Origin of the sequence: Acinetobacter sp. 197, assembly GCF_048148385.1 — a bacterium.
Taxonomy (GTDB): domain Bacteria; phylum Pseudomonadota; class Gammaproteobacteria; order Pseudomonadales; family Moraxellaceae; genus Acinetobacter; species Acinetobacter pecorum.
The window spans coordinates 1-57,671 of sequence record NZ_JAYWZK010000014.1 but is presented as its reverse complement, the minus strand read 5'-3'; the positions used below and the strand labels follow the sequence as shown (position 1 = coordinate 57,671).

Annotated in this window: 41 protein-coding genes (1 of these 41 running past the window's edge); 24 read left to right on the top strand and 17 right to left on the bottom strand. The window is 45.1% G+C overall.

Features of this window, described 5'->3' with window-relative positions:
* The 7 genes from VXQ11_RS13465 to VXQ11_RS13435 form a co-directional block, all read left to right on the top strand.
* Positions 1–1,294, top strand: partial view of a primosomal protein N' gene (locus tag VXQ11_RS13465; protein ID WP_416706258.1) — the 3' portion only. It extends 929 nt beyond the left edge of the window; 1,294 of the gene's 2,223 nt are visible here — the last part of the coding sequence; the start codon falls outside the window, past its left edge; it ends in the stop codon at positions 1,292–1,294.
* Positions 1,295–1,369: 75 nt separating this feature from the next.
* On the top strand, positions 1,370–3,223 hold the full coding sequence (locus tag VXQ11_RS13460; RefSeq protein ID WP_416706257.1) for a cation:proton antiporter: 1,854 nt from the start codon (positions 1,370–1,372) through the stop codon (positions 3,221–3,223).
* A gap of 50 nt (positions 3,224–3,273) precedes the next feature.
* On the top strand, positions 3,274–4,149 hold the full coding sequence (locus VXQ11_RS13455; RefSeq protein ID WP_064094936.1) for an Hsp33 family molecular chaperone HslO: 876 nt from the start codon (positions 3,274–3,276) through the stop codon (positions 4,147–4,149).
* Positions 4,150–4,474: 325 nt separating this feature from the next.
* Positions 4,475–4,936 carry a DUF2147 domain-containing protein gene (locus tag VXQ11_RS13450; RefSeq protein ID WP_416681135.1) on the top strand — a complete coding sequence of 154 codons (462 nt, stop codon included), beginning with the start codon at positions 4,475–4,477 and terminating at the stop codon, positions 4,934–4,936.
* 149 nt (positions 4,937–5,085) lie between these two features.
* Positions 5,086–5,412 (top strand): hypothetical protein, encoded by a 327-nt coding sequence (locus VXQ11_RS13445; protein WP_416706256.1) that lies wholly within the window; start codon positions 5,086–5,088, stop codon positions 5,410–5,412.
* A gap of 20 nt (positions 5,413–5,432) precedes the next feature.
* Positions 5,433–5,762: a chaperone modulator CbpM gene (locus VXQ11_RS13440; protein ID WP_064094939.1), complete on the top strand. Its 330-nt coding sequence runs from the start codon at positions 5,433–5,435 to the stop codon at positions 5,760–5,762.
* Positions 5,763–5,848: 86 nt separating this feature from the next.
* Positions 5,849–6,115, top strand: coding sequence for a YdcH family protein (locus VXQ11_RS13435; RefSeq protein ID WP_064094940.1), 267 nt, complete (start codon positions 5,849–5,851; stop codon positions 6,113–6,115).
* Positions 6,116–6,229: 114 nt separating this feature from the next.
* On the opposite strand, the gene VXQ11_RS13430 is transcribed toward VXQ11_RS13435, so the two are convergent.
* From VXQ11_RS13430 to VXQ11_RS13405, 6 genes are all read right to left on the bottom strand, one after another.
* Positions 6,230–7,462 carry a magnesium transporter CorA family protein gene (locus VXQ11_RS13430; RefSeq protein ID WP_064102189.1) on the bottom strand — a complete coding sequence of 411 codons (1,233 nt, stop codon included), beginning with the start codon at positions 7,460–7,462 and terminating at the stop codon, positions 6,230–6,232.
* 264 nt (positions 7,463–7,726) lie between these two features.
* Positions 7,727–9,814, bottom strand: a complete 2,088-nt coding sequence (pnp, locus tag VXQ11_RS13425) for a polyribonucleotide nucleotidyltransferase (protein WP_416681171.1) — start codon at positions 9,812–9,814, stop codon at positions 7,727–7,729.
* A gap of 249 nt (positions 9,815–10,063) precedes the next feature.
* Positions 10,064–10,333, bottom strand: a complete 270-nt coding sequence (gene rpsO, locus VXQ11_RS13420; protein WP_416706255.1) for a 30S ribosomal protein S15 — start codon at positions 10,331–10,333, stop codon at positions 10,064–10,066.
* 776 nt (positions 10,334–11,109) lie between these two features.
* Positions 11,110–12,834, bottom strand: coding sequence for an exodeoxyribonuclease V subunit alpha (gene recD / locus VXQ11_RS13415; protein ID WP_416706275.1), 1,725 nt, complete (start codon positions 12,832–12,834; stop codon positions 11,110–11,112).
* A gap of 116 nt (positions 12,835–12,950) precedes the next feature.
* A complete protein-coding gene (locus VXQ11_RS13410; protein WP_416706254.1) occupies positions 12,951–17,075 on the bottom strand; it encodes a UvrD-helicase domain-containing protein in 4,125 nt (1,374 codons plus the stop codon).
* 4 nt (positions 17,076–17,079) lie between these two features.
* On the bottom strand, positions 17,080–20,784 hold the full coding sequence (locus VXQ11_RS13405; protein ID WP_416706253.1) for an exodeoxyribonuclease V subunit gamma: 3,705 nt from the start codon (positions 20,782–20,784) through the stop codon (positions 17,080–17,082).
* Positions 20,785–20,961: 177 nt separating this feature from the next.
* Between VXQ11_RS13405 and VXQ11_RS13400 the strand changes: the two genes are divergently transcribed.
* On the top strand, positions 20,962–21,462 hold the full coding sequence (locus VXQ11_RS13400) for a hypothetical protein (protein ID WP_064094946.1): 501 nt from the start codon (positions 20,962–20,964) through the stop codon (positions 21,460–21,462).
* Positions 21,463–21,515: 53 nt separating this feature from the next.
* Here VXQ11_RS13400 and VXQ11_RS13395 read toward each other — a convergent pair whose 3' ends face one another.
* Positions 21,516–22,934: a phosphate--AMP phosphotransferase gene (locus VXQ11_RS13395; RefSeq protein ID WP_416681173.1), complete on the bottom strand. Its 1,419-nt coding sequence runs from the start codon at positions 22,932–22,934 to the stop codon at positions 21,516–21,518.
* Between the two features lie 207 nt (positions 22,935–23,141).
* Here VXQ11_RS13395 and VXQ11_RS13390 point away from each other — a divergent pair, with 207 nt between their 5' ends.
* The 6 genes from VXQ11_RS13390 to VXQ11_RS13365 all read left to right on the top strand — a co-directional run bounded on the left by VXQ11_RS13390 (position 23,142) and on the right by VXQ11_RS13365 (position 28,984).
* On the top strand, positions 23,142–23,846 hold the full coding sequence (locus VXQ11_RS13390) for an FFLEELY motif protein (protein ID WP_416681139.1): 705 nt from the start codon (positions 23,142–23,144) through the stop codon (positions 23,844–23,846).
* A gap of 260 nt (positions 23,847–24,106) precedes the next feature.
* Positions 24,107–25,051 carry a bifunctional demethylmenaquinone methyltransferase/2-methoxy-6-polyprenyl-1,4-benzoquinol methylase UbiE gene (gene ubiE, locus VXQ11_RS13385; RefSeq protein ID WP_416706252.1) on the top strand — a complete coding sequence of 315 codons (945 nt, stop codon included), beginning with the start codon at positions 24,107–24,109 and terminating at the stop codon, positions 25,049–25,051.
* Between the two features lie 12 nt (positions 25,052–25,063).
* The gene (locus VXQ11_RS13380) at positions 25,064–25,741 is read left to right on the top strand and encodes a ubiquinone biosynthesis accessory factor UbiJ (RefSeq protein ID WP_416681141.1); all 678 of its coding nucleotides are present in this window, start codon (positions 25,064–25,066) and stop codon (positions 25,739–25,741) included.
* A gap of 12 nt (positions 25,742–25,753) precedes the next feature.
* On the top strand, positions 25,754–27,373 hold the full coding sequence (locus tag VXQ11_RS13375; RefSeq protein WP_416681142.1) for an ABC1 kinase family protein: 1,620 nt from the start codon (positions 25,754–25,756) through the stop codon (positions 27,371–27,373).
* Positions 27,374–27,529: 156 nt separating this feature from the next.
* Positions 27,530–28,606, top strand: a complete 1,077-nt coding sequence (locus tag VXQ11_RS13370; protein ID WP_416681143.1) for a patatin-like phospholipase family protein — start codon at positions 27,530–27,532, stop codon at positions 28,604–28,606.
* A gap of 60 nt (positions 28,607–28,666) precedes the next feature.
* Positions 28,667–28,984, top strand: coding sequence for a hypothetical protein (locus tag VXQ11_RS13365; RefSeq protein ID WP_064094953.1), 318 nt, complete (start codon positions 28,667–28,669; stop codon positions 28,982–28,984).
* A gap of 55 nt (positions 28,985–29,039) precedes the next feature.
* Here the strand turns inward: VXQ11_RS13365 and VXQ11_RS13360 are convergent, their stop codons facing one another.
* The gene (locus VXQ11_RS13360; RefSeq protein ID WP_416681144.1) at positions 29,040–31,394 is read right to left on the bottom strand and encodes a Tex-like N-terminal domain-containing protein; all 2,355 of its coding nucleotides are present in this window, start codon (positions 31,392–31,394) and stop codon (positions 29,040–29,042) included.
* Positions 31,395–31,729: 335 nt separating this feature from the next.
* Between VXQ11_RS13360 and ompR the strand changes: the two genes are divergently transcribed.
* The 9 genes from ompR (at position 31,730) to VXQ11_RS13315 (ending at position 41,272) form a co-directional block, all read left to right on the top strand.
* Positions 31,730–32,494: a two-component system response regulator OmpR gene (gene ompR / locus VXQ11_RS13355; protein ID WP_064094955.1), complete on the top strand. Its 765-nt coding sequence runs from the start codon at positions 31,730–31,732 to the stop codon at positions 32,492–32,494.
* Positions 32,495–32,738: 244 nt separating this feature from the next.
* Complete coding sequence (locus VXQ11_RS13350) at positions 32,739–34,199, top strand: ATP-binding protein (RefSeq protein WP_064094956.1); 1,461 nt, start codon at positions 32,739–32,741, stop codon at positions 34,197–34,199.
* A 205-nt stretch (positions 34,200–34,404) separates the two neighbouring features.
* Positions 34,405–35,922, top strand: a complete 1,518-nt coding sequence (locus tag VXQ11_RS13345; RefSeq protein ID WP_191730317.1) for an acetyl-CoA hydrolase/transferase family protein — start codon at positions 34,405–34,407, stop codon at positions 35,920–35,922.
* 125 nt (positions 35,923–36,047) lie between these two features.
* Entirely contained in the window at positions 36,048–36,467 is a 420-nt protein-coding gene (locus VXQ11_RS13340; RefSeq protein WP_064102184.1) for a GNAT family acetyltransferase, read from the top strand.
* A gap of 199 nt (positions 36,468–36,666) precedes the next feature.
* Complete coding sequence (locus tag VXQ11_RS13335; RefSeq protein WP_064102183.1) at positions 36,667–37,362, top strand: DsbA family oxidoreductase; 696 nt, start codon at positions 36,667–36,669, stop codon at positions 37,360–37,362.
* A 605-nt stretch (positions 37,363–37,967) separates the two neighbouring features.
* Positions 37,968–38,231, top strand: coding sequence for a hypothetical protein (locus tag VXQ11_RS13330; protein ID WP_416706251.1), 264 nt, complete (start codon positions 37,968–37,970; stop codon positions 38,229–38,231).
* Between the two features lie 248 nt (positions 38,232–38,479).
* On the top strand, positions 38,480–38,659 hold the full coding sequence (locus VXQ11_RS13325; protein ID WP_416681146.1) for a hypothetical protein: 180 nt from the start codon (positions 38,480–38,482) through the stop codon (positions 38,657–38,659).
* A gap of 10 nt (positions 38,660–38,669) precedes the next feature.
* The gene (locus VXQ11_RS13320) at positions 38,670–40,070 is read left to right on the top strand and encodes a hypothetical protein (RefSeq protein WP_416706250.1); all 1,401 of its coding nucleotides are present in this window, start codon (positions 38,670–38,672) and stop codon (positions 40,068–40,070) included.
* A gap of 92 nt (positions 40,071–40,162) precedes the next feature.
* Positions 40,163–41,272: a hypothetical protein gene (locus VXQ11_RS13315; protein WP_064102181.1), complete on the top strand. Its 1,110-nt coding sequence runs from the start codon at positions 40,163–40,165 to the stop codon at positions 41,270–41,272.
* Between the two features lie 70 nt (positions 41,273–41,342).
* Here VXQ11_RS13315 and VXQ11_RS13310 read toward each other — a convergent pair whose 3' ends face one another.
* The 6 genes from VXQ11_RS13310 to VXQ11_RS13285 form a co-directional block, all read right to left on the bottom strand.
* Positions 41,343–41,525 carry a hypothetical protein gene (locus VXQ11_RS13310; protein ID WP_416706249.1) on the bottom strand — a complete coding sequence of 61 codons (183 nt, stop codon included), beginning with the start codon at positions 41,523–41,525 and terminating at the stop codon, positions 41,343–41,345.
* A gap of 291 nt (positions 41,526–41,816) precedes the next feature.
* Complete coding sequence (gene htpG / locus VXQ11_RS13305) at positions 41,817–43,736, bottom strand: molecular chaperone HtpG (RefSeq protein ID WP_416706248.1); 1,920 nt, start codon at positions 43,734–43,736, stop codon at positions 41,817–41,819.
* 151 nt (positions 43,737–43,887) lie between these two features.
* Entirely contained in the window at positions 43,888–44,232 is a 345-nt protein-coding gene (locus VXQ11_RS13300; protein WP_144724228.1) for a lysozyme inhibitor LprI family protein, read from the bottom strand.
* A gap of 191 nt (positions 44,233–44,423) precedes the next feature.
* Positions 44,424–45,029 carry an OmpW/AlkL family protein gene (locus VXQ11_RS13295; protein ID WP_064094965.1) on the bottom strand — a complete coding sequence of 202 codons (606 nt, stop codon included), beginning with the start codon at positions 45,027–45,029 and terminating at the stop codon, positions 44,424–44,426.
* A gap of 330 nt (positions 45,030–45,359) precedes the next feature.
* Entirely contained in the window at positions 45,360–46,724 is a 1,365-nt protein-coding gene (locus tag VXQ11_RS13290) for a Na+/H+ antiporter family protein (RefSeq protein ID WP_064094966.1), read from the bottom strand.
* A 101-nt stretch (positions 46,725–46,825) separates the two neighbouring features.
* Complete coding sequence (locus VXQ11_RS13285; RefSeq protein ID WP_416706247.1) at positions 46,826–47,707, bottom strand: alpha/beta fold hydrolase; 882 nt, start codon at positions 47,705–47,707, stop codon at positions 46,826–46,828.
* Positions 47,708–47,824: 117 nt separating this feature from the next.
* On the opposite strand from VXQ11_RS13285, the gene VXQ11_RS13280 reads away from it, so the two are divergent.
* Complete coding sequence (locus VXQ11_RS13280) at positions 47,825–48,319, top strand: DUF4442 domain-containing protein (protein WP_416706274.1); 495 nt, start codon at positions 47,825–47,827, stop codon at positions 48,317–48,319.
* 58 nt (positions 48,320–48,377) lie between these two features.
* Here VXQ11_RS13280 and VXQ11_RS13275 read toward each other — a convergent pair whose 3' ends face one another.
* The 3 genes from VXQ11_RS13275 to rpoB form a co-directional block, all read right to left on the bottom strand.
* Complete coding sequence (locus VXQ11_RS13275; RefSeq protein ID WP_064094969.1) at positions 48,378–48,743, bottom strand: hypothetical protein; 366 nt, start codon at positions 48,741–48,743, stop codon at positions 48,378–48,380.
* Positions 48,744–48,949: 206 nt separating this feature from the next.
* Positions 48,950–53,140 (bottom strand): DNA-directed RNA polymerase subunit beta', encoded by a 4,191-nt coding sequence (gene rpoC, locus VXQ11_RS13270; RefSeq protein ID WP_064094970.1) that lies wholly within the window; start codon positions 53,138–53,140, stop codon positions 48,950–48,952.
* A gap of 175 nt (positions 53,141–53,315) precedes the next feature.
* Positions 53,316–57,404, bottom strand: a complete 4,089-nt coding sequence (gene rpoB / locus VXQ11_RS13265; protein ID WP_064094971.1) for a DNA-directed RNA polymerase subunit beta — start codon at positions 57,402–57,404, stop codon at positions 53,316–53,318.
* Positions 57,405–57,671 lie beyond the last annotated feature (267 nt).

Genomic DNA, 57,671 nt, shown 5'->3' with positions numbered 1-57,671 from the left:
GGGTACACGTTCCGCCATTTATACGCCAATGCCGAATCTGGGCCTGATCATTCTGGATGAAGAACATGACCTGTCCTTTAAACAGCAGGAAGGCTTCCGCTATCATGCCCGAGATGTCGCCCTGTACCGCGGCCATTTACAGCAATGTCCGGTAATCTTAGGGTCAGCCACACCAAGCATTGACAGTTATGCGCTGGTGCAACATGGCAAGATGCAGGCACTGGAGCTGAACCAGCGTGCCGGCACAGCCTTGATGCCCAAAATCCATATTCTGGATTTAAAAGTCACACAGAAGCAGCATGGGATTAGCCTGCAACTGATTCAGGACATCAAAAAGCGTCTGGAGAAAAAGGAACAGGTGCTGATTTTTTTAAACCGCCGTGGCTATGCCCCCGTTCTGCTTTGTGGGAGCTGTGGCTGGCAGGCGCAATGTCCGCACTGTGATGCCAACTTCACTGTACACCGTCAGCCTTATCAGCATCTGCATTGTCATCATTGCGGTACCATTCACCGGATGCCGGAACACTGCCCGCAATGTCAGCATCAGGAACTGGTTACACTGGGCATGGGCACCGGCAAAGTCGAAGAACATCTGAATGAACTCTTTCCGGATTTTGAGGTGATTCGGGTCGATCGCGATTCCACCAGTCGGGTCGGCAGCTGGCAGAAAATCTATGACAAGATTCAGAAAAGCGAACCGGCAATTCTGCTCGGCACCCAGATGCTGGCCAAAGGCCATCATTTTCCTTATGTGACGCTGGTGGCGATTCTGGATATCGATTCCGGTCTGCTCAGTGTTGATTTCCGTGCTACTGAACGGACTGCACAACTGATCGTGCAGGTGGCTGGCCGGGCCGGACGTGGTGAACACAAAGGCGATGTCTATTTGCAAACGCTCAGGCCTGATCATGCCCTACTAAATACCCTGGTCAATGAAAATTATCGCGTGTTTGCCCAGCAGACCTTAAAAGAACGGCAGATGGCCCAGATGCCGCCCTACCGTTATGCCATCCTAATTCGCTGTGAATCCAAGGATCAGGCACAAAATACCGAATTCTTACAGAAACATGCAGCTCTTCTCAGGCAATATCCCGATCTGGTGCTGGACATCTGGGGACCGATTCCTGCGCCAATGGAACGTAAGGCTGGACGCTATCAGTCACATATGGTGCTATTGTCAGCGGATCGTCCACGTCTGCATTACTATGTGCGCAGCTGGTGGCAAAACATGCTGCAGGACAAGCCTTCCAGCATGAAGCTCACGCTGGACATCGACCCTCAGGAACTGAGCTAAGAGATATTGCGCCTGAGGGTCGCTCTAGAATACGAAACTGCGAGTCTGGATCAAGCATAAATTTAGGGCAGGAAAATGTCGATACTGTTACAAATAACACTGGTTCTGGTCATTGCACTGTTGATGGTGCCACTGAGTAAAAGGCTCAGGTTGCCAAGTGTGCTGGGCTATCTGTTAACAGGAATTATCTTGAGCCCAGGCCTTTTGCATCTGATTCAGGCACCCGAAGTCATGCGTAGCTTCATGCAAGTCAGCCTGATGGCCCTGATGTTCTGGATCGGCCTGCAACTAAGACCACAACGCATCCTCCAGATCCATCCCACCCTATGGATGATGGCAACTTTACAGGTACTGACCAGCGCGCTGATTTTCAGTTTGATGGCATGGATCTTTTTGCAGCAAGGTCTGCTTGCTAGTATCGTGATTGGGCTCGCCGGCAGTTTATCTGCCATGACACTAGTCATTCAACATTTGAACAACCAGCAACAGTTTGCCACCAATTATGGTCAACAGACCTATTCGATTCTACTGGTTCATGCTTTGTTGGCCATTCTGGTAATTGCAGCCATTCCCTTATTTGCCGGGATTCGCTCGACTGAACATGGCGTGGCCTACTTTGCTGCCCTCATCGCGACATTGAGCGGTCTGTTCCTGTGTAATCGTTACCTGATGCAACCGCTATATCGCTGGATTGCCAAAAGCGGCGGTCATGAACTACATGTCATTGTGACAGTCACAGTGATCTTGGCATTATTGGTATTAATGAATACTCTCGGAATAAATCTATTCCTGGGAGCCTTGTTTGCCGGAATTTTACTGGCAGATTCAGATTTCAGGCCAGCGGTAGAAAGCACGATTCGGCCTTTTCAGGGCCTGTTGATGGGCCTGGCCTTTATCAGTCTGGGCATGTCACTGCACTTACCTGATCTGCTTAATTTCCCCTGGGTCATTCTCGGTGGCACTTTAGCTTTGATCTTGGTCAAGTTTGCAATCAACCTGACATTGGCGCGTTATCATCAAAATAGTTGGCGCAATACTACCCTGCTGGCAGCCAGTTTGGCACAAGGTGGCGAATTTGCCTTACTGGCACTGATGATTGCAGTATCCGACCAGATTATTACGGGTGATCTGCTCTCTCCCTTGCTGTGGATGGTGAGTTTTTCCTTGCTGCTGACCCCCGCATTTTATTGGTTATTGCACAGTCAGATCTTACCGCGTCTGGATCGCCACAATCATCTGGCAGCGACTTTTGAAACTGATATTAATCCTCAAGCCCATACGCCAATCCTGCTGATTGGCTTTGGCCGCTTCGGACAGATCATTGCCCGGATTTTACTGCAACAACAGCATGCATTTAGTGTCATGGATAGCACTGTGCCAGCCACTGAGCTTCTGGCGCAGTACGATATCCCTTTCTATCAGGCAGATGCGACAGAACCGGCAGCCTTGATGCAGGCAAGGGTTGCCACGGCGCAACAGGTCATTGTCGCCATTGATGATATTGAAGACTCAATGTTGATCGTGCGGCATCTGCGGCTGAATTATCCTGAAATCAGTTTATGGGTTCGCGCCCGTGACCGGCATCATGTGCAGTTATTACAGGATTTGGGCGTGCAACACATCTGGCGTGAAACCTACCTTTCTGCATTAGAATTGAGTTGCGCCTTATTAGACCAGCTCAATACTAACTCCAAAGACAGCCAGTTACAGGTCCAGAACTTCCGTGAACAGGATGAACAGCTTTTAAGTAGCCAGTATGATCTGGATCCAGATCAACATTCAAAAGATAAAAACTACCGGAACAGTTTGGCTGAACTGGAGTATCTATTTGCTCAAGATCAACGCTATAAAGTGCCAAAACCAGAGATGTCGCAGCAACCAGATACAAACAGCGTAACAATTGATATGTTAAGGGATGATCTGTCATAACTTGTGTTTTACAATAATGACACCATTAAAACAGGGTTATGGAGAATTTTATGTCTGATTTACGCCAACGCTTTTTTATTGAAGATAGCCCTGTTCGTGGTGAAGTGGTGCATCTTGAAGAAGCTTTACAAACTATTTTAGCGCAACGTGACTATGCACCTGCAGTTAAAATCCTGTTAGGTGAAATGCTCAGTGCCACTGCCCTGCTGGCCAGTACATTGAAAATTAAGGGCCGTATCAGCCTGCAAATTCAGGCATCAGGTACATTTAAATGGGCCATGGCAGAATGCAACCATTTGGGTGAAGTTCGTGCTTTGGCGGATTATGAAGAAGACCCACACTTTCTGGTGGGCGAAGACAGCAGTACGGTTTTGAAGGCACTAAACTCTCCGGTTCTGTTCATCAATATCGAACCAGAAATGGGTGAACGCTATCAGGGTATCGTACCCCTTGATAAAGAAAACCTGGCGGGCTGTCTGATGCAGTATTACGATCTGTCGGCACAGATTCCGACGCGCATCGTACTGGCAAGTGACCAGCAGCGTGCGGGCGGTTTACTGATTCAGCTGTTACCACGTAATAGTGAAGAAGAACAACGCCGTGTAGATGAAGATCTGTGGCCACGTCTGACCATGCTTACAGAAACCTTGAAGGCTGAAGAACTGGTTGGGTTGCAAGCTACTGATATTCTATATCGTTTATATAATGAAGAAGAAGTGCGTCTGCCAGATACGGAAGTGTTGAAGTTTGGCTGTACCTGCTCTAAAGAGCGTTGTGCCGTTGCCTTGCAGCAAATCGGTATAGAGTCGATCCGTGAAACACTGGAATTCCAGAATCCGATCGAGATGGACTGTCAGTTCTGTAATAGCCAGTATACGTTTACGGCTGAAGAAGCTTTAGGTCTTTTCGGTGAGCATCTGAGCTAACCAACCCTACTTCTCTGTTTTAAAAAGCATTCTTCAGGAATGCTTTTTTTCCATTTGAATCTCTACAACGCTGAAGAATAGAAAAAAGTATGTCCTTACAGTAGAAAATTCGCCCGTTCCTTAAGTTTCACTCTCTGGTAAATCTCACCCCAGACCTCTACTTAAATTGCGATATTATTTACATCAATAAAAGCCTAACATTTCTCATTTTCAGAAAATTTAAGAGAAAATAATCACATTTTATTTTCTTGATTTAATTACACTTTTAAAATAAATTAGAGCAATAATTCTAAAACGAATAGATTATCTTACCAACAGGCATGTTATGAAGAAATTATTGAATACTCTAGTAATGGGGATGAGTTTGGCCGTAGTTTCAAGTTTGGCCTTTGCCTATGAAGATCCGCTAGTGGGTAAATGGAAAACCATTGATGATCAATCTGGCTATTCCCGTGCAGATGTAGAAATTCGCAAGAAAGCGGATGGTAGCTATGAAGGGATTATTGTTGAAACACGCAGCCTGCCAGGTGCAGAAAAAATGGGGATCTGCCATAAGTGTCCAGATCAGCTCAAGAACAAGCCTTTCCTAGGGTTGCCATTTATCTGGGATTTTAAAGCAGATCCAAAAAAACCGCGTGAATACCATGATGGCAAAGTGCTCGATCCGATCAGCGGCAAAGTATACAAAGGTAAAGCACGCTTAAGCACGAATGGTAAACGTCTGACCTTACGTGGTTACGTCGGCGTATCAGTGATCGGACGCAGTGTAACCTGGGTAAAATATTAATTTAAAATATAGATTTTAAAGCCCCTGTTTTCAGGGGCTTTTTACTTTGTCATGATTTGAAACAAGAAGGTACAAATAAAAACTGTTTCCTAGGGCGGAAAATTATAATAATGGTTTGAAGACGGTTATTTTTTATTCATGTATATATGATGATCAATCTTCAGCCTCGTTCAACCTCAATTCTGCCTTTCGGGCTGTTATGTCATCCTCATTTGGTGCCACCTGTTCATCGCAGCTTTGTCAATATACGTGCCCTGCTGATCGAATATAAAACTATAAAAACAGGTTCAGCCTCCATCCTTTTGTATTTAGATGCTACTGAAGCAGATTTGGTCAGAGAGGCCGCATCATTGCATGCTCCCGTATATTCTCTCTGCATTTATGATCAGCTGAATCATCATGCCAAATATGCAGATCAGGAAAAAGATGGTGCTTTATACCAGCACCGTAATTTTCCTTTCATTTTGCATAGTTAGGCGGTTTAAGGAGTAGATCCATGACTACGATTCAATACCAAGAAAGTTTTTCACACGGTTATATTCCATCGGAAATTGTGGATGATCGTTCATTTGACCTGGCTCACTTTGCCGAAGCATGCGGACAAAGCCCGGAATGGGTCATGCAACTGATTGAATATGGAATATTGCCGGACCGTTCCAAAACCCAGCACAGTATCTTCCTGGGTGAAGATATATCACGCGCACAACGCGCCTACCGTCTGCAACGCGATTTCGATGCTTCGTTTACTGCAGTTGCCATGATGCTGGATTTGATCGATGAAGTGCAAGAGTTACGCCGTGAGGTTAAACATTTGCAACTCAAGTAAATCCTCTAATGCTCTGTCTATCTGCATACTTTTGCGGTAGCTCAGAGCTATCTATTTAATTTTAAAATGAGAGTATTAGAGTTACTATGAAAACCAAAGATTGTAATAAGAAAATCAAATACATGTTCCCCGAATATCGCGATTTAATTGTCCAGCTTCGGGAGGAAGATCCACACTTTGCCAAGTTATTTGAGGAGCATAGTGAACTGGACAAGCAAATCACTCAGCTGGAACTGGATCCAGTCAATCAGATCAATAGCGATATTGAACTGATTAAGCGTAAGAAGTTAAAAATAAAAGACGAAATATATAAAATACTGACGCAAACGGCTGAGGCAGGAAACTTGTCTTAAGTAGGAGCCAGGCAAGCCAAGCCAGGATCATCCTGCACATTGTGCCTGATGTTTGAATCCGCTTGGCTATGCTTAAAAATGTTATCTTTGTATACAAAAAAGATGTCACTGTTTTTATTTTAATTTGGTCAGTTTTTCGACTTTTTCTACGGTTTTTTTGACAGACTGCCTGATGGGCTTATAGTCCAGCAACCAGAGCAGGTTGATGTGTTGATCTTTATTTTGCTGTGCTAACAGATCAATCACGCTTTTCTCGCCCAAACCCACCAAGTGTCTGCGATAAAAATAATAGATTAATAATATGGTCGTAATACCCATGACGATTAGCATTATCCAAAATCCGGTGGGAGATTTCAAACCTGGAATAAACTCAAAATTCATCCCATAAATACCGGTTAACAGGCTCAAAGGTGCGAAGATGGCCGTGATAATGGCCAATATACGCATGTTTTCATTGGTTTGGTTGGCGATTGCAGAAAAATGTAAATCTATAGTAGCTTGGATCGAAGCACGCAGACGAACAATATGTTTCTGAATTCGCTCCACATGACTGATCAAATCATTGATACGGACTAGCAATATATCCAGTCGTTCAGACTTTTTCTTACCTTTCGCATGTGGGTAATTATCTATAATTTCATCCCTGAATTCTTGTAGAGTATCAATCTGCTCTTCACATAAATCTTCAACCTGCTGAAACGAGATGCTTTCTTGTAATAACTGATCCCATTTCTTAAATCGGCGACGCCCTTGCAATAATTCTTGCTGCCAGAATCCAACCCGTCGGGTCAGCGGTACACGCAAATCCAGATAACCATCCACCATGCTGTTTAGTAGGCGCAAGGACAAATCAAAAGGTGAAGCTGGAAGTTTACGTGACTTATTCTGTTCCCTGTTAGAATGAATAAAATTTAGCTCAATCCGGGAAATATAGTTTTGTAGGACTTTATTTCCTTGTTCACGTACCGTAACCAGAACTTGCGGCGTGATAATAAAACTGACAGGTGTGGTAGCCAGACCAAACATTTGTTCATGCTGTTCATCTGTCGTCCCTATCTCATCATCCGGAGTAATGAGCTTACGGAAAATCAGCAAGTTATAATCATCCATCGTATCAAATGAACAGGGATGCTCTAAATTTAAAATATCTTTTACATGAAATTCATTTAAAGACATATGAGCATGTTGATATATTTCTTTTTGCCAAGTTTCTACACGATTTACAACATCTATGCGGGTGCAATCAATCCAGATAAATTCAAGTTGAGTTTCAGCATCTGTAATGCGTTCTTTTTGTACAGAAAGATAATGATCTGAAAGATGCTGATAAAAATAATAAATTTTCATTAAAACTATTCTCTATTCACTATTTTAATTGCTCTATGACTGAATAGAAACTTAAGCCACTTTATCTATCAGCCTTAAAATTATGAGTCGGGCTGAAACCTTAAGCAATCACATAATGCTTTTATTTATAAGTCTTCATGACTACGCAGCTTAAAATAAGGTACAAAAAAGCCCTGTACCTGCCAAAGCAATCACCTTGGCAAAGTACAGGGCTTTTACTGATCTTTTATTCACATGGACTCAGCCATGTGAATGTGCAATCAATTATGCTTGTTCGATGTCTTTCATAGTCAGTTTAATACGACCACGGTTATCAACATCCGCAACCTGTACTTTCACATCCTGACCTTCTTTTAAAACATCTGCCACATTCGCAATACGCTCGTTCGAGATTTGAGAAATGTGAAGTAAACCGTCCGTACCTGGAAGGATGTTTACAAACGCACCAAATTCTACGATACGAATGACTTTACCTGCATAGATGGTACCTGGCTCAACTTCAGCAGTAAGTGCCTGGATTTTTGCAATTGCCGCTTGCGCAGCCGCTTTAGTTTCACCAAATACACGAACTGTACCGTTATCTTCGATATCGATTGCCGCTTTGGTTTCTTCAGTAATCGCACGAATGGTCGCGCCGCCTTTACCGATCACATCACGGATTTTATCCGGATTGATGTTGATTACCTGGAATGTCGGTGCGTGCATCGAAATTTCAGGACGCGCACGTGAAATCACCTGGTTCATCTCATTCAGGATGTGCATACGACCCGCATAAGCTTGGTTCAATGCAGATTCCATGATCTCTTCAGTGATGCCTTCGATCTTGATGTCCATTTGTAGCGCAGTAATACCGTTTGCAGAACCAGCTACTTTAAAGTCCATATCGCCCAAGTGATCTTCATCACCCAAGATGTCAGAAAGCACTGCGAAACGCTCGCCTTCTTTCACAAGACCCATCGCGATACCCGCAACTGGTGCTTTCAGTGGAACACCTGCATCCATTAACGATAATGAAGCACCACATACAGACGCCATTGAAGACGAACCGTTTGACTCTGTGATGTCAGAAACGATACGGATCACGTACGGGAAGCGGTCAGCCGCAGGAAGTACAGCTTGAACACCACGACGTGCCAGACGACCGTGACCGATTTCACGACGCTTAGGACCAGATTCACGACCAGTTTCACCTACAGAGTATGCAGGGAAGTTGTAGTGCAACATGAAGTTGTCAGTTTTGGTACCTGCAAGGGTATCAACCATCAGTGCATCACGAGTATTACCCAAAGTTGTTGTTACCAACGCCTGAGTTTCACCACGTGTGAACAATGCAGAACCGTGTGCACGATCTAGAACACCCACTTGTACGTCAATTGCACGAACAGTTTTGGTATCACGACCATCAATACGTGGCTTACCAGACAGGATATTGTCACGTACGGTACGGTATTTAAGATCTTCGAATAATTCGTTAACTTCATCAGCAATGCCAGTTTCGTCATTTTCAGGAACGAATTGAGCCAATGCTTCTTCTTGAAGTGCATCAAGTGCTGCATAACGTTCATGCTTAACTGCAATGGTGTATGCTTCAGAAATTTTCGCTTCGAATGCTTCTTTCAATTTGCCAAGAAGTTCTTCATTTTTAACCGGAGCAACCCAAGTTGACTCAGTTGCACCCGCAGCGGCAGCAAATTCTTTGATCGCCTGGATCGCGATTTGCATTTCGTCATGACCAAACAATACAGCGCCCAGCATCTGGTCTTCTGAAAGCTCTTTCGCTTCAGATTCAACCATCAACACTGCAGATTCTGTACCGGCAACCACAAGATCAAGATCAGACTCTTTGAGTTGTTCAAGGTTCGGGTTCAGAATGTATTCGCCGTTGATCAAACCAACGCGTGCGCCACCGATTGGACCACGGAATGGTGTACCAGCGATAGACAATGCAGCAGATGTACCTAACATTGCAGCAATGTCAGCATCCATCGTTTTGTCAGAAGAAATAACGGTTGCGGTTACTTGAATTTCGTTGAAGTAACCTTCCGGGAATAACGGACGGATTGGACGGTCAATCAGACGTGAAATTAAAGTCTCAGCTTCAGACTGACGGCCTTCACGCTTGCCATAACCACCCGGGATACGACCAGCAGCATATTGCTTTTCTTGATAGTTTACAGTCAATGGGAAAAAGTCTTGACCTGCTTTTGCTTTAGGCTGTGCAACAACTGCTACAAGCACCTGTACACCACCCATGGTGATTACAACACTGTTTGCCTGACGGGCAATACGACCTGTTTCTAAAGTTACAGTGTGCTGACCGAATTGAAATTCTTTACGAACAATATTAAACATCGACATGTTTTATTTTTTCCTAATTTTATTCTAGTGGAGACCCCTAAGGTTTGGCATTCACGACCAGCTGGACGAATAAATGACAAAGCTTAGAAGCCGACCTCACCAGATTAAATACTATTTTTAAACACAAAGAAGGAGCGAAATATTCGCCCCTTCCACAGACCTAGCCATAAGCTAAGCCAACTTTAGTTTTCAGCAATACAGCACAAAGCATGCAATAAACCCGAAAATAAAGTTTAAATCGAATTAACGACGTAAACCTAAAGCACCGATCAAAGTTACATAACGACCGTGGTCTTTACCATTTAGGTAATCAAGAAGCTTACGACGTTGGTTAACCATACGGATCAAACCGCGACGGCTATGGTGGTCGTGTTTGTGCTCTTTGAAGTGACCTTGTAAGTCATTGATTTGAGCAGTTAAAAGAGCTACTTGAACTTCTGGTGAACCAGTGTCGTTTTCAGCGCGAGCAAATTTAGCAATGATCTCTGCGCGATCTGCGTTAGTTAAAGCCATTCGATTTCTCCGAGATGCTTATATATTTTGATAAAAATCAAAGTAATGAGAATTCAAAACCTTGACTGCCGTGCATCACTACAGCAAGTTGCATATTTTAAGGGAAAATGCGTCAAATTGCAAAAAGAGATCCATACTTTCGCATAGTTTTGGTCGCTCATTTTCTGGGTGCTCCGAAAAAATGAATAAAAAAAAGCCCGAGTAAACTCGGGCTTTTTGGCGCTGTAGTTCTTTCTCTTATCATTATTATTTATTGTATTGTTATATAGCGTTTTACGCTTATTATTATTTTCAAACATCCTGTTGAAAATTCATCTTCCGTGTATGGTAGATTTTGCCACACTCTCTCCAGACACATAGAGGTATTTAGCGCATCTCGGTGTAAGCCATTGCGTACAATTTCCCGCCTGAAAGTTGCACAATATTACATTAATCTCGTTTTATTTAACTTTAATTACCTAAATCTACTCAATAAATTATATAAATTAGGTTAAGGAATTAAGATAATAATCTAACAACTTAGAAGTTAAAAAATAACAGGATATAAAAAAGCCTTGTAGTCTCTCCCAAAACTACAAGGCTTAGCGGCTGTAAGTTTCCTCTTTTACTTACTTCACTGTAAGTTCGCTGTCTACCGACATTATTATTATCATTATGCGATTATGCTCAACTTTCCATGTTGAGTTATTTTGTAGGACCAATCTTCTCAAATACTGAGTAAAAGCTCTATGCGTCAATTTCCTGAATCCTTGTAAGCTTTTACCTACACGATTTGATTATTTTTTGCCAACCAAATTACTAGATTGTTCAATAATTTTCTGACTCAAACCACTTTTTCTTATGCTTCTAACACATAGTGCTTGTGTAAAAGCATCATAATCCACCAATAAACTGACCACCTTTTTAGCTCGAGTAATTGCGGTATAAATCAACTCTTTGCTCAATAAGTTTTTTGCATATTGATCCAGTACCACTGCGGTATGGGCAAACTCTGAACCTTGAGATTTGTGAATGGTCAGCGCAAAAGCAGTTTCAATGCTTTTAGGTAAACGGGTGGCTAATACCCATTTTTCCAGACTCGGGAAATACACTTCAAACTGACGCTGACCAGAGTGATCACGTAAAAAACAGATGCCAATATCACCATTGGATAGTCCCAACTGATAGTCGTTATACCCCATCATCACAGGTCGTCCGACATACCAGTCACCCTGTTTCAACTGACCTTGGGCTGCCAGAAAACGTTGCTCAATCTGCAGATTGATCTTGAGCAGCCCCAGATCACCAGAACGGATTGCAGTTAAAATCCGGTAATCATCAAAAGTTTTGACCACCTGTTGCACATACTGCTCAAAATCAGCTGAGTTTTCTTCTGATTGTATGGCCTGTACATAAGCCTGATAACCATACATAAGCTGGTCATAATACTGATTCAAGTTATGCGCGGTCTGTTCGGCGCCAGCGAGCAGGTATTGCAACTGCAACTGGTCGATCTCAACCTGATCCAAATCGATCGCCTGTAACTCACTGGCTGCCACAATCTGCTGCTCAAATTTCCGTAGTACTGCCGAAGGCTCATGACTCTGCTGGATAAACTCTGCCATTGCCCCAATCCTGGCTCCCGCCGCAAAACGTCGCGTGGTGATTAAATTGACCCGGTTATCCTTCAGAGTGGCCACTTGCTGTAAATCTGCCAGTACCGTTCCGACATCCACAGAGACCAGCTGGTCTGCATCACCGAGTAAAATCAGCCGTGCATGAGGCGGTACGGCGGCCAGCAACATCTGGGACAGATTCAAATCCAGCATTGAGGCTTCATCGACCACGATCACATCATAGGGCAAAGGCTGCTTGGCATGAAAGCGTGGCTGTCCGCGAGTACCCAGACCTAGTAAGCGATGCAGGGTCACCGGTTGTAACTGTTTTAATGCTTCTAGCTCAAACTGTTGTAACGCTTCACTGTGCAAGGCTTTTTGCAGTGCTTCTTTCATTCGCTGCGCGGCCTTTCCGGTAGGTGCTGCCATAGCGATCCGTATATGCGGCAAGGCTTCATACAGCACAGCAATAATATGCGCCAAGGTATAGGTTTTACCTGTTCCAGGCCCGCCGGTAATAATATTCAGCGCCTGCTGAGCAACCATTTCCAGTGCCAGTTTCTGCTGTGGATCTGAGAGAAGATTGCGATTATGCTCGCTTAAATTCACCGGAGTCACCGTTTGTGACTTGATCCGTAACAACTGTGTAGCGACTGCCTGTTCCAGTTGCCAGTAGCGGTACAGATATAAATGCTGATCTGCACAAATAAATGGTGCAATTCCTGCACTCTGCTGACGGTGGTCTAGAACCAGATTATGCAATAATGCAACCTGCTGAGGATTAACCTCGATACAGCTATCTCCCGCCTGCATCGCTTCCAGCAGTTGCTCGATCAATAATTTTGCTGCCGGATCAAATGCAGCTGTACTGAATGGAGGCTGACACAGATAGTCAATCCAGGCCATTAAATCGGAATGTTGCTGTGACACGTGATTCTGCTCATTTTCCACACAGTTATCCTCAAAGTTATCCACAGGATAATTTCATGTTTAATCTATACATATTTTATAAAACTGCAAAATCATGCTGATTTTTTCTGCTCAAAATAGCCCAATATTTGATCCAGTTTTTCTATGAATTCAGAGTCTGGTTGCCAATGATAGGCTCCTTGCTGCGCCTGTCCATTCATCCCGCGCAAATACAGATAGGTTGCGCCGCCCAAGTGCTGCTGAATCGAATAAGTCTGCCTATTGGCACTCAGGTACCGATGCAGCGCCACCAAATACAAAGCGGCCTGCAACCAGTAACTGGACTGGCTCATATTCTGCTGAATGGCTTCAGTGCTATAGTGCTGCTGATCCGGCCCGAGGAAGTTACTTTTATAATCGGCAATATGGTAGTGCTGACCATCGAAATATACCAGATCGATGGAACCGGTCAGATATCGCGCCGATTTGGCCTCATTAAAATCGCTCATGACCATGTCATGTTCGAGAAAAAGCTGATGGATTTGCCGAATCTGCAAAGGGGCATCGGTCAAGGACAGATAAAAAGGAAATTCTGACAGATAGTGTTTAGCCTCCAGCTGTGCCAAGGCAAAATCTGTCTGGATCGGAGTGGCCAGAATGTCATGTACCCAGTGATGCATCAGATTCAGCAAAATATCTTCTGTGATCTCGTCCAGCAATCCCTCAAAAGCAGTCTGGAAAATACTGTCCACATTCAGCGATTCAGTGCTTGCAGAGCGTATGAGCTGAGCTATTTCCTGTTCAAAAAACTGGATAAAGGAGTCATCCTCCAGCCCATCGAAATACACTTGAAACTGACCTAAAAATTCCAGTAGAGCTGAACGCTCGAGCTGTTGTGCCGAGTGAAACAGCTGCTGCCATTGCTGGCGATAAACTTCACTTTGGTCATGCAGGCGAATTCCGGTCAATAACTTATAGTTCAGGCTGGACAATACGCGCTGCATACTATGACGCAATTCCTCGGCTTTGAAATCTGCCTGAGCTGTGGCCTGAAACAGGGTTCGAAGATTCACCACAGCGGCCTGATAATGCAGGGAAAAAGCCTGTTCCAGTACACTACGTATATGAAAAGCCTGTTCAAATTTTTCTTTCAGTTCCTGCCAGATTTGCGGTGCGGTATTTTTAAAACGGCGCCGGATTTCCAGATTCCAGTAACTGCTGTCCTGAAAATCAATATGTTCAAAAATGCTGTGCAAGAATGTTCCGGCTACGGTGCCTTTGGGAAAATTCAGCCTAATCCAGTCTAAGGGCACGGCTGCTGGCTGTTCTTCCAGACCGGTAAAATGAATTTCATCAGCGGCACTATCGGGCTGTTCAGAAGCCGTGACCAGATCGTCCTGCAAGATATGTCCATGTAGCTGATGCTGTGACAAAGCCGTAAAACTGGTTTTGGTCCGCGGATAAAACTGCCGCTCTGGCAAAGGTTGCGCCCGCATGTCAACCTGATGATGGTTCGATGGCTCGACCAGACGCGGTGGTTCCTGAGACAGGGACGGCTCGACCAGACTTAAAGCATGTTGAAACAATTGATCTCCCTGACCACGCCAGAAGGCCAGCCCGGAATCGGACTGTGCGTTCTGGTCCTGCAGCATGGCATATACCCGGTGACTGGCACGGGTCAGCGCCACATACCAAAGCCGGTGGTTTTCGGCAGCATTACGCGCTGCATTCTGCAGAATAGCCTGCTCATGCAAATTCTTGTGATTGACTGCAATCACCCGGGATTGTTCCAGAATATTGTCCTGTTCAGGCGCAGACAGGGAAAAATTCAGGTTGCCTTTATTCACATCAAAAGCAGCATCTGCTCCCAATAAAAATACCACTTTAAATTCCAGCCCTTTGGAGGCATGAATGGTCATCAGCTGCACCCCATGATCCCCAGATAGCTTGCGTTCTTTTTCGCTGTCCTTGTCTGAAGGTGACTGAAGCTGGCGCAAATACCAATGATAGAGTTTTTGCGCCCCCTGATAATATTCACTCCGCTGGCTCAGCATCTCGGTCAGATGGCGCAAATTGACCACCACCCGCTCATTGTCCAGACTTTGACTGGCCACCAGATTGGTCCAGACCTGAAACAGGTTCAGTGCATAATTCCAGGCGGTCAAAAAGCCTTTCTCAAACCACATTTCCCGAATTATATCCAGATCGGCAATATAGCGACTGAGGCCTTCACTCTGGCCTTGCAAATCAATCAGTTTTTTCAGATTGAAGCCTAGCAGACGGGTTAGTAAAGCCCGCTTGACCTTGGCCTCATTGAAAGGATCCATGATCGCCGTCAATACTGCCGCGACATCCTGAGCAATTGGACTGGCAAACACGCTCTGTTTGGATTCCTTATAGCAGGGAATGCCCATACGCTGCAGACGCTGCTTCACCTGTTCCAGAGCAAAATGTCCAAACCCCAGTACGGCGATATCATCTGCGCTCAGGCTTTGCTGGTGCTCTTTCTGCTGAAAGTACAGTTGCTGCTGGGCAGACTGATTCAGCAATGCACGGATTTTCCAGGCCACCTGATCTGCTTCCAGGTCCGATTCACCGAGCTGAATCCATCGTAAGGGCTGCGGGTTGATCCTGCCCATATCGACCAGATCTGGATGTGGGCGACTACCCGCCTGAATCCGGGTGTACTGCACCTGTTCGCCAAAATCCATTTGCCGCTGGAACAGCGCATCAACCACTTCTACGAGCGGTTTGACTGAACGATGGTTCTGCATCAGGGTATATTCACGACCCTGCTTGTGGCGTACATCAGCGTGTGCCTTGTTATAAGTCAGCATGTCGCCGCCACGGAAACCGTAAATTGCCTGTTTCGGATCACCGACCATAATCATGCAGCCGGACTGCACCCGGTTGGCATCGCGCCAGATCTTGGCCAGCAGATCATCCTGATCCTGATTGGTGTCCTGAAATTCATCGACCAGAATCAGCGGATAACGTGCCTGCACAAACTGGGCAAAACGCTGTCCCTGCTGGCCTTGCAATGCTTCCGCCAATGTACGGATTTGCTGGGAAAAAGTGGTTTCACCCTGCTGCTGCAAGGTTTGCGGCAAACGGGTCTGCACACTTTGAATAATATGAAATTCCAGATGGGTCGTAAGCTGTTGCAGCTGCTCATCCAGATACTGTTTGACCTCGCACAGCGCATCAATTGCCACGATCAGACCATGTTGCAAAATCAGCTGCTGCTCTGCATCCGGACAGCTTTTGTTAAAGACCTGAGTGGTCGGCTGGAAATCGGTTTTCTTGCGGCGCAAATGGCACAGATTCAGTAAAATCGGCTGCAATTCAGCATCAAAGAAACTCATGCCCCCCTGATTTTGCAGGGCTGCGCTCCAGGTCATAAAGTTTTCACAAATTTCGGTTAACTTGGTCAAAAAACTCTTGTGAAAATACTTCGGACTTTCCTGACAATAACGCCGCATGACGGCAAGATCATGCTCCTGAATATTCACTAATTGACTGATGCAGGCTTCCAATCTGTTCAGGTCACATTCAGCCGGTTCGATCTTGCGGAAATGCTGCTTGCTGAAATTCAGTGCATCACGTACCAGCCCGGTATAATGCTCCACCGGTTTCAGCAGATTCTGAACATACAGATGATTGACCATATATTGCGGCTGTTGCTGAATCCAGTCACGCAGTACATCATGAATCAGCTGCTGGATATACAGATCCTGATCTTCGGTCAGTTCTGCACGTTCAATCTTGCCACTTTCAAATGCAAATTCACGTAACAGTTTCTGGCTAAAGCTGTCCAGGGTACCGACAAACAGTTCATCCAGCTGGTTCAGCACCAGACGTAAACGGCGACGGGCATAATCCGGCCGTGAACCATAATCTTTCAGTACCTGCTGAAATAAGGGATCGGTTTCATTCTGGATTTTTGCTGTGATTTCAACTGAATTGAGCTGCTGATGATGCTGGATATAGGCCAGGGTTTCCTCAACCCGGAGCCGTACCCGGTTTTTCAGTTCAGCCGTGGCCTTACGGGTAAATGTCGTCGCAATCACCTGATGCGGATAATACTGATCCAGAAAAATCCGCACCATCAGACTGGAGAGCGTATAGGTCTTGCCGGTTCCTGCGGAGGCTTCAATCCAGTGCAGGCCACGGAATTTCATGTCCTGAATCGGATTGGTGGAAATGGCTTTTTGCATCTGCTGCTTTAATAAAGTCATACGGCTATTTCACCCACTCCAGATGTTGATGAATCGGCGCATACAGGCCATGGGCAAAATCATGGCAGCAATTTTGCAAGGCCAGATCCGGATCCTGATCCTGCAAAATAAATTGCCAGTCCTGATGCAGCAGACTGGATTCATCCGAAGCCAAAGGTTTGGCACTCTCATAGCTGTTGTTCCAGGCCTTTAGCAATTCCGGCATTTCCACAATGGTCATCTTGCCCTGTTCATTCTCGGCCCACTGCCACTCTTTTTTCATTAGTAATTCTGCCGGCAAGACCAGCGGCTGCTGTTGACCAATTTCCCAGGCCTTTAACCAGAGCTGCAAATACTCATGTGCCTTGCTCGAACTCAAGCCAGAAAACTTCAGGGTTTTATTACTAAAAATGACAATGCGCTCCAGTTCTGGTGAGCGTGCATCATCATTTAAGTAAGCCAGCCACAACAGATACTCCAGCCAGATCTGGGCACGGCGTTTTTCCGAGGCCGAAGAGGATTGCATACTCAGCCAGTAGCTGCTGTGTGGAACCTGAGGTACGTTTATATGAATGATCAGTTCAGGACTGAACTGCCAGGATTGCTGGGTGACTGGCGTCAGTTCTTTGCCCAACTGTAGCAAACGTTCTTGTAACAGCTGCTGTTCCTGCTGGCTGCCCAGCCAGGTGGCTTGCTGGGTTTTGCCCACCGGCAAACGGTCCAACATCAGATTTGGCTCAATCTCCTGCTCTTGTTGCAACAGGAAATCCCGTACCTGATACTGTTCCAGCTTGTTCAATAATAAGGGTTCCCGGGAACTCGGCAAATCGGCAAATCGAATTGTGGAAACCCCGACACTTTTCAGGAATAGACGTGCAGGGAAAATCATATCGCGGATCCATTCATCACCTTTGAGTACCCGGATTTCTTTTTGTTCTAGTGCCGGATAATGTGCATTAATCCAACTGCTGCGTTTGCCTTCGGCACTACGGATATACTCTGCTACCGCAAACCACTGATCCTGATAACGTGGTGTCTGCATATCTGTAAATCCGGCCGGATCAAAAGGCTGCAAGGGATGTACATGATAAAGCTGTTGGATATGTTGAGCCACGGACAGACCATGCATATCCACCATCGGATCGACTTCGGCATCCGGCTGTTCAGACTGGCAGATCAGCGCGAGATGCTGAACCAGTTCCTGCAAGGCAGTGGATGGATCGCGAGCTTCACCATCCTCCAGATCAAAGCCATTATAGAACAGCCATAGATTTTCCTGTGCCAGCAGCAAGGCATCCAGAAAAGCGCCCTGCTCGTCATCCAGACGGGAACGGTCACCAAGTTGCGGCTTCAGGCTGCGCATCAGGTCAAACGGAACCTGTTGATTGCGGCTCGGAAATTTACCGCTATCCAGATTCAGCATCACCACCAGTTTATAAGGCAATGGTCGGATCTGGCCAATCTGGCTAAAAGTAATCTGTCCGGTCGGTTCGGCCTGATCCAGCTGCATCTCCAGGGTATTCTGAATTTCTTCCAGCACATAAGGCAGAGGCAGACTGAGTGCCACTAGCTCTTGACTGGCATGCGGATCATCTTGGTCATGATAATCGGCCAGGGTCAGCATCCGCATTTGCTTGTCGATAATTTCGGCAACGGTTTTGAGTGATTCTACCCCGGCATCACGAAACTCGTTCAGATCGGCACGCAGATATTCCAGCCAGGTTTTGACTGGCGTACGTTGTCCAGTTTCATGCAAAGTCAGCCAGTCACGGCGCTGTACCAGATCCTGATAAATCCGGATCAGGGTCGAAATCAGCGGAAAATCACTAGTCAGAACCTTGGCATAACTCAAGGTATCCTGAAACAGGGTATGTTCAGGAATCGCCAGCCCCAACGCCAGACGGTCCAGCGCGAATTTAAAACTAAACCGGTAATCTTCATCGCCTGCGCTGAGGCTTTGCTGTAAATGCTGCTGGTCCAGTCCACGCTTGAAACCGGCATCTGTCAGCAACTGCAACATCCGTTCTACCTGACTATAGTCCAGACCATAATACTGCTGGGTGGCATTCAGGCTGAGCCAGTCGGCAAAGTCCTCAATACTGAAACGGCGCCGTACCCACTGAATCCGGCCCAGTACCGCGCGCCAGGCATTGCTGACATCCAGACGTGATACCCCGGCAATCTGGATCGGTAAATACAGGTTATCTTTCTGCAGGCGTTTGCTGCCAGTCTCGCGCTCACGCGGTGGCGGGGCAAAGACACTGCGAATTGCCGGTTCCAGTTCTTTCAGACTTGGCGTCAGCACCAGAATATCACTGGGCTGACGCGGCGCGTCATTCGTATCTTGAGTCAGCCAGTGAATTAGCTGTTCTTTGAGGACTTCTAGCTGACGTAATGAAGAATGACAGACATGAATCTGTACTGAATCATCGTCAGGGCTTAAAGCATATTGATGCTGTTGGGGTTCCAATAAATACAGGATATCCGACTGGATTTTGGCCAGCAGCCTGTCCTGATATTCATCGACAAAGACATCGGCCCAGAGACCCTCTTCCCCCGAAGACAGTTTAGAGAGTAGAGAAAAATGATCCCGTGCCTGCTTGCCGAATCGGGTCAGAAGCGGATGCCGCGATTCCCGGTCTTCGGCATTAAAATTCAGTTGCTTGATCCTGAAGTCTTTTATTTCCGCATCATTTGGTTTACGTTGACGGGTTTTTTCAAAACGCTGAATAAAGCGCTCTTCGCGCTGCAAATCAAATCTGGCTTTCCAGTCAGGATCGACACTGTCCGCCCAGTATTCCTGCGAGGGGTTGAAGTGAAAAATATAGATATCAATGTATTGCCCCAGACGACGTAAAAAATCCAGCTGGCTCGGTGGTAGTTCCAGCAGGCTAAATACCACAATCTGGGCCGGCAGGCGTTTTAGAGCCTGGGCGCGGGTTTCTGCATTCTCCAGCCGCTCCCAATACAGGCGTTCAATCTCCAGGATTTTGGCATAATCATCTTGAAATACATGCTGCCACAACCAGCGTTGCCAAGCTTCCAGTTCACGTGCCTGAATCTTGACAAAATCCGCCACCTGCATCTCATGACCATTTTCATCTTTGGGGCTATAGAGCATCTGTTCGATATCAAGCGCAATATCCTGCCCCCAGGCCTCGAGCCAGTTGGTCGGGCAGCTACAGTGTTTTGGAGGACAGTTACGCGCGCAATAACCGCGATAATCCATATAATGGCTGAACAAACGCGATACCTGCTCGGCTACCCAGTACAGCATGCTCTGTTTTTTCAGCTGCTTCTCTGTACCCTGCTCCAGCCGATCAGCACTGTCATAAATCCGTTTGATAATAGAATACAGCGGATGATCCATGTCTAAGGAAATCTGTTCGGGCAGAATATATTTACGTAGCGCCTGAAATACCCGCCATTTGATGATAATGCGCGGAATATTGGCTTCGCGCACCTGTTCCACCTCTTTGGGTGCATTCAATACCCACTGATAGGAAGCCCATTGAAAGGCGCGAATCCGGTGATGAAACTGGGTATTGGCACTAATGCCTTTTTTCTCGGCAATTTTCTGGGTCAGCCAGCTTTCTACTGCCGGAGACGGCACAATAAAGTGCCGGGTCTGTAACACTTCAAACGGATTTCGGGCAGTCTGGTTGACAATATGCAGCATACTATCCAAAAGTACATCAATACGTTGACTCTGAATAACATGGATGGCCATTGGTTCCCCTGAACTGCTGAATGTGGTTTTTACTACAAAACGATAAAGATTATTTACTATACATCCCGAGCGCGCTATGACACTTTAAAACCACACTTCAGTCGAAAAATTTCTTTGAAAAAAGCATCTTAAAGATGCTTGAATGGAAAAAAACAACATAGAGCTTAGGTAGTGCCCATGAAATTAGATAAAATTCCTGAACGTCTCGACGCGAACCTGGATCTGGAAAAAATCCGCGACGAATGCCTGGAACTCACCAAAAAACGCGCCTACTATTCTGCCGGTGCCGCTGTTATTCCGGTACCTTTTATGGACGTGGTCATTGATGTCGGTATCTTGTCGCAATTAATTCCCGAGATCAATGCCCGCTTTGGCCTGGCCCCTGACCAGATCAGTGTTTACGATCCAAAAACCCGTCAGATCCACTGGCAAGAACTGCGTAAACGTGGCGTAGAGTTTTCTGGTCTGGTGGTCGCACGGACGGCAGTTAAAAAATCTTTGAACAATGTTGCAGCGAAAGTGCTGATAAAGCAAGTCACAAAATTCATTCCGCTAGGGGGTCAACTGGTTGCTGCTAGTCTGGGTTATTTTGTCATGAAAAAAATTGCCGATGCCCATGTCCAAGACTGCTATCGCACGGCTAAAAGTATCCAGCAAAAACAGGTAGCACAGGCTTAATCCTGCGCAAGCTGAATCTTTTAAACTATTGCTTTCCTTTACTTCAGGCAGATTTATTCTGCCTGAAGTTGTTTTAAAATGGCCTTTAACACTTCGACCCGCGCGGTGTTTTTATCATCGGTGGCAATAATGTGCCAAGGCGCATAATCGGTTGAGGTACGTTCAAACACGTCCGCTGCTGCTTTTAGATAATCATCCCAACGTGCCCGGTTTCGCCAGTCTTCGTCGGTAATTTTAAAACGTTTATGCGGTGTTTCTTCACGTGCCTTGAAACGTACGGCCTGTTCATCTTTGGAGATCGCCAACCAGATTTTTACGATAACGGTTTGATGCTTGACCAGACTCTGCTCAAAACGGTTAATTTCTCCATAGGCACGCTGCCATTCTGCCGCACTGATAAGCCTCTCGACCCGCTCGACCAGGACCCGCCCGTACCAGGAACGGTCAAAAATACAGATGTCATCATCGGTTTGCAATTTGGTCCAGAACCGCCATAAATAGGGATGGCTATGTTCATATGTTTCGGGTGCCGAAATGCTGTAAATTTCATATTCACGCGGATCAAGTTTTTTTACAATGCGCTTGATGGCTCCCCCCTTCCCCGCAGCATCCATGCCTTCAAACAGAATCACCACATTACGCGGATCGGAACGCATGGCTTGGGCAACCTTAGCGCTTAACTTTTTCAGTTCCGGTTTATATTCTTCTGGTGTAGCCCGCGTATTGGCAGGATGTTTCAACTGCTCGGGAATCTTGGCCTGTTTCCATTTACCGCTGGCTCTGACTCGATGTTCGGGACAGTTTTCCATCGCATTCAGAACGTACTGGGCAAATTGCTGGTCGCGCCATTTTTCATTTTTGCTGTCAATAACAAACCAGTCCTCGGTAAAGCGCTGCCGCAAACGCTGCAAGTTCTCGTACTGTTTTCTGTTCCGCCAGTCTACCCCCTGCATTTGATGCCAGTGGGTTTCACTTGGGTCCATGGCCTTCAAACGTTTTTGCAGGTCCTTCCATGACAGATTGAACCAGACCTTGACCACATCCACATGGTTATTTTTCAGATCCTGCTCAAAGTCCTGCATTTCTTTCAGGTATTCATTAAACTGTGCTTCATTAATTGGGTCAGATACCCGCATTGCACTGTTAAGTAAATCGGTATACCAGTTGCCAAACAGCACGACGATCTGCCCTTCGGCTGGAATAAATTGCGCATAAGGCTGCCAGAACACCTGTTTGGGACTGACCGCTTGCGGTTCATCGGCCTTCACCCTCAGATAACGTGGATCGACCCATTCACGCAACTGTTTGACCGCTTCGCCCTTGCCGGCCAACTCGATACCATTGACCAGAATAAGCAGACTTTTAGCATTTTTCTGGCCGCGCGTTTTTCTTAAATCGTATTGGGCATCAATCAGCTCAGCCGATAACTGATCTTCATCCATTAACTGGAATTGTGGTTGTTCCATCTGTATCTTCAACCTTTATCTTTTATTCTTGTTGCAGTATAGCGAGGAGCTTTGGGCCAAAAATAGCGTTGGCAACGTTTTTCACACGATTACATTGCCTGTTTAAACAGCAAATTGACATTCAAATAAGTAATCATTGACCAATTTGTCATAGCGAGATTGAGCCACACCCTCTAAGATTCTGACATCGCAAAAATCATATTTGAAAAATTCATGTCCAAACTTGCCCGATTAGATGAACTTTTAGAACAATATTATCAGCTCAAGTATCACACTCAGCCTGAAATTTTAAGCCGTTTACAGGATGTACAGGCATGGCAGAAAGCACGAATGCAGCGTACCCATCAGCAGCATTTTTCTGAAAAAAACAATCAGCTGATGGCAGAATATTTCCTGAACCGGCTTTATGGTGGCCCAGACTTTGATGCACTGGCTGAACAGATTGCACGGCTGATGAAATATGCACACAAGGCAGAAAAAATTATTCCAGAAAATGCAATTAAAACTGGAACTTCAGGCGTAGAACTGGCGATCCTGGCGGTGCAGCTGGACGAACAGGTCGCGATTCAGCTGCTAAAGGATTACCCCGCCCACACAGCATTAACTGATGAAATGATGCGCCTGACCTACCTGAAACTGGATCAGGGTGAAGCACGCTTAAAACAGCTGGCTCTACTGGATCAGCTAGGGGTCAGCCTGGATAAATATATGCGTTCCTTTGTAGTCTATACTGCCTTTAAAATGTGTAAAAGCGCAGCCAACAAGTATCATTTTCAGGTGATGTATGAGTTTATGCAGGACGGATTTCAGGCCATGAAACCGTTGAAGTCGGCAGAAAAATTTGTAACCGATTTTACTGCAATCGAACGCGGTATCATTGACAAGGTACATTCAGGCGATCCATTACCCTTCCAATAATAGCTTCTTTGCTGATCTACAACGGATGCTATTCACCGTCCTGCCTGATCCTGATATTTTCAGGTTTTTGTGGCAGGACATCGCAAGTGACAAATCATATGAATTATTCGATCACTGGCCATGAAGATTTCCGCCCACATTCCTATTTTTCTGTATATTATTCATAACAATTGCATCATGACTGCTGAATAACATCCAAGAATCTGTCATTATGCAGACAATGCAAGATTAACCCGATTGATATGTTAGGAGTGACTCCAATGTCAAATGAAAATACAACGCCTACCCCTACACCCGAGTCGGCACAACAGACAGACAAAGTGAGCCCATTCTTAACCACTCCACTTCCACAAGGTGCTCCACAAGGTCAGCAACAATCTCTAGAACAACGCCTGACCGATACGCCTGTGACGGGAACTATCCCTAAATATAACCTGCCACGCGGTGCCAATACCGGCAATGTCGGAACTACCACGCATTTTGGCTACCAGACCGTAAACAGCGATGAAAAAGCCCAGAAAGTGGCTGAAGTGTTCCATTCGGTCGCCAGCAAATATGACATCATGAATGACCTGATGTCTTTTGGTATTCACCGTCTGTGGAAACGTTTTGCGATTAATATGTCAGGCGTGCGCCGTGGCCAGCATGTGCTGGATATCGCAGGGGGCACGGGTGATCTGGCCAAAGTATTTAGCCGTGAGGTGGGTCCTACGGGTCATGTGGTGCTGTCCGACATTAACGAATCCATGCTGAATGTGGGTCGTGACCGTCTGATTGATGCAGGTTGCACCAATGTCGACTTCGTTCTGGCCAATGCAGAAACTTTAGAACCGTTCGCCGACAACAGCTTTGACCTGGTGACGATTTCTTTTGGCCTGCGTAACGTCACCGATAAAGATGCTGCACTGGCAGCCATGTATCGTGTGCTTAAGCCAGGTGGTCGTTTACTGATTCTGGAATTCTCTAAACCAGTTTTTGAGCCATTCTCAAAACTGTATGACCTGTATTCATTCACCGCTTTACCAATCATGGGCAAAATCGTGGCAAATGATTCAGAAAGCTATAAATACCTTGCTGAATCAATCCGTATGCATCCAGACCAGCGTACTTTAAAAGGCATGATGGAAAATGCTGGCTTCCAGAACTGTGATTATCACAATCTGACCGGCGGTATCGTTGCCGTTCACCGTGGCTTCAAGCTTTAAGGGCCTTAGCCAATGTGGTCAATTCTCGCCCTAGGTACTATTGAACGCGTGATTCATCATGTGATTGATCTGGATGCAATTACCCGTATTCAGCTCAATGCCTTGGCCGGTAAAATGTTGCGGGTGGTGATCGCCTCACCACAACTGTCAGTCGATGTCTTTTTCGATGACGGCAAGGTTCGTCTGGAACCGACCGCAACCGGTCATTCTGAAGTATCTTCCATCTTCGAACAGCGGCCTTATGAAGCGAACAGTGCGCAGATTTCTGAAGCAACAGCGACTTTACAGGTCAGCAATGTCGTAGAACTGCTCAAGCTGCTGCTTGCTGACGAAGTCGGTAATATTCCACTGCAAGGCGACTATAAGCTCTTACAAGAGATCCAGCGCATCATGCAGCAGGCTGAACCTGATCTGGCAACGCATTTAAGCCCCTGGATTGGCCCTGCGCTGGCACATGAAATCGGCAAATTGCAACTTGCGCCAAAATATTTGAAGCGTACGTTGCAAAGCCAGTTATTCTTTGCCGAAGATGCCCTGAAAGAAGACAGTGGCCTGTTTGCTCCACGCTGGCAAATGGATGACCTGAATCAGGATACCCGTATCCTGAACCAGAATTTAGACCGTGTCGAAGCCAAAATCCATCAGCTTCAGGCCCAGATTGAAAATCAGCAAGATTCAACTCAGAACTAGGTACACCACTTTATGATTCCGCATGTTTCACGTTTACTCGAACTCTGGCGCATTGCCGCGCATTATCGACTCGACACGTTGTTTCCTGCGGAAGAACTCCCTGAAAAAAGCCGTCATATCCTGTCCCTGATTCGTATGCACCCGGCAGCCTGGTCTAGCCGTGAGCGTAAAAATCCACTCAAGCTTAAAGAAGCTTTAGAGGAAATGGGGCCACTAGCGATCAAGCTGGGGCAATTGCTTTCGACCCGTCGTGACCTGATTCCACCTGAAGTTTTACAGCAGCTGGTGTTATTGCAAGACCAGGTCAAGCCCTTTGACAACGACGTCGCCAAAATGCGTATTCAGGAATCGTTAAAGGCCGATGTAAATACCCTGTTTGCCCGTTTTGATGCCCAGCCTCTGGCAGCTGCTTCAATTGCGCAGGTACATACCGCAGCACTGCATGATGGCCGGGAAGTCGTGGTCAAAGTCACCCGCCCGAATATTCGCCAGCAGATCTTGCAGGATTTTGAGATTTTGAACTGGCTGGGTGATTTTCTGGAAAAGCGTCTGGAAGCAGCACGTGCCCTACATTTGTCGGAGATCATTCAGGACTATCGACAGATTATTCTGAACGAGCTGGACCTGACGCTGGAAGCCGATAATACCCGCCGGATGCGTCATTACTTCACCGGCTCCAGCATGATGTATGTGCCTGAAGTCTATATGGACAGCAAGGATGTACTGGTCGCAGAACGGATTACCGGTGTGCCGATTTCAGATATTGCCACCTTTGATGAACTGGGCATGGACCGTGCTGATCTGGCGCGTAAAGGTCTGACCATTTTCTTTACCCAAGTGTTCCGTGACAACTTCTTCCATGCCGACATGCATCCAGGCAATGTCTTTGTGGAAACCATCAATCCGGCCAATCCGCGCTTTATTGCGCTGGACTGCGCGATTATGGGTGAACTGTCCAAGCATGACCAGATGACTGTGGCGCGTATGCTGCTGGCGGTCATGAACAGTGACTTTATGCAGCTGATCCAGATTGTGCATCAGGCAGGCTGGATTCCACCAGGTACCGATCAGGATGCCCTGGCCCGCGAAATGCGTCGCACTGTGGGCCCAATGGTGTCCAAACCGATGCATGAACTGGATTTTGCCGGGATTCTGATTCAGGTCATGGACATCGCCCGTCGTTTCCATCTGGAAATCCCGCCACAACTGATGTTGTTACTGAAAACATTGGTACATGTGGAAGGCCTGGGAACAGATTTATATCCTGAGCTGGATATCTGGAGTCTGGCGAAACCAATCCTCACCGATTGGGTCAAAGCCCAGATGAATCCGCAAAAAAATATTAAAGAACTGGGGCAAAAAATCCCGGATCTGCTTTTGGGTGCGCAGGATTTACCGACCTTGATGATCGACAGCCTGAACGGTCTGAAAAACCAGTCCGCCTGGCATGCCAAGCAGCTCAATGAATTGCAAAGCATGCGCCTGCAAATGGAACATCAGCAAAAGCGTAGCTGGATTTTTGGCAGCATCATGGCTATCCTGCTTGCAATTGCGATTATTTCACCATGGTTCATTTCAGTCATTCTGATTATGCTGACAAGCGTTCTGGCAGTCTGGCGGATTGCGAAATAACTAAATGAGCTTTAAAAAAACCTGACACTGTTCAGGTTTTTTTGTTTTCTGGACATCGCATGACTGCAAAGTCACCTTCGGGCACATCTTGCCATTGGGCTTTGTGACCAGATGCTTAAAATATGTCCTCATTGGTCAAATATGGGTTGAACCTTTATGCAGATTTTACAAAAACATGCGCCTGCTCTAAAAATCCGCGCTGGGCATCAGGCTCGTGAGCTGATTCTGAAAGAAGGTTTACAACCCGAACAGGTCGATATTGTGCCGGGTGCTGCAGGTGGACCCAAAGGTATTGGTATTCAGGGACTGGATCAGGCCATTTTTGGCGAGTTTTTTTCACGTGCTCCTCAGCGTAGAACTTTGGTGGGCTCATCCATTGGTAGCTGGCGTTTTGCCAGTGTCGCGGCATGGGGAGCCAAAGCAGGCACTGAACGTCTTGCCGACTTGTATACCCATCTGTACTTTCACAAGAAAATGACCCGTAAGGAGGTCAGTGACGTTTGTCGTGGCATGCTGCTGGATCTGGTACAAGGCAAAGAAACTGATCTGGTTAATCATCCTGATTACCATCTGACAGTTTTGTCGATCAAGGCCCAGCATATTTTCCAGAGTGATAAAGCTTTACCATTACTGGCTTCTGTAGCGGGAATTGTCGGAACCACAGCAGTGGCGCGCAAACATAGCCGGCATTTCATGCAGCGGGTCATCAGCCAGCCGAATATCGGTGAACAGTTTAAAATTGCCGATGATGGCTTCACTACGCATTACCATCCCCTGACCGAGCAAAGTGTGTTGTCCTGGTTGATGGCTTCTGCCTCCATTCCGGGTGTAATGGCAGCGGTGAATAATATCCCGGATGCACCGCAGGGCTATTACCGCGATGGTGGCCTGATTGACTATCACATAGACCTGCCCTTCCAGAGCAAAGGGATTGTGCTGTATCCGCATTTTACCGACAGCATCACGCCCGGCTGGTTTGACAAATTATTTAAACGTACCTCAAATTCGGAGAATCAGGCACGAACTTTGCTCATCTCTCCTTCTCAGGAATATCTGCAAAGTTTACCTTTGGGGCGTTTACCGGACCGCAAGGACTTTACTTTAAAAGGTTTAGATCAAACCCAGCGGATTCAGCTATGGAAGCAATGTATTGCTGAAAGCCAGCGCTTGGGAGATGAGTTTCTGGAACTGGTCGAAAAGCAGAATTTTGCTGAAGTGATGCAGACCTTGTAATTGGCCGCAGCTGCCCGATTATTTGTATAATTGCCTTAATTTTTTGAGCTGTTGAGATTTATGCAGAAGTTTTTAGTTGTCCTGCAATATGCCTGTATCGCCTTTGGTCTTTATCTGATGTATAGCGTCGGCATGTCGCTGTATACCCAGCAATTTGAACTGATGGAACTGGTGGCTGATATTGGTACCATCCTGATCTGTCTGGATTTGGGGGTGTTTTTATATACCAGTAAAGGTAAGTCTGGCATCAGCATGGAAGAATATGCAAAAAGACTGGAACAGCCACCGTCTAAGCTGGTCTATGTGACACGAAAACTGGGGCATCTTGGTATTTTGCTGATTATTACCAGCTGGATTGTGCCGATGATCAATTCATAAAATCAGACATAAAAAAACCTCCTATTGGGAGGTTTTTTTATTGGTTAATTAAAGATTATTTCGAACCTTTAATCCCGGCTTGCAATAACAATGCACCCAAACCACCAATTTTTTGTTCTTGTGGTTTAGCCGCCTGCGGTTTCTTACCATGCGGGCGATCACCTTGCGGACGTGCTTGCTGTGGACGTTTGCCTTGAGGCTTACGTTCACCACGTGCTTCATTGTTTGCACGGCGTGGCTGACGTGGTGCTTTCGCTGGGGCTGCAGAACCTTCAGGACGCATCGACAAATTCACGCGGTTACGTTCAGCATCCACATTCAAAACACGCACTTGTACGATCTGACCTGGTTTCACCACTTTATGTGGATCAGCGACAAATTCATTGGCCAGTTCAGAAATATGTACCAAACCGTCTTGATGTACACCGACATCGACAAAAGCACCAAAGTTAGTCACGTTGGTGACTACACCTTCCAGTTGCATACCTTCTGTCAATTGTGCAACTTCAGTAATATCATCACGGAACTTGGCGGTACGGAATTCTGGACGCGGATCACGGCCCGGTTTTTCCAGTTCGCTCAATACGTCTTGAATCGTTGGTAGACCAAATTTATCATCCACAAATTCTTCAGGATTTACCTGGCGAATGATTTCAGTATTGCCAATGATGTCTTTTACCGTTGTTGCTTTTGCTTCAACAATTTTAGATACCAGTGGATAAGACTCTGGGTGAACTGCAGAAGCATCCAGTGGCTCAGAACCATTTTGAATACGTAAGAAACCTGCAGCCTGCTCGAAAGTACGCTCACCTAAACGTGGCACTTTTTTCAAGGACTGACGGTTATCAAAGCGGCCATTTTCCTTACGGAATTCTACAATCTGCTGGGCAATCGATTTATTCAGACCGGCGATATAACCCAGAATTGCAGAAGAGGCAGTGTTGACATCGACACCCACCGAGTTCACACAGTCTTCAACGACCGCTTCCAGCGTTTTCGCCAGACCAGTCTGATTCACGTCATGCTGGTACTGACCTACACCGATTGATTTAGGATCGATTTTGACCAGCTCAGCAAGAGGGTCTTGCAGACGGCGTGCAATTGAAACTGCACCACGAATTGAGACGTCTAAATCTGGCAATTCTTGTGATGCGAGTTCAGATGCTGAATACACCGATGCACCAGCTTCCGATACAGACACACGGGTCAGTTTCAGGTCGCTATTGGCAGCCATCATTTCAGCCACAAGCGCTTCAGTTTCACGGCTTGCAGTACCATTACCGATCGCAATCAGGTCGACATTGAACTCGCGGCATAAACGTGCCAGCTCGGCCAGTGAACCTTCTTTATCATCTTTTGGTGCAAACGGATAAATCGTGCTATGCGCCAGCACGTCACCCGATTGATTCACGACTGCCAGTTTCACACCGGTACGGATGCCAGGGTCTATACCCAGTGTCGTACGCGCGCCTGCAGGTGCAGAAAGCAGTAAATGACGCAGGTTTTCAGCAAAGACCTGCATCGCTTCTGTTTCAGCAGCCAGACGTTTTTCTGTCAATAAAGAATGTTCGATGCTTGGACGGACTTTACCGAGCCAGAACAGTTTTGCAGTCTGTTTCAGGAAATCCTGACGTGCCTGTGGCTGAATAGTTTCTAAATTATATTCAGTCTCAATACGTGCCAATGGAGCATCATCTTCACCATCTACTTTCAAGCCAAGGACATTTTCTTGACGGCCACGTAACATTGCCAGTAAACGATGTGACGGCACTTTGTTTAAGCTTTCAGAGAAATCGAAATAATCACGGAATTTCTTGCCAACTTCTTTTTTCTCTTCACTCGCCACCAGACTTTTCAGCACGGCAGTTTTGGCAAACATTGCTTTGAGCTCGGTAGTTAAAGCAATATTTTGTGCCCAGTCATCAATCAGAATGTGCTGGATCGCATCGAGCTGGCTTTCTTGATCTGGATAATCTTCATGGCTAAAGCCCGCCAAAGCTTCAGCTGGATCAACGGCTTCGTTAAAGATTTTTTCGGCAATTGGCCCTAAACCAGCTTCTTTGGCCTTGAATGATTTACTGGTCCGTTTTGGACGGTACGGCGCGTAAATTTCTTCTAATGCATTTTTGGTTTCAGCGGCATTCACACGCGCCAATAAATCATCAGACAATTTATCTTGTTCTTTGAGTGATTCAATCACCTTTTCACGGCGCTCATACAAATCACGCAAGTATGATAAACGCGTATCGAGTTGACGTAGTTGCGTATCGTCTAAGCCTTGCGTTACTTCTTTACGGTAACGTGCAATAAAAGGAACACTGGCACCTTCATCAATAAGCTTGATGGCAGCCTCAACTTGATTTGGACGTACGGCAAGTTCTTTTGCCAACTGCTGAACTAAGTCAGTCATCGTGTTTGATCCCACAAGGATAAGTACTAAATGGCATGATTATAAAGACCGGGTCTATAAAATCCACCATTGTTTTTATTAATTTATATAAGCTTCAGATAAAGGCATACGATCGATTTTCAGTTTTTTGGCTAAAATTTGCATGAACTTTGCATTTTATTCTTTTCCCAAGACGGTTTTTTTCGCATATAGATGTATATATTTGGTATCTATGTCTTGATTTTAACTGCAATATTTGGTGCTTTAGAGCATAGTCAATTAATATCTATGAATCGTATACTCAAAGCCTATCTGATTTTTGTTTATGACGACAATAAAGAATAAAGGAGCATCTCATGAGTTTAGTTGTGCCTGCTGAAAAATCCGATGCCGTACATACCGAAACGGACCGAGTCGAACGGATATTAGTAGTTGATGATGATGTTCGTCTGCGTACTCTATTGCAGCGCTTCCTCGAAGACAAAGGTTTTGTGGTTAAAACCGCACATGATGCCACACAGATGGATCGACTTTTACAGCGGGAACTGTTTTCTCTGATCGTACTCGACTTTATGCTGCCTGTCGAAGATGGCTTGAGTATCTGCCGTCGCCTACGCCAATCCAACATTGATACCCCGATTATCATGCTAACTGCTCGTGGTAGCGATTCTGACCGTATTGCCGGTCTGGAAGCGGGTGCCGACGATTACCTGCCTAAACCATTTAACCCGAATGAATTACTGGCACGTATTCGTGCAGTATTGCGCCGCCAGGTGCGCGAAGTACCCGGTGCACCAAGCCAGCAAATGGAAGTGGTCACCTTTGGTCCTTGGTCGCTCGACTTGTCTACCCGCACCCTGACCCGTGAAGGTCAAGTGGTGACTTTGACTACCGGTGAATTTGCGGTACTAAAAGCCTTGGTTCAGCATCCACGTGAACCCCTGACCCGCGACAAGTTGATGAATCTGGCCCGTGGCCGTGAATGGGGTGCAATGGAACGCTCGATTGATGTGCAAGTGTCACGTTTACGTCGTCTGGTTGAAGAAAACCCGGCGCGTGCACGTTATATCCAGACCGTATGGGGAGTGGGTTATGTCTTTGTTCCAGATGGTGCGGAATAAAGGAAAAATTATAGGATAAAGATCACTTCGATTTATTGTCCATCAAGCCATTCGCCGCTGTTTGAGCATCGACTACTTCACAGGCTCGCATGGAAATATGTGAGTTTAGCGAATGGCAAGATTTTTTGGTTACTTTTTAAGAAAGTAACATGAGAAAATCCTTCAATTAAATGTCAATGCAGTAATACTCCGCCCAGAACATCACTGCTGATTTTCAGAACAAAATTGCCCACAGGAAGCTGGCGTGAAACTCGATCCTATCGACCCGCAAAAATTTACCGATTTTGTCAGCTACTCGGAAACAAAACGTACCCGCTGGGAACGCTTTATGGACAAGATCAAACCGCGTTCTGCAGCCATGCGGACCACGGTACTGGTGGTTTTTGTGGTCTGTTTCAGCCTGTTTATGTCTTTGTGGTTCTTTTGGCGTACCTTGTTTCTACCTGAAATTCAGCAACATGCGCGTTATCTGGCCATGGAACTGGAAATTCTCAATAATCCGGATCTACGCCTGTATCACAAACAGCAGGAAGTCGATATCGATGACTGGTTAAAAAATCGAGTCGGCATTGAATATGTCACCAATCCGGCAGAATATCCTACAGTCCGTGAAAAACTGATCGCAGAATTCTTTACCCGCCAGATCGAAACCAAACTGGCCAAAGAATTACGCATTAAGGAAGCTACGGTCTATTTCCAGTTCAAGCCAAGTCCTCGTATCTGGATCCAGACTCCTGAAATGAATGGCCACTGGGTACAGGAACCTTTAAAGACGTATGCCAATTATAGCAATGAACTGATTTTGGGCTGGCTGCTCGGTACGCCAATTATTGTCGGCATCATTATTTTGACTTTGGTACGTCAGCTGAACCGGCCTTTACGCCGTTTGCAGGATGCTGCCAACAGTTATAGTCGTATCGGTTCGGCGCCCTATCTGGATACCAATCATGGTCCACTGGAAATCCGTCAGGTCAATCATGCTTTTAACCAGATGATTTACACGCTGGACCAGACTGAACGCGAACGCCGCATCATGCTGGCCGGTATTTCACATGACTTGCGCACGCCGCTAACACGGATTCGCCTGAGTGCCGAAATGATGCCGGATGAAGACTTTCTCAAAGAAGGCCTGATTTATGATGTCGAAGATATGGATGCCATCCTGAATCAGTTCATCTCCTATATGCGTGATGGTTCTGATGAAGAGCCCCAGGATACCAATGTCAATGTGCTGCTCCAGGAACTGGTCAAGCAGTTTAAACCGCTGGATATCCGCTTTACGCCACAAGACATCCCGACCATTCAGGCGCGCAGCATGTCACTAAAAAGACTGATTGGTAATCTGATCAATAATTCGAAACGTTATGGTTCAGAACCGATTGAACTGTCTGCTCATGTAGAAGACGGGCACCTGTTGATTTGTGTTGCAGACCATGGAGAAGGCATCCCGGAAGATCAGATTGAAGCCCTGATGCAGCCTTTTGTACGGGGTAATTCTGCACGGACTGTACAAGGCAGCGGCTTGGGACTGGCAATTGCCAAACGGATTGTCGATATTCACCATGGTCAGTTGCGTATTCATAATCGTCCTGAAGGCGGACTTGAAGCCATCATTTCATTGCCCTTAAATCAGGCTGGCACAGAGACGCCTCCCCCTGCCACCACACTCGATAAAATCCGACAAACCTTGACTGATCACTTTTAAGAAGTGATCAATAATCCAACAAACAACTTTTTAGTTTTTCTATACAATTCATTTTATATTTCATTAAATCAACAATTTAAAAATCATCATTTTTTATTATACCTACATTTAGCTAAAAAATTAGACCTTAGCCTAACACCTATGCACAATACTTTTTTTGAGCGGTACAATCCGTATCATAGTTTAAGAATTAATGAGAGTTAAAATGTCTTTAGATCGTATCCGTTTAGCCTCCCTACACAACAAAGTCATCAGCCCAGAACACGCGGCTGAATTCATCAAAGATGGCATGACTGTGGGTATGAGTGGCTTTACTCGCGCTGGTGAAGCGAAGGCGGTTCCTCTAGCTTTAGTTCAACAGGCAAAAGCAAATCCATTAAAGATCACGTTGATTACTGGTGCATCACTAGGAAACGATCTAGACAAACAACTGACTGAAGCCGGCGTATTGGCACGTCGTTTACCGTTCCAGGTCGACAACACTTTACGTAAAGCCATCAACAATGGCGAAGTGATGTTCATTGACCAGCATTTGTCTGAAACCGTTGAACAAATGCGTAACCTACAGTTGAAAAAACCAGACGTTGCGATCATTGAAGCTGTAGCGATTACTGAAGATGGCGGCATCATTCCAACGACATCTGTTGGTAACTCTGCAAGCTTTGCGATTTTTGCTGAAAAAGTGATTGTAGAAATCAATACCAACCTAAGCCCGGCATTTGAAGGCTTGCACGATATCTACATCCCGACGTATCGTCCAACGCGTCAAGCGATTCCATTGACTCAAGTTGATGAGCGTATTGGTACGCATGCGATCAATATCGATCCATCTAAAATTGTTGGTATCGTATTTAACAGCGAATTACATGACTCTCCATCTACTGTAACTGCGCCAGATGATGAGACACAAAGCATTGCCAACCATTTGATCGCTTTCTTTGAAAAAGAAGTGGCTGAAGAGCGTTTACCGAAAAACCTCGGGCCTCTTCAGGCAGGGATTGGTTCAATCGCAAATGCGGTATTGACCGGTCTGAAAGATTCAAACTTCGAAGACCTGATCATGTACTCAGAAGTTCTGCAAGACTGTACGTTTGAATTGATCGATGCAGGTAAAATGAAGTTTGCTTCAGGTTCTTCTATTACGCTTTCTGCAAAATACGGCGAGAAAGTATTTAACAACCTTGAGCAATACAAAGACAAACTGGTATTACGTCCACAGGAAATTTCAAACCATCCTGAGCTGGTACGCCGTTTAGGCATTATCGGCATCAACACTGCACTTGAGTTTGATATTTACGGTAACGTGAACTCGACCCACGTATGTGGTACCAAAATGATGAACGGTATTGGTGGTTCAGGTGACTTCGCACGTAATGCCCACCTGGCGATCTTCGTGACCAAATCAATCGCGAAAGGTGGCGACATCTCTTCTGTGGTACCGTTCGCTTCACATATCGACCATGCGGAACACGATGTAGATATCCTGGTAACTGAACAGGGTCTGGCAGATCTTCGTGGTCTGGCACCACGTGAGCGTGCACGTGCAGTGATTGATAACTGTGCACATCCAATGTACCGTGATGCATTGAATGATTACTTTGACCGTGCATGTGCAAAAGGCGGACATACGCCTCACCTTCTTCGTGAAGCGCTGTCTTGGCACTCAAATTTCGAAGAAAATGGTCATATGCTTGCTGTTGAAGCTGCGGTAAAAACTGCATAATTAACTGCATTCAAAAAAACGCCCTACGGGGCGTTTTTTTATGGTTTTTATTTTTCAACATGGCTTATCAAGGGCTCAAAAATCGATTAATCTAAATTGCTCAAAATAAATGCAAAACTATAATTATGTTTATTATTCGCCCCTATTTAGAATCCGATTTAGATGATGTCATTGCACTTTGGGAACTGTGCGGATTGACCCGTCCGTGGAATAACCCTGAAAGAGATATCTTTCGTAAATTGGCACAGCGCGATCAACTGTTTTTATTGGCGGTCAAAGATAACCAACTGATTGCAACCGTCATGGGGGGCTACGATGGTCATCGCGGATGGGTCAACTACTTGGCTGTTCATCCCAATTTTCAACGTAATGGTGTTGCAACGGCATTAGTGCAACAACTAGAAAAACGTTTGATTGCTTTAGGTTGTCCAAAGCTTCAACTGCTTATACGTAAAGATAATATTGATGTACAAAGCTTTTATGAACAATTGGGCTATAACGAAATTGAAGTCATTTGTTTAGGTAAGCGCCTAATTCAAGATTAAAGCCTGTCTAATTTTATTTAATCACCCTTACTTTGCATCACAAAATTGATGTGCAATAGTAATCACTGTGTACTTGAAAATGGATTAATTCTACATTTTCTAGAGATGAGCCGAAGATCAAAAAGGGTTTGCATTCCTTGGCTTTAAAATTTAGGATTTGCCCCCATAACTCCTAAAGAATATGGAATAGAGATTTATCATGCGTGTAGATATTTGGTCTGACGTGGTTTGCCCCTTCTGCTATATTGGTAAAAAACGTTTGGAAGCTGCTGCACAAGAAGCCGGTATTGAACTGGAAGTACATTGGCACAGTTTCCAGCTCGATTCTGAAGCACCAGTTCGTCAGGAAGTGTCCAACTCTGAGCGTCTGGCGCAAAAATATGGCCGCACCGTGGCTGAAGTCGAAGAGATGCAGCGCAATATTGCTGCGATGGCCAAAGAAGAAGGCATTGAATTTAACTGGGAAGGTGCCAACTCAGGCAATACCTTTAATGCACATCGCCTGATTCATCTGGCACAAAGCAAAGGTCTGGGCAATGAAGCTGAGGAAGCGTTATTCTACAGTTATATGACTCAAGGCCTGCCGATTGGTGAACGTGAAACGCTGGAAGATGTTGGAGCGCGAATTGGCCTGAATCCGGTCGAAGTTGATGACCTTCTTGATTCGGATGAATTTGCTGACTTTGTTAAATTTGATCAGGAAGTGGCCCATGACCAGCTTAAGGTCACAGGCGTCCCTTTCTTTGTTTTTGATCAGCGCATTGCTTTGGCGGGTGCTCAGCCTAAGGAAGTTTTCCTGCAAGTTCTTGAAAAAGCATTAGAGCAGCCGCAGCAACAATCATCTGCCAATCAATGTACTACAGAAACCTGTGATGTTCCGGTGAAGCCTGAATAAAGATCAATTCAACTAGAGAAATCCTCATCCAAGATGGGGATTTTTTATGCTTTTTATAAATTTATTCCATCAAAGAATTCATCTTTAGATTGACAGAGTAATCCGTAATTTTATTGTCATTAAACACAATTTTCTCTACCTCAACTCAGGTTAACTGAATATTTTCAATTACCGCCTAAAAGTCTTGATTACTCAATGAATTGATTGCCATAGCTTTTAGGATTGCTCTGTAAACCCCATAAAACGCTCAGGCTGAAAATAAATAAAAGTCCCGCTTAATCCATTCCTAAAAAATTGTAGAATCTCGAAAATCAGCCTTAAGTTGTGATATTAAAAAAAACAGCTAGCTGCTTTTTTAGTACTCAACCAGATCCATATTCTGACTATAAAAACAAAGCATAATGCCCTGTAAAATCGTAAAAAATTGAATAATTTAAATCCACTAATTCATTGTTTTATAGAGTAATTAATCTAAAATTTACTGCTTAAATTTGCCGAAACTATCATTTTCTATTCAGGCTGATTTGCTATTATTTTACTCGCAGTAAGTTTAAATATTCTCCCATGTTCAAGTTATTGAACGCCCTGATATTAGAGGTCATCTTATGAATGCTCTTAAATTTGCTTTCGCAGCAATCATTATGGCTTTTTCTGTTCAAGCATCAGCGCAAATGACTCAAGTGGTTTATCTACCAGATTTTCCGGTGACTAAAGCGCCTGCTGAACCAGTGAATTCAGATTCCACCCCTGTTCAGGCATCCCTGCAAACAGCACAAGTCGTTTATCTGCCAGATTTTCCGGCGACCAAAGCGCCTGCTGAAACAGTAAATTCAGATTCTGCGAATATAGGCACCAAATATACAGCTTAAAAGCAGAAGCTATTTGTATTAAAACAGGCTGATTGATTCAGCCTGTTTTAATATCAGGTGAATCATATCCAGATTAAAAACCGATCAAGCTAAAAATTTCGACTATTTCTCATTCTGATTTTTTTCTATTGATTTTTATCACTTTTTATTAAAAATTTTGTTTATAAAATATTCAAAATAAATCACTATTTTATGTGATCCCTGCTTATAATTGCAGCATAAATATACTGATATCAAGAAATTCTGCTATGCATGAACTTCAAGCATTGCTACAGGGCAAAATTCCGCCTCAGGCGATTTCTGTTGATTTTTTAATTGAAATGGTGGAACGCCATACAAATCTAAATTCTGCTGAATATAAGCTGGTCGAACTGGCAGTCAACATGATACTCGCCCACACACTGGATCAGGCATTGCAACATCTCTAGAGATCTAAAAATGAATGCTTTAGAAAAAGCACAATTAATTAAAGAATTACAGCAACTAACACGACAACTTGAGTATAAAGCCCTGCCTTTGTATGAAATTGCACGCTCAAAAAAAAGAATACGCGATATTTTTGATCTATGTGATGAGCCTATTTTCAGAACCCAGATTCTAGCTTTTAAAGCCCGCACCCAACCTGAGCTTGTCGCCTACCAGTTTTCTGAAAATACCGCCTATCATCTCAGCTTCCGGGGTTATTTCATCGAAAGCCTGGTGCTGGAAAAAGCCTTGTATGCCCATCCGGATTCAGGTTGGGCACTTTTACATCGTCCTGAACATGGCTGGCAGCTCTGGCTGATTCCGGCTCCCCACTCTCCTGCCCTGCACAGTCCATGGGCGGGACTGCAACAATGTTATATCTGGCTGTTGCAACAACAGCAGCAGTCTGCTTGTCTGAAAGAAGATCCACCATTATTGACGGTACCGGCTCTATCCCTGAATGAGGCTGAAAGCAGCTTAAAAGTGGAAGAAAAAAGCAAATACCATCGTGGTCAGCCAAGAGCAATAATCCAAGTGCCGGAATCAAGTCACCCTAATGAACCAGCTACTCAAGTAAAAACCCTACTTGAGGATCTTAATCCTCATCCAGAAACAGAAACAATAAGTCATCAAGAACCGGGCCTAGCCATGGAACTCATTCAGTTTCCTGCAGAAATCCAGATAGGTAGCATGATCGCCCAGGTTCGCTCTTTGGGCTTAGAAGAAGCCAATATACAACGGCTCTGTGCTTTAGAACTGGCACCCGATGACGGACATCCCGCCTACCTGGATATTGCCCTATATTATGCCGCAGAAGACAACTGGCAGGCACGTCAGGTCTTTGTGGCTGAGCAATTGAATCTGCAAGGCCAGTTTGTCAAATATCTGATGCTTTTAGGCGTACCAAGTCAGTTGCAGGCACACTATTGCATCCAGCACTGGCTGGCCCAGCATCAACGTCAGGCTGCTGCAATTAAATCACTGGCATGGTCTGCTTTAGCTACCCGTTTCCTGCAAGTGGAGCTCTTTTCAAAAGCTTACCTGCAACAGGCAGAAACGGTCTGGACATCGCCAGATTATTACCCGTTTATATTTGCGCATTTAATCCAGAAGCAGAAATTTATCTTATTTAAAGAAGCTGCTGCAGATTTTTCTACCCCAATACTTTTACTACAAGAACATCAGAAAATTCGAGTGATTCATGGTGAAGCACGTATATCGCTTGCAGAAGATGAGCTGGCCTATCCGCACCTGTTGCTACAACGTGACAAACAGCTAAATTGGCAGAATATTCACAATATTATTTTATCAATGCCACAGCCCATCCAAGTGATGGATCTTTATCGGGAGATTCAGGCTCAAATGATTGAATAATTGCTGTTATTTTGTAGCTTTAACTTGCTTTTCAAGGCCATTTTTTAGAAAACTACAGCTAGATATAAGAATACAAGAGCAACAAATAACTCATGCAAATAAACAGGATTACTCCAATCTTACTGCTCTCTCTCGGTATAGGAATGAGCAGTAGTATGTCTTGGGCAAATTCAGTAGCAGATGCTCCTGACAATCCGGCAGATACAGAGCCAAATCATTCAGGATTACTGGATCAGATTCCGCGCTTGATCGATGCGACACCTACGATCTTACCGGAACAGTCTGATGAAGCAATTGTGCCCTCCATGACAGAAACTGAAAATAACTCATGGGCCGATAAAAGGCAGAAAGGAATCCGTGAATGGGCAGACAGGACCGCACATAAAATTGACAACTGGTTTGGCAAGACTGACCCAGACCAGCCAGCTAATGCGACTTTACGAATCATTCTGGATAATAGCTGGGACAAATATGAAACTTATGAGATCAAGCCCAGAATTCGAGGAAAAATTAAACTTCCGACTCTGGAGCAGAAATTAAGTCTGGTTTTTGGTGATGACAGTCTGGATAACGAACTGGACACCAATGCTGCCATTACCAATGAAAATCTTGACAATGCCAGGGATAAAAATCTGGATATTCGCCGTACCCGTGAAAACAACAGCTCATTTGCCTTGCGCTGGTCAGAATTCGCCGATGGCCTGCCTTTCGATACCGATCTGGACCTCGGGGTACGTTCTGGCGATGATATCTATGCACGTGCCAAAATCAGTAGAGACTGGACCATGGAGAATGACTTCTCCTTTCATGCGGAACAGATTTACCGTTATGGATTGCAGAGTGAAAACTACCTGCGGACCAATCTTGAGCTGATCCATGCCCGGCCCAATCAGGCCTTTTTTTCCAATCAGCTGAGTCTGACTTATGCGGATGAACAGGAAGATGATCTGACCTGGGACAATTACACCTTCAGACAGCATCAATTTTTTCAGGAAAACCGCTTCAATTACGGTATCTATACAGGCGGTTATCTGGAGGATAAAGATCTGCGTCTGAATCGCTGGGGCCCTTATGTATCTTGGAGACAGCCGTTTCTACGCGAATGGTTTTTTGTACAGGCTGACCTGAACTACCTGAATGATGACCGACTGAACCGTAGCCATTATCTGGGTGCGTTAGTGCGTATGGAAGCCATTTTCTAAACCCAAACTGTCCTGAAAACATCAAAGCCCATAAAATATGGGCTTTTTCATGTTTGGATAAAATCAATGCTTATTCAGGAGAGTAATGTGTCGTGGAGACAAGACGATTGCTGCCCCCTATACGCGCTTTTCTTGCAAGGATGAGCCCCATCTGTGACATATTGAATTCCACACGATTAGCACACTGGATACGCTGTAATTTTGGTACGTCTTTTTTGACCGATGCCTGAAAGCCAATATGATCATTATGCAACACTTTTCTTAGATGCCGTGTCGGCCAAAGCTAATGCACTCATTGAGATCAGCATGATCTGTACCTAGACTTATTACTGGCGATTTTTTCATGAAGAACTCTTCAATCTCAATAATCTCCATTATGAATTAATATTCAATAATCTATCCCATTTAAAGATTATAAAATTAAAGGTATTTCTTTATATGAGCTCACGCTTTTTAAAATTATGCAAAGAAAATTAAAGTTTTCAGGAATGAATTCAAGCTATGAAAAAATCCCTCCGAAGAGGGATTTTTGAAGCCTAGAAAATTAACCTAACAGCAGGCTGTTAATACGTTTCACATACTCAGCCGGATTTTCTGGCAACCCCCCTTCTGCAATCATGGCCTGATCAAAAATCACATTGGCCAGATCATCAAACTGGGCCGAACCTTCCAGTTTTTTCACCAGCGGATGTTCAGGGTTAATTTCAAGAATCGGCTTAATGTCAGGAACAGGCTGTCCGGCATCTTTCAGTATACGGATTAACTGCGGAGATAGCTCGCCTTCACCTGTGACCAGACAGGCTGGAGAATCAACCAGACGAGTAGTCACACGCACTTCTTTGGTTTTGTCTTTGAGAGAATCAGTCAGTTTCTCAACTACTGGCTTAAACTGTTCAGCCGCAGCTTCTAGCGCTTTTTTCTCTTCGGCGTCTTGCAAATCACCGAGGTCAACTGCACCCTTGGACACGTTCTGCAATGGCGTACCATCGAATTCATGTACGAAGTTCATGGCCCATTCATCGACACGCTCAGACATCAACAGTACTTCAATGCCTTTTTTCTTGAACAGTTCCAGTTGTGGCGAATTCTTCGCAGCGTTCAGGCTTTCTGCAGTGATGTAGTAAATGGCCTTCTGGCCTTCTTTCATGCGTGCCTTATAGTCCGCCAATGAAGTGCTGACTTCGTCGTTGGTCGAGGTAGCATAGCGCAACAGCTTTAAGATACGTTCACGGTTCGTAAAGTCCTCACCCAGACCTTCTTTCAGTACCGCACCAAATTCATGGTAGAAAGTCTTGAATTTTTCCTGATCTTTTTCATCTTCAGATTTTGCCAGGCTATCTAAAGTGGTCAGAATACGGCGGGTATTGCCTTCACGGATGGTTTTCACATCGCGGCTTTCCTGCAACAGCTCACGGCTGACATTGAGCGGAAGATCGGCACTGTCCACTACACCCTGTACAAAGCGCAGATAGTTTGGAATCAGGTTATCCGCGTCATCCATAATGAAGACGCGTTTGACATACAGCTTGATGCCTGCTTTGGCTTCACGGGTAAAAATATCCTGTGGTGCCTTGCTTGGAATATAAAGCAGCTGGGTGTATTCCGTGCTGCCCTCGACCCGATTGTGCGCCCAGGCCAAAGGTGCAGCAAAATCATGCGTCAGGTTTTTATAGAACTCGATATACTGCTCTTCGCTAATTTCAGACTTGTTACGGGTCCAGAGCGCGCTGGCCGAGTTAATGGCTTCCCATTCATCAGTCTTCACATAGTGACCGCCTTTCGGTGTTTCACCTTCAGCAGCTTCATCTTCCTGCCAGACTTCTTTTTGCATCTGGATTGGTAAGCTGATGTGATCCGAGTACTTGTTGATGATCTGCTTTACTTTATAACTTTGCAGATAATCCAGGGCATCTTCACGCAGGTGCAGGATAATATCGGTACCCCGGCTTTCTTTTGTAATCTGTTCAACTTCGAACTCACCCGTGCCCTCGCTGATCCAGCGCACACCTTCTGAGGCATCTGTACCGGCACGACGCGATTCTACCGTAATCTTGTCTGCCACGATAAAACCTGAATAGAATCCTACCCCAAACTGGCCAATCAGCTGGGCATCGGCTTTCTGATCTCCAGTCAGTTTAGACATAAAATCTTTGGTACCAGACTTTGCAATAGTCCCCAAATTATCAATCGCTTCTTGCTGGCTCAGGCCGATCCCGTTATCTGAAATGGTAATAGTTTTATTTTCTGGATCAAGGCTGACCCGAACATGTAGGTCTGGATCATTTTCATAATATTCAGGATGATTAATGCCTTCAAAACGCAATTTGTCACATGCATCCGAGGCATTGGAAATCAGTTCGCGCAGGAAAATTTCAGGATTTGAGTAAAGCGAATGGGTCACGAGGTGCAGTAACTGTGCTACCTCGGCCTGGAAACTGTGTTTTTGTACGTTTAAATCGCTCATGAATCACTCCTATTATTGTAAATACAGATATTAACTGCTGCCTATATGAATGGAGTGAGTTCAATAATTTTCAATAGTCTGAAGTGGATTTTTTCTCAAAAAAATTTAGATTTTTTATCTTTATCAGATTAATAGATTGAATCAATGAATCTTAATAAGGTCCCATTTTATAGATACGCTCAAACTGCAGGTCCAGCTGCTGCTGACGCATGTTATAGACCTGACTCAGACAAGACACCGATTCCTGGCAACGGTCGCGAAACTGCAGCCATTTGACCTGATCGCGCTGAATCACCGAGCGCGTTCCCATCGGTACCATACGGCGTAAAATATGGTAGCTGGTGCTCATCTTGACATCGGCATCATTGAGCAGTCGATGCTCACAAATCGTTTTTTCTGTACCAGTTACAGCTTTCTGACAGTCAAAGCTTGCTGCATAGGCAGACGCTGCCAGCAGACTGGAGAAGATCACAATACCTTGGATTAAAAACTTCATGCTGATCTTCCTTATTATTCAATTATTAAGTCGTATTCAATTAATGTTTACTTTATTCGTTTTAATATAGTTGAACATTGCCGATCTGCTCAATTTCAACACGTTATAAATCGTTGTTATTTTGAAAAAAAAGCCTCATACAAGATGAGGCTATTGGAAAATCAATCCAGGAATGTGGAAGCTTAAACTTTTTAGAATTTGTAGCTATAACCCAATGTATAAACAATCGGATCAATATCTAAATTAAATTTAGATTTTCCAACTGCTGCAGCTGTTGCATCATCTAAAGTCACTTCAGGACTCAAATCCGCATAACGCACATCTACAAACACACCCCAGTTTTTAGCATCTGCCGGTTGATAGTTAAAACCGACTTGTCCAGCAATACCAAATTCCTCTTTGACGTCTTTTGCTGCACCTTCTTCATCCCAAGCAATAAAGGCTGTTCCACCCAAACCTACGTATGGCGTAAAACGTGTAGAGTTTTTAAAGTGATATTTTGCGGTAATGGTTGGTGGAAGATGCTTAATCTTGGCAATTTTCCCTAGACCCTGAGCAGAAATGTCATGGTTAAACGGGGCAGCCAATAATAATTCTGCCGAAATATTGTCATTGAAGAAATATTCAACAGAAGGAGTAAAACCATATTCCTGATCGGCTTCTACGACTAAACCTGGTGCAATTTCAGTATCGCTTGTTGGTGCCAAAGAACTCGCACCCACTTTAACTTGCCACGGACCTGCCATCGCAGATGCAGAAAGACCCATTAATGCAATTAAAGTAATTTGCTTTAACATTTTAAACACCCCACTGGAAGAATAATTATTAAAAAATAAACCCTAATTAATAATAAACACGATAGAAAATAATATGCAATACAGATTATAAAACTAATTTTCAATTATTATTTAAGATATTGTTTTAACTTTAAATTTATTTTAAATTGACTGGAAAGGTTGGTTTTAAATACCAAGTAAATTAATCAGATTAACAGGCTTTATTCAGAGTAAAACAATCAGGTTTATATTAATTTAATCTTTAATAAAAATATTTAAAATACATCTTATAATTTATTTTAAATCCAGATGAATCTGCCCTGATCTATATCAGGGCAGATTAGAATTTCCTTAGAGGACCATAGCTGCAATCCAGCCAAAAATGATCAGTGGAATATTAAAATGAATAAAGGTAGGGACTACGCTGTCTTTCATATGGTCATGTTGACCATCCATGTTTAAACCCGAAGTCGGACCCAAAGTTGAATCCGATGCTGGTGAACCGGCATCACCTAAAGCTGCTGCAGTCCCGATAATCGCAATAGTCGCTGCAGGACTAAAACCGAACTGGATACAAAGCGGCACATAGATAATCGCTAGAATCGGAATGGTTGAGAAAGACGAACCAATACCTAAGGTAATCAGCAGACCGATCAGCAGCATCAAAAATGCGGCCAGTGCCTGACTATTACCAATCCAGTGGACCGATGCCTCGACCAGCGCAGGCACCTGATTGGTGGCTTCAATCACGGCTGCAAAACCTTGTGCTGCAATCATGATAAAACCGACCAGCGCCATCATGCGCATACCGGTAATGATCACATCATCCGCTTCTTTCCACTTGAAAATACCGGCACAGCTGAGAATTGCCACACCGACCAGACCTGCTAGAATCATTGAATCTGAGTACAGTTGCACTACCAGGGTTAAAATAACAGCCAGACCGGCCATCCAGATAGTGAATTTCGAAATTTCAGGTTTAAGCTGTGGCTCTACCCCGAGTTCAGATGAAATACTTTGCGGCTTTTCAATCTGAATGTCTTTGTACTGACGCGGTTTACGATAGCTGATAAATATAGCCACCAATAAGCCAACGAACATTCCAAATACCGGGATCGCCATGGCAGATGGAATCTGGTCATAGCTGATTTCAAAACCATAAGGCTTACCAAAAGTATTGATGTTATAACCCAGAATATCATTCAGGAAGATCGCACCAAAACCCACTGGAATCAGCATATAGGTTGCAACCAAGCCAAAGGTTAGCAGACAGGCCACCAGACGGCGATCCAGCTGTAAATGGTTAAATACAATCAATAGCGGTGGAATCAGTACCGGAATGAAAGCAATATGCACAGGAATGACATTCTGCGAGAACACGGCAGCAATAGCGACGGTGAAAAAGATCAGATATTTCATCCGGTTCTGTGCTTTAAAATCCGCCTCACCCTTTAAGGTGCTAATCATTTTATAGGCCAGTAAATCCGGTAAACCCGAACGTGCCAAGGCCAAAGCAAATGCACCTAGAATACCGTAAGCCAAGGCAATTTTGGCCCCACCACCCAAACCATTGTTAAATGCGTCTAAGGTACCCTGCAGACCAAGACCTGCCAATAAACCACCTGTAACAGCACCAATGACCAGGGCAAAAACCACAGGTACACGTGCCAATGAGAGTCCAAACATGACTCCAATAGCAGCAAGAATTGCGAACATAATGAATCGGAGATAGAGAGAAAGCCGCTATTTTATCAGAAAATACGGATAAAAATTCCGCCACTTTCCCCTCGCCGGGTCATGCTTCACAAAGCGGCTTATCAATCAGTGACCGCAGACGTCTTCTGAATAAAATAATCAATTAATTGAGCAACTTGCTCTGGCTGACTCAGAATCGCCCAGTGATTGGCAGCCAATTCTACTCTCGAAAAATCATCCACCCATTTAGACACTTCATCGATCAGATCAGGGCCGACAAACTTATCATTTTGCAACACAATCGCTTGTACAGGACAGATTGCAAAGCGCTGCCGTGGTTGAGCTAAACGTGGCAAAAAGTTAGCCCGATACAGATTCACACCATATTTTCCATCTTTGACAATATAGGGATTAAGCGGCAGATCATCGCGTTTTTCCAGTTGCTCAACGATCTTGGCCCAACGCTGCGGATTAAAAAAATTCCAGGCCAAAGGTGCCACCCAGGGCAGCTGAAACACCGCGATATACCAGGACTTGCTCATCTGCTTTAAGAATTTTGTTCTGTTTTGCTGGAACTGTTCGCGCATCCAGAAAGCTGCATGGTCCAGACAGGGGCCGGACAGCGTGCTATAAGACAAAATTCGGCCTTTGAATCTAAAATCTGTGACAGATTCCCAAGACTGAATTGAGCCCCAGTCATGTGCAGCCAGATGAAAAGCTCGATTCGGCAATACCTTATTCACTACTTCTTCCAGATCCTGACTTAAACGTGCCAGACGGTAATCCGAGATTTTTTTAGGAATACTGGACTCACCTGCACCACGTACATCATAGGTCACAATAAAGTAGTTCTGAGTTAAATAATGAATGACTGGCTCCCAAACCATCTGATGATCGGGATAGCCATGAACCAGCACCAATGCCGGCTGTGTGGGCTGTCCATAAGTTCTGACACAGAGCCGCTGCTGATCCGTGGTATCGACCCATTGTGTTTGCATTTCCATCTCTTAATCCTGTTCTTGTTATTGACCGCTTAGTTTATAAATCGGCATGATTGATCAATGCTAGCGCATTTTTGTTGCTCTAGTATGCATAATCAAAGCCACAAAAAGAATGTCAGTATGAACCTGTTCCAGAAAATTCAAAAACTGCCGCTGGTATCAAAATTTATTTTGAACCGCTATGCTCCTTATCGGGGTGCAGGTATCGAAATTGATAAGATTGATTTTAATAATTATCACGTGCGGGTCAAAATGCCGCTAACCCGTAAAAACCAGAATATTGTCGGCGTACATTTTGGTGGCAGCCTGTATTCGATGGTCGATCCTTTTTATATGTTACTGCTGATGCATCATTTGGGGCCGAAATATCTGGTCTGGGATAAAGGTGCCAGTATTCAGTTTTTGGCTCCTGGCCGCGGCACCGTGATCGCGGACATCCGGATCTCTGCTGAAGAAATCAGCACAATTATCAATTTGGCGGCCAACAATGCACCTGTATACCGCAATTATCAGCTAAATATCTATGATGAAGCCGGGGTCAGGATTGCGGAAGTAGAGAAAACGGTTTATATCCGGCGAAAACAGAGCAAAGGGAAAAGCCTATCTGTCAAATAAGATAAAAGCGCCCATATGGCGCTTTTAAATTTAGATTATTTTACAAGTGAAACAGGACTTAACGACGACGGTTATCCTGTTCAATGGCAGCTCCGGCACCACCACCGATGGCGCCACCGATGGCAGCACCAGCATTGCCACCAAAGATGCTTTTACCGACTGCTGAGCCTACCGCACCACCTACACCACTATAGGTTGCATTACGGTTGGAACCACCTTGGGATTTACTGCCTACTGCAGCACCGGCACCACCACCAATCGCAGAACCGACACCACCGCCGACACTATTACCTACGCCACCACCGACGGCACCACCTAAGGCAGCAGCACCAATACGTTGATTTTTGCTCGACATGTTTTCACAACCTGCCAACATAAAGGTGGAAAGCGTGGCAACTGCCATAACACCGATTAACTTTTTCATGACCTTGGCCTTCCTGTCTTGTCTTGTTTTAATTAAGCTTATCTTCATTTTATGGAACTAAAATCTGTAGCGTGTTATTTCTCTCGGTATTCCTGCTGATTTTTGTAAATATCAGTGGATAATTCCCATGTTGAGGAAGCTATCTGGATGAGTTTTGTATAAAAAAAGACGCCCGAAGGCGTCTCTTTTTTAAGCTTTAACTTGAATTAGAATTCTTCGTTAAATGCCTGGCTTAAAGCTTGGTCTACATCAGAGAAGTTATTATGCAGTTCAAATTCTGCAGCTTCTGCTTCTTGACGACGACGCTCTAAGTGGTAAGCCAAACCTGTACCTGCTGGGATCAGACGACCTACAACCACGTTCTCTTTCAAGCCGCGTAAATCATCTTCTTTACCTGTTACAGCCGCTTCAGTTAACACACGTGTGGTTTCCTGGAACGATGCAGCAGAGATGAACGAGTCAGTAGAAAGCGACGCTTTGGTAATACCCATCAATTGACGTTCAAACTTCGCAGGGAACTTGTTTTGCGCAAGAACTGCTTGGTTTTCCTGAACAACACGGATGTAATCCACTTGTTCGCCTTTGATGAAGCTGGTATCGCCACCGTCAGTGATATCAACTTTACGTAGCATTTGACGTACGATGACTTCAATATGCTTATCGTTGATTTTTACACCTTGCAGACGGTATACGTCCTGAACTTCGTTCACGATGTAATTCGTCAATGCCACTTCACCTTTCAGACGTAAAATGTCATGCGGGTTTTGTGGACCATCAGAAATCGTCTCACCACGGTTTACATGCTCGCCTTCGAACACGTTAATGGTACGCCATTTCGGAATCAGCTCTTCATAGATTTCAGAGCCATCATCCGGCGTAATCACCAGACGGTTCTTACCTTTGGTCTCTTTACCAAAGCTCACAACACCTGACACTTCTGCAAGGATTGCATGCTCTTTCGGCTTCCGTGCTTCGAACAAGTCAGCTACACGTGGCAGACCACCGGTAATATCACGAGTACGTGAAGATTCTTGTGGGACACGACCGATTACGTCACCGACACCAATTGTTTCGCCATCGCGAACAGAAAGAATCGTGTTTTGTGGCAGGAAGTAGAACTGCTCACCACCATCGACTGTGTCTAACACAACAGCAGGACGCAAATCTTTACCTGACGCAGGACGTGAAGTCACTGGCAAGATTTCGATGGTTGACATACCTGTTGCATCATCAGTTTTAGAAGTAACCGTCACGCCATCAGCAATCTGGCTGAAACGCACTTTACCAGCAACTTCTGTTACCAATGGATGTGTATGCGGATCCCAAGTCGCCACGATACCGCCTGCTTCTACAGCTTCGCCATCTTTGAGCAAGATAGATGCACCGTATGGAATTTTATAGCGCTCACGCTCACGACCTAAGTCATCCGCAATACCGATTTCACCTGAACGTGAAGTCGATACCAAGTGACCTTTGGCATGTTGTACGGTTTTCACGTTATGGAAACGTACTGTACCCTGGTTACGAACCTGTACGCTGTTTGCAGCAGAAGTTCGGCTCGCAGCACCACCCACGTGGAAGGTACGCATCGTTAACTGTGTACCTGGTTCACCAATCGATTGAGCTGCCATAACACCAACAGACTCACCTGGGTTCACCTGATGACCACGTGCCAGGTCACGACCGTAACATTTCGCACATACACCGAAGGTAGATGCACAGTTCACGACTGAACGCACTTTAATTTCGTCGACACCCTGGCTTTCAATAAACGCAGCCAGTTTCTCGTCAATTAAAGTATTACGTGGAAGCAGAACTTCATCTGTACCCACTTTCTTGACATCTTCAGCAACTACACGACCCAATACTCGTGCACCCAGGTTCTCGATGACATCACCACCCTGAATGAACGGAGTCATCACTAGGCCGTCGAAGGTACCACAATCCGGCTCGGTAATGACCAAGTCCTGCGCAACGTCTACCAGACGACGAGTCAGGTAACCAGAGTTTGCAGTCTTAAGTGCTGTATCGGCCAAACCTTTACGCGCACCGTGTGTCGAGATGAAGTACTGAAGTACGGTCAAACCTTCACGGAAGTTCGCTTTAATTGGGGTTTCAATGATCGAGCCATCCGGCTTCGCCATCAAACCACGCATACCCGCCAACTGACGAATCTGAGCTGCCGAACCACGGGCACCCGAGTCAGACATCATGTAGATCGAGTTGAATGATTTTTGCTTCTCGTCTTCACCCTGTTTGTTCTTCACAGTGGTGAAAGACAAGTTGTCCATCATCGCTTTAGCAACCTGGTCATTGGTACGCGCCCAAATATCGACCACTTTGTTATAACGTTCGCCGGCAGTTACGAAACCTTGTTCGAACTGTTGTTCGATTTCACGAACTTCAGCTTCCGCTTTACCAATAATTGCTTGTTTTTGCGGTGGAATAACCATGTCTTCCATACCGACAGATACACCTGAACGCGTCGCTTGACGGAAGCCCAAGTACATCAATTGGTCAGCGAAGATAACAGTATCTTTCAGACCCAATTTACGGTAGCAAGAGTTAATTAACTTCGAGATGTTTTTCTTGGTCATCTCAACGTTAATTTGCTGGAAATCCATACCTTCAGGCACAACTTCCCAAAGTAGGCAGCGACCAGGCGTCGTATCTACAATAATGGTTTGCTGTTCACGGTTACCATCTTCGTCGATCACAGTCTGGTGTACACGTGCTTTAACGCGAGCGTGTAGATCAACCTGACCAGTCGCCAGTGCACGGTTTACTTCGTGAGTATCCGCGAACACCATGCCTTCACCTTTGGCATTGATTGCATCACGCGTGATGTAATACAAGCCCAAGACAACGTCCTGAGACGGTACGATGATTGGCTCACCGTTCGCTGGAGACAAGATGTTGTTTGTCGACATCATTAACGCACGAGCTTCAAGCTGAGCTTCAAGTGTTAATGGTACGTGTACCGCCATCTGGTCACCATCGAAGTCGGCGTTAAACGCAGCACATACGAGTGGATGTAGACGGATCGCTTTACCTTCGATCAGGATCGGTTCAAATGCTTGAAGACCCAGACGGTGAAGAGTGGGTGCACGGTTCAACATCACTGGATGTTGACGAATCACGTGAGCAAGTACGTCCCAAACTTCTGGGGTTTCGCGCTCAACCATTTTCTTCGCAGCTTTAATGGTGGTTGCTTGACCAGATGCCTGTAGTTTCGCAAAAATAAATGGCTTGAACAGTTCAAGTGCCATTTTTTTCGGAAGACCACATTGGTGCAAACGCAGGTTTGGACCAACAGTAATTACCGAACGGCCAGAGTAGTCAACACGCTTACCAAGTAAGTTTTGACGGAAACGACCCTGTTTACCTTTGATCATGTCTGCCAAAGATTTAAGCGGACGCTTGTTCGAACCGGTAATTGCACGACCGCGACGACCGTTATCCAGCAATGCATCTACAGACTCTTGCAACATACGTTTTTCGTTACGTACGATGATGTCTGGCGCAGCAAGGTCAAGAAGACGCTTCAAACGGTTATTACGGTTGATCACACGACGGTAAAGATCGTTTAGGTCAGAAGTCGCGAAACGACCACCTTCAAGTGGTACAAGCGGACGAAGGTCTGGTGGAAGAACTGGAAGTACAGTCAACACCATCCATTCTGGCTTGTTGTTTGAATCGTTGAATGCTTCCATCAACTTCAAACGCTTAGATGCTTTTTTCAGCTTGGTTTCTGACGTCGTAACAGGAATTTCTTCACGCAGACGCGCAATTTCAGCTTCAAGATCGATGTCTTTCAACAGGTCTTGAACCGCTTCAGCACCCATTTTCGCTGTGAATTCATCACCGTGTTCTTCTAATGCATTGAAGTATTCTTCATCGTTTAGAAGCTGGTATTTCTCAAATGGAGTCATACCCGGATCGGTCACTACATAAGATTCGAAATACAATACACGTTCAATATCACGCAGCGTCATGTCTAAAAGAAGACCGATACGGCTTGGTAATGATTTCAAGAACCAGATGTGCGCAACCGGTGAAGCAAGGTCAATATGACCCATACGTTCACGACGAACTTTCGCAGTAGTCACTTCAACGCCACATTTTTCACAAATGACGCCTTTGTATTTCATACGCTTGTATTTACCACACAAGCATTCATAATCTTTTACTGGACCAAAGATTTTGGCACAGAACAAACCATCACGTTCAGGCTTGAACGTACGATAGTTAATGGTTTCTGGCTTTTTAACTTCACCGTGAGACCATGACTTAATCATTTCTGGTGACGCAAGACCAATACGGATGCGATCAAACTCTACAGGAGCATGACCGTCTGAATCCGTCTTTTTGCGCATGATATCGAGCAAGTCTTTCAATTTTTTTCTCCGTGTGTTGTGGAGATTTTCACTCAACAACTGGGTCACAAATATTGTTTTTTAACTGAGTAATCCCCCCACCATCCTGCCTATCTCTAAGCGGGAAACTCCCCTTAAATTTAAGAGGAGTAAATCCCCCCCTTTATCAAGGGGGTTGGGGGGATTGGATGGTTACTTAGTCACCATTTTTCAGTTCAATGTTGATACCTAAAGAACGGATCTCTTTGGTCAATACGTTGAACGATTCAGGCATGCCCGGATCCATATAATGGTTGCCATCTACAATGTTCTTGTAGATACGGGTACGGCCTTCAACGTCATCCGATTTCACAGTCAGCATTTCTTGTAGCGTATATGCTGCACCGTAAGCTTCTAGTGCCCAGACTTCCATCTCACCGAAACGCTGACCACCGAATTGTGCTTTACCACCAAGCGGCTGTTGCGTTACTAGCGAGTAAGAACCAGTTGAACGCGCATGCATCTTATCATCAACCAAGTGGTTCAGTTTCAGCATGTACATATAACCGACAGTTACCGGACGGTCGAAACGTTCACCTGTACGACCATCATATAATACAGTCTGACCAGTACTAGATAGGCCTGCAAGTTGTAACAACTCTTTGATCTGACCCTCTTCAGCACCATCGAATACAGGCGTTGCCAAAGGCACACCAGCACGCAAGTTGCCAGAAAGTTTCAAGATTTCTTCGTCGGTCAAGCTATCAAGATCTTCTTGCTCGCCACCCACTTTGTTGTAAATCTTGTCTAGGAAATCACGAAGCTCAAGTACAGTACGTTGCTCTTTCATCATCTTGTCGATTTGATCGCCAAGACCTTTTGCAGCCATACCTAGGTGAGTTTCAAGAATCTGACCCACGTTCATACGCGATGGTACGCCCAGCGGGTTAAGCACGATATCAACAGGTACACCGTTGGCATCATGTGGCATGTCTTCTACCGGTAAGATGTTAGATACAACACCCTTGTTACCGTGACGACCCGCCATCTTATCACCCGGCTGGATGCGACGTTTTACAGCAAGATAAACTTTAACAACTTTCAATACGCCAGTAGTCAGTTCATCGCCTGTAGAAAGTTTTCGTTTTTTCTCAGCAAATTTCTCGTCAATTTCAAAGCCCTTCTCTTTCAAGAACACTTGAATTTGCGTTAAACGTTCAGCAATTGCTTCATCAACTGGTTGAATTTCAAGAAGATCAACGAGCTCTAAACCAGACAACACGTCTTCAGACAATTTGTCGCCACGTTTAGTTGTACCGCCACCATTCGACTCTTGGCCGTTGAGTAGACGGATCACGCGTTCACGTGCAGCTTCTTCAAAGATTTTGAACTCTTCTTTCAAGTCCTTACGGTATGCATCAAGCTGTGCTTTTTCAATTGCTTGAGCACGTTCGTCTTTTTCAAGGCCGTCACGTGTAAACACTTGAACGTCAATCACAGTACCTTTCGTACCCGATGGAACGCGTAAAGATGAGTCTTTTACGTCAGCCGCTTTTTCACCGAAGATTGCACGTAGCAATTTTTCTTCCGGAGTAAGCTGCGTTTCACCTTTAGGTGTCACTTTACCAACCAGGATGTCACCGGCAGTTACTTCAGCACCGATGTAAACGATACCTGACTCGTCCAGTTTAGACAGAGCAGCTTCACCTACGTTCGGAATATCCGCAGTGATTTCTTCCGCACCCAGTTTGGTATCACGTGCAACACATGACAATTCCTGGATATGAATAGACGTTAAACGGTCTTCTTGAAGTACACGCTCAGATAACAAGATCGAGTCTTCGTAGTTGTAACCATTCCAGGTCATGAACGCAACGCGCATGTTCTGGCCCAGTGCCAGCTCACCGCCATCTGTTGATGGACCATCAGCAAGCACATCGCCACGACCTACTTTATCGCCCATGTTCACAAGAACTTTCTGGTTGATACAAGTGTTCTGGTTCGAACGGGTGTACTTGATCAGGTTGTAGATATCTACACCTGCTTCACCTGCGATCATTTCGTCTTCATTCACACGAATAACCACACGTGACGCATCTACATATTCGATACGACCACCACGTTTCGCGATCACACATACACCAGAGTCATGTGCTACGTTCGCTTCCATACCTGTACCAACAAGCGGCTTGTCAGCGATCAACGTCGGAACTGCCTGACGTTGCATGTTTGAACCCATCAATGCACGGTTGGCATCATCGTGTTCTAGGAATGGAATCAGTGAGGCTGCTACAGAGACTACCTGCTGAGCAGATACATCCATATGCGTTACTTTTTCAGGAGGCATACGTACGAAGTCACCTTGATGACGTACAGATACGAATTCTTCAGTTAAATGACCATCTTTATCAATTGCAGAATCGGCCTGTGCAATCACAGTACCCACTTCTTCAATAGCAGATAAGTATTCAACTTCGTCTGTTACACGACCATCAACCACTTTACGATACGGTGTTTCCAGGAAACCGAACTCGTTCGCTTTAGCATATACAGAAAGCGAGTTGATCAAACCAATGTTTGGACCTTCCGGTGTTTCAATTGGACAAACACGGCCATAGTGAGTTTGATGTACGTCACGTACTTCAAAGCCTGCACGCTCACGTGTCAAACCACCCGGACCAAGCGCTGATACACGACGTTTGTGTGTAATTTCAGACAACGGGTTGTTTTGGTCCATGAACTGGGACAACTGGCTTGAACCAAAGAATTCTTTGATTGCAGCAGCCACTGGCTTCGCGTTGATCAAATCCTGCGGAGACAGGTTATCAGTTTCAGCTTGTGACAGACGCTCTTTAACAGCACGTTCTACACGAACCAGACCCACACGGAATTGGTTTTCTGTCATTTCACCAACAGAACGAACACGACGGTTACCCAAGTGGTCGATATCGTCGACTTCACCTTTACCGTTACGGATTTCAACTAATGTTTTCAGTACATCAGTGATATCCTCATTCGAGAGAATACCTTCAACTTCACGTGACTTCTGGTCTGTACCCACTTCGTAAGGACGACCCAAACGACGGTTGAACTTCATACGACCCACTGGAGACAGGTCATAACGCTCAGAAGAGAAGAACAAGTTGTTAAACAGGTTTTCAGCAGCTTCTTTGGTTGGTGGCTCGCCCGGACGCATAACCTTGTAGATTTCTACCAATGCTTCTTCACGGCTTGTAGTCGTATCTGCACGTAGAGAATCTGCAATGAATGAACCGCGGTCGATATCATTGGTGAACAGAATATTGAACTGCTTCACGCCGCCTTCTGCAATTTTCACCATAATTTCATGGCTTAATACAGTATTGGCTGCAATCACATCACCATCTTTTAATGGGATGTCTTCAGCAGTAATACGCTCATATAGGTACTCATCAGGTACTGCAAGTTTTTCAAGACCCGAAGCTTCCATTTGACGTACATGACGCGCATTGATACGTTTACCTTGCTCAACAATTGCCTTGCCATCCTTGTCCAGGATGTCAAACTGTGCCATTTCGCCACGCAGACGTTCAGGCACCAGGTCAATTTGGTAGCTACCCATGTCAAGATACACAGGTACTTTCTCGTAGAACATGTCGAGAATGTTTTCGTTACTATAACCCAAGGCACGAAGTACTACAGTCGCAAGTAATTTACGACGACGGTCAATACGTACATAAACCAGGTCTTTCGCATCGAATTCAAAGTCTAACCATGAACCACGGTAAGGAATGATACGTGCTGAATAAAGAACTTTACCACTTGAGTGAGTCTTGCCCTTATCGTGGTCAAAGAATACGCCTGGTGAACGGTGTAATTGTGACACGATCACACGCTCGGTACCGTTAATCACAAAGGTACCGTTATCCGTCATCAATGGCATTTCGCCCATATAGACTTCTTGTTCACGTACGTCTTTAATTGACTTCGTTTCACGATCTTTCAGGATCAAACGAATTTTTACACGCATTGGTGCTGCATAAGTTGAGCCACGAAGGATACATTCGCGTACATCAAACTCAGGCTTACCAAGACTATACTCAACAAATTCTAAAGCAGCATTGCCAGAATAACTTTCAATAGGAAAAACTGAACGAAATGCGGCTTGGAGACCGATATCTTCGCGGTTTTTTGGTGATTTGCCATCTTGTAAGAATGTTCTGTACGAGTCGACTTGAATCGCGAGCAAGTACGGAGCATCCATGACGCTAGGCAATTTACCAAAATTCTTACGGATCCGTTTCTTTTCGGTATATGAGTATGCCATCTGGAGTCCTCGGAAAGTGTAAACCAAGCCCGCCTGCAGAACGGGCTCAGAAGGAATTACGCTGGCCGATATGGCCACCACTCTTTACAAATGCTGCAATTTTTAGTGGTATTAAAACGCTTATCAATATTTTTTTAATGAAAAATATTGGTAAGCGTTTGTTCATTATGTTTATTTTTAATTTGTATGAATTTTCTCTGCACACGACAAAAAAATCATCCCCACCCGATTTTCATAGGTTTAGGGGTTAAAAAGCTAACTAACTGT

Coding starts and splice junctions, on each gene's coding strand:
- VXQ11_RS13460 (WP_416706257.1), top strand. CDS start 1,370: ATGTCGATACTGTTACAAATAACACTGGTTCTGGTCATTGCACTGTTG.
- VXQ11_RS13455 (WP_064094936.1), top strand. CDS start 3,274: ATGTCTGATTTACGCCAACGCTTTTTTATTGAAGATAGCCCTGTTCGT.
- VXQ11_RS13450 (WP_416681135.1), top strand. CDS start 4,475: ATGAAGAAATTATTGAATACTCTAGTAATGGGGATGAGTTTGGCCGTA.
- VXQ11_RS13445 (WP_416706256.1), top strand. CDS start 5,086: ATGATCAATCTTCAGCCTCGTTCAACCTCAATTCTGCCTTTCGGGCTG.
- VXQ11_RS13440 (WP_064094939.1), top strand. CDS start 5,433: ATGACTACGATTCAATACCAAGAAAGTTTTTCACACGGTTATATTCCA.
- VXQ11_RS13435 (WP_064094940.1), top strand. CDS start 5,849: ATGAAAACCAAAGATTGTAATAAGAAAATCAAATACATGTTCCCCGAA.
- VXQ11_RS13430 (WP_064102189.1), bottom strand. CDS start 7,462: ATGAAAATTTATTATTTTTATCAGCATCTTTCAGATCATTATCTTTCT.
- pnp (WP_416681171.1), bottom strand. CDS start 9,814: ATGTTTAATATTGTTCGTAAAGAATTTCAATTCGGTCAGCACACTGTA.
- rpsO (WP_416706255.1), bottom strand. CDS start 10,333: ATGGCTTTAACTAACGCAGATCGCGCAGAGATCATTGCTAAATTTGCT.
- recD (WP_416706275.1), bottom strand. CDS start 12,834: ATGGCCTGGATTGACTATCTGTGTCAGCCTCCATTCAGTACAGCTGCA.
- VXQ11_RS13410 (WP_416706254.1), bottom strand. CDS start 17,075: ATGACTTTATTAAAGCAGCAGATGCAAAAAGCCATTTCCACCAATCCG.
- VXQ11_RS13405 (WP_416706253.1), bottom strand. CDS start 20,784: ATGGCCATCCATGTTATTCAGAGTCAACGTATTGATGTACTTTTGGAT.
- VXQ11_RS13400 (WP_064094946.1), top strand. CDS start 20,962: ATGAAATTAGATAAAATTCCTGAACGTCTCGACGCGAACCTGGATCTG.
- VXQ11_RS13390 (WP_416681139.1), top strand. CDS start 23,142: ATGTCCAAACTTGCCCGATTAGATGAACTTTTAGAACAATATTATCAG.
- ubiE (WP_416706252.1), top strand. CDS start 24,107: ATGTCAAATGAAAATACAACGCCTACCCCTACACCCGAGTCGGCACAA.
- VXQ11_RS13380 (WP_416681141.1), top strand. CDS start 25,064: ATGTGGTCAATTCTCGCCCTAGGTACTATTGAACGCGTGATTCATCAT.
- VXQ11_RS13375 (WP_416681142.1), top strand. CDS start 25,754: ATGATTCCGCATGTTTCACGTTTACTCGAACTCTGGCGCATTGCCGCG.
- VXQ11_RS13370 (WP_416681143.1), top strand. CDS start 27,530: ATGCAGATTTTACAAAAACATGCGCCTGCTCTAAAAATCCGCGCTGGG.
- VXQ11_RS13365 (WP_064094953.1), top strand. CDS start 28,667: ATGCAGAAGTTTTTAGTTGTCCTGCAATATGCCTGTATCGCCTTTGGT.
- VXQ11_RS13360 (WP_416681144.1), bottom strand. CDS start 31,394: ATGACTGACTTAGTTCAGCAGTTGGCAAAAGAACTTGCCGTACGTCCA.
- ompR (WP_064094955.1), top strand. CDS start 31,730: ATGAGTTTAGTTGTGCCTGCTGAAAAATCCGATGCCGTACATACCGAA.
- VXQ11_RS13345 (WP_191730317.1), top strand. CDS start 34,405: ATGTCTTTAGATCGTATCCGTTTAGCCTCCCTACACAACAAAGTCATC.
- VXQ11_RS13340 (WP_064102184.1), top strand. CDS start 36,048: ATGTTTATTATTCGCCCCTATTTAGAATCCGATTTAGATGATGTCATT.
- VXQ11_RS13335 (WP_064102183.1), top strand. CDS start 36,667: ATGCGTGTAGATATTTGGTCTGACGTGGTTTGCCCCTTCTGCTATATT.
- VXQ11_RS13330 (WP_416706251.1), top strand. CDS start 37,968: ATGAATGCTCTTAAATTTGCTTTCGCAGCAATCATTATGGCTTTTTCT.
- VXQ11_RS13325 (WP_416681146.1), top strand. CDS start 38,480: ATGCATGAACTTCAAGCATTGCTACAGGGCAAAATTCCGCCTCAGGCG.
- VXQ11_RS13320 (WP_416706250.1), top strand. CDS start 38,670: ATGAATGCTTTAGAAAAAGCACAATTAATTAAAGAATTACAGCAACTA.
- VXQ11_RS13315 (WP_064102181.1), top strand. CDS start 40,163: ATGCAAATAAACAGGATTACTCCAATCTTACTGCTCTCTCTCGGTATA.
- htpG (WP_416706248.1), bottom strand. CDS start 43,736: ATGAGCGATTTAAACGTACAAAAACACAGTTTCCAGGCCGAGGTAGCA.
- VXQ11_RS13300 (WP_144724228.1), bottom strand. CDS start 44,232: ATGAAGTTTTTAATCCAAGGTATTGTGATCTTCTCCAGTCTGCTGGCA.
- VXQ11_RS13295 (WP_064094965.1), bottom strand. CDS start 45,029: ATGTTAAAGCAAATTACTTTAATTGCATTAATGGGTCTTTCTGCATCT.
- VXQ11_RS13290 (WP_064094966.1), bottom strand. CDS start 46,724: ATGTTCGCAATTCTTGCTGCTATTGGAGTCATGTTTGGACTCTCATTG.
- VXQ11_RS13285 (WP_416706247.1), bottom strand. CDS start 47,707: ATGGAAATGCAAACACAATGGGTCGATACCACGGATCAGCAGCGGCTC.
- VXQ11_RS13280 (WP_416706274.1), top strand. CDS start 47,825: ATGAACCTGTTCCAGAAAATTCAAAAACTGCCGCTGGTATCAAAATTT.
- VXQ11_RS13275 (WP_064094969.1), bottom strand. CDS start 48,743: ATGAAAAAGTTAATCGGTGTTATGGCAGTTGCCACGCTTTCCACCTTT.
- rpoB (WP_064094971.1), bottom strand. CDS start 57,404: ATGGCATACTCATATACCGAAAAGAAACGGATCCGTAAGAATTTTGGT.